Annotated in this window: 57 protein-coding genes, 1 tRNA gene and 3 pseudogenes; 39 read left to right on the plus strand and 22 right to left on the minus strand. The window is 61.1% G+C overall.

What is annotated here, in order from left to right:
- Positions 1–121: 121 nt before the first annotated feature.
- The 8 genes from B4I46_RS20920 to B4I46_RS20955 all read right to left on the minus strand — a co-directional run bounded on the left by B4I46_RS20920 (position 122) and on the right by B4I46_RS20955 (position 5,925).
- Entirely contained in the window at positions 122–1,090 is a 969-nt protein-coding gene (locus B4I46_RS20920) for a glutathione S-transferase family protein (protein ID WP_286901667.1), read from the minus strand.
- Between the two features lie 108 nt (positions 1,091–1,198).
- A complete protein-coding gene (locus B4I46_RS20925; RefSeq protein WP_286901669.1) occupies positions 1,199–2,194 on the minus strand; it encodes a glycosyl transferase family protein in 996 nt (331 codons plus the stop codon).
- Positions 2,191–2,526 carry a TusE/DsrC/DsvC family sulfur relay protein gene (locus B4I46_RS20930; RefSeq protein ID WP_043860841.1) on the minus strand — a complete coding sequence of 112 codons (336 nt, stop codon included), beginning with the start codon at positions 2,524–2,526 and terminating at the stop codon, positions 2,191–2,193. The genes B4I46_RS20925 and B4I46_RS20930 overlap by 4 nt, the downstream gene beginning before the upstream one ends.
- Entirely contained in the window at positions 2,523–2,819 is a 297-nt protein-coding gene (gene tusB / locus B4I46_RS20935; RefSeq protein ID WP_043860840.1) for a sulfurtransferase complex subunit TusB, read from the minus strand. The genes B4I46_RS20930 and tusB overlap by 4 nt, the downstream gene beginning before the upstream one ends.
- Positions 2,819–3,178: a sulfurtransferase complex subunit TusC gene (gene tusC, locus B4I46_RS20940; RefSeq protein ID WP_043860839.1), complete on the minus strand. Its 360-nt coding sequence runs from the start codon at positions 3,176–3,178 to the stop codon at positions 2,819–2,821. The genes tusB and tusC overlap by 1 nt, the downstream gene beginning before the upstream one ends.
- Before the next feature lies 1 nt (position 3,179).
- Complete coding sequence (tusD, locus tag B4I46_RS20945) at positions 3,180–3,572, minus strand: sulfurtransferase complex subunit TusD (protein WP_043860838.1); 393 nt, start codon at positions 3,570–3,572, stop codon at positions 3,180–3,182.
- 93 nt (positions 3,573–3,665) lie between these two features.
- Positions 3,666–5,036, minus strand: coding sequence for a nucleobase:cation symporter-2 family protein (locus B4I46_RS20950; RefSeq protein WP_043860837.1), 1,371 nt, complete (start codon positions 5,034–5,036; stop codon positions 3,666–3,668).
- Positions 5,037–5,253: 217 nt separating this feature from the next.
- The gene (locus tag B4I46_RS20955) at positions 5,254–5,925 is read right to left on the minus strand and encodes a Bax inhibitor-1/YccA family protein (RefSeq protein WP_043860836.1); all 672 of its coding nucleotides are present in this window, start codon (positions 5,923–5,925) and stop codon (positions 5,254–5,256) included.
- A gap of 121 nt (positions 5,926–6,046) precedes the next feature.
- Between B4I46_RS20955 and B4I46_RS20960 the strand changes: the two genes are divergently transcribed.
- Positions 6,047–6,134 (plus strand) — tRNA-Ser (locus B4I46_RS20960).
- Between the two features lie 111 nt (positions 6,135–6,245).
- Here the strand turns inward: B4I46_RS20960 and B4I46_RS20965 are convergent.
- The 5 genes and pseudogenes from B4I46_RS20965 to B4I46_RS20985 form a co-directional block, all read right to left on the minus strand.
- The gene (locus tag B4I46_RS20965; RefSeq protein ID WP_286901673.1) at positions 6,246–7,307 is read right to left on the minus strand and encodes a tyrosine-type recombinase/integrase; all 1,062 of its coding nucleotides are present in this window, start codon (positions 7,305–7,307) and stop codon (positions 6,246–6,248) included.
- 1 nt (position 7,308) lies between these two features.
- Complete coding sequence (locus B4I46_RS20970; protein ID WP_081315162.1) at positions 7,309–7,551, minus strand: DUF4224 domain-containing protein; 243 nt, start codon at positions 7,549–7,551, stop codon at positions 7,309–7,311.
- Between the two features lie 79 nt (positions 7,552–7,630).
- A complete protein-coding gene (locus tag B4I46_RS20975; protein ID WP_229589442.1) occupies positions 7,631–8,116 on the minus strand; it encodes a class I SAM-dependent methyltransferase in 486 nt (161 codons plus the stop codon).
- Between the two features lie 43 nt (positions 8,117–8,159).
- The gene (locus B4I46_RS20980) at positions 8,160–8,546 is read right to left on the minus strand and encodes a phage protein NinX family protein (protein ID WP_286901675.1); all 387 of its coding nucleotides are present in this window, start codon (positions 8,544–8,546) and stop codon (positions 8,160–8,162) included.
- Positions 8,543–8,869: pseudogene (locus B4I46_RS20985) on the minus strand (hypothetical protein). Before B4I46_RS20985 ends, B4I46_RS20980 begins: the two are co-directional and overlap by 4 nt.
- Before the next feature lie 183 nt (positions 8,870–9,052).
- Between B4I46_RS20985 and B4I46_RS20990 the strand changes: the two are divergent.
- The gene (locus B4I46_RS20990; protein ID WP_286901678.1) at positions 9,053–9,349 is read left to right on the plus strand and encodes a hypothetical protein; all 297 of its coding nucleotides are present in this window, start codon (positions 9,053–9,055) and stop codon (positions 9,347–9,349) included.
- A 3-nt stretch (positions 9,350–9,352) separates the two neighbouring features.
- Here B4I46_RS20990 and B4I46_RS20995 read toward each other — a convergent pair whose 3' ends face one another.
- Both B4I46_RS20995 and B4I46_RS21000 read right to left on the minus strand, forming a co-directional pair.
- Positions 9,353–9,646: a hypothetical protein gene (locus B4I46_RS20995; RefSeq protein ID WP_286901679.1), complete on the minus strand. Its 294-nt coding sequence runs from the start codon at positions 9,644–9,646 to the stop codon at positions 9,353–9,355.
- A 103-nt stretch (positions 9,647–9,749) separates the two neighbouring features.
- Positions 9,750–10,382, minus strand: a complete 633-nt coding sequence (locus B4I46_RS21000; RefSeq protein ID WP_286901680.1) for a hypothetical protein — start codon at positions 10,380–10,382, stop codon at positions 9,750–9,752.
- A 131-nt stretch (positions 10,383–10,513) separates the two neighbouring features.
- Between B4I46_RS21000 and B4I46_RS21005 the strand changes: the two genes are divergently transcribed.
- Positions 10,514–11,698 (plus strand): HNH endonuclease, encoded by a 1,185-nt coding sequence (locus B4I46_RS21005; RefSeq protein WP_286901681.1) that lies wholly within the window; start codon positions 10,514–10,516, stop codon positions 11,696–11,698.
- 11 nt (positions 11,699–11,709) lie between these two features.
- On the opposite strand, the pseudogene B4I46_RS21010 reads toward B4I46_RS21005, so the two are convergent.
- Both B4I46_RS21010 and B4I46_RS21015 read right to left on the minus strand, forming a co-directional pair.
- Positions 11,710–11,992: pseudogene (locus B4I46_RS21010) on the minus strand (DNA cytosine methyltransferase); the annotation flags it as partial.
- A gap of 16 nt (positions 11,993–12,008) precedes the next feature.
- Positions 12,009–12,398: a hypothetical protein gene (locus B4I46_RS21015; RefSeq protein WP_286901683.1), complete on the minus strand. Its 390-nt coding sequence runs from the start codon at positions 12,396–12,398 to the stop codon at positions 12,009–12,011.
- A 98-nt stretch (positions 12,399–12,496) separates the two neighbouring features.
- Between B4I46_RS21015 and B4I46_RS21020 the strand changes: the two genes are divergently transcribed.
- Entirely contained in the window at positions 12,497–12,997 is a 501-nt protein-coding gene (locus B4I46_RS21020; protein WP_286901686.1) for a hypothetical protein, read from the plus strand.
- A 128-nt stretch (positions 12,998–13,125) separates the two neighbouring features.
- Here B4I46_RS21020 and yejK read toward each other — a convergent pair whose 3' ends face one another.
- Both yejK and B4I46_RS21030 read right to left on the minus strand, forming a co-directional pair.
- The gene (gene yejK, locus B4I46_RS21025; RefSeq protein WP_286901687.1) at positions 13,126–14,133 is read right to left on the minus strand and encodes a nucleoid-associated protein YejK; all 1,008 of its coding nucleotides are present in this window, start codon (positions 14,131–14,133) and stop codon (positions 13,126–13,128) included.
- Positions 14,134–14,190: 57 nt separating this feature from the next.
- Entirely contained in the window at positions 14,191–14,595 is a 405-nt protein-coding gene (locus tag B4I46_RS21030) for a hypothetical protein (RefSeq protein WP_286901688.1), read from the minus strand.
- A gap of 118 nt (positions 14,596–14,713) precedes the next feature.
- On the opposite strand from B4I46_RS21030, the gene B4I46_RS21035 reads away from it, so the two are divergent.
- The gene (locus B4I46_RS21035; protein WP_275731667.1) at positions 14,714–14,947 is read left to right on the plus strand and encodes a hypothetical protein; all 234 of its coding nucleotides are present in this window, start codon (positions 14,714–14,716) and stop codon (positions 14,945–14,947) included.
- A gap of 128 nt (positions 14,948–15,075) precedes the next feature.
- Positions 15,076–15,309, plus strand: coding sequence for a PLD nuclease N-terminal domain-containing protein (locus B4I46_RS21040; RefSeq protein ID WP_229589100.1), 234 nt, complete (start codon positions 15,076–15,078; stop codon positions 15,307–15,309).
- A gap of 6 nt (positions 15,310–15,315) precedes the next feature.
- Here the strand turns inward: B4I46_RS21040 and B4I46_RS21045 are convergent, their stop codons facing one another.
- Together B4I46_RS21045 and B4I46_RS21050 are read right to left on the minus strand one after the other, a co-directional pair.
- Positions 15,316–15,591 carry a hypothetical protein gene (locus tag B4I46_RS21045; protein ID WP_286901689.1) on the minus strand — a complete coding sequence of 92 codons (276 nt, stop codon included), beginning with the start codon at positions 15,589–15,591 and terminating at the stop codon, positions 15,316–15,318.
- A 162-nt stretch (positions 15,592–15,753) separates the two neighbouring features.
- Complete coding sequence (locus B4I46_RS21050; RefSeq protein WP_286901691.1) at positions 15,754–16,143, minus strand: response regulator transcription factor; 390 nt, start codon at positions 16,141–16,143, stop codon at positions 15,754–15,756.
- 251 nt (positions 16,144–16,394) lie between these two features.
- Between B4I46_RS21050 and B4I46_RS21055 the strand changes: the two genes are divergently transcribed.
- On the plus strand, positions 16,395–16,748 hold the full coding sequence (locus B4I46_RS21055; RefSeq protein ID WP_286901692.1) for a hypothetical protein: 354 nt from the start codon (positions 16,395–16,397) through the stop codon (positions 16,746–16,748).
- A 399-nt stretch (positions 16,749–17,147) separates the two neighbouring features.
- On the opposite strand, the gene B4I46_RS21060 is transcribed toward B4I46_RS21055, so the two are convergent.
- Positions 17,148–17,861, minus strand: a complete 714-nt coding sequence (locus B4I46_RS21060) for an XRE family transcriptional regulator (protein WP_286901693.1) — start codon at positions 17,859–17,861, stop codon at positions 17,148–17,150.
- Between the two features lie 106 nt (positions 17,862–17,967).
- Between B4I46_RS21060 and B4I46_RS21065 the strand changes: the two genes are divergently transcribed.
- From B4I46_RS21065 to B4I46_RS21220, 32 genes and pseudogenes are all read left to right on the plus strand, one after another.
- Positions 17,968–18,183, plus strand: a complete 216-nt coding sequence (locus tag B4I46_RS21065; RefSeq protein ID WP_286901695.1) for a transcriptional regulator — start codon at positions 17,968–17,970, stop codon at positions 18,181–18,183.
- A 256-nt stretch (positions 18,184–18,439) separates the two neighbouring features.
- Entirely contained in the window at positions 18,440–19,159 is a 720-nt protein-coding gene (locus B4I46_RS21070) for a helix-turn-helix domain-containing protein (protein ID WP_286901697.1), read from the plus strand.
- Positions 19,152–20,531, plus strand: coding sequence for a replicative DNA helicase (dnaB, locus tag B4I46_RS21075; protein WP_286901698.1), 1,380 nt, complete (start codon positions 19,152–19,154; stop codon positions 20,529–20,531). Before B4I46_RS21070 ends, dnaB begins: the two co-directional genes overlap by 8 nt.
- On the plus strand, positions 20,531–20,734 hold the full coding sequence (locus B4I46_RS21080; RefSeq protein WP_286901699.1) for a hypothetical protein: 204 nt from the start codon (positions 20,531–20,533) through the stop codon (positions 20,732–20,734). The genes dnaB and B4I46_RS21080 overlap by 1 nt, the downstream gene beginning before the upstream one ends.
- On the plus strand, positions 20,731–21,027 hold the full coding sequence (locus tag B4I46_RS21085; RefSeq protein ID WP_286901700.1) for a DUF1364 domain-containing protein: 297 nt from the start codon (positions 20,731–20,733) through the stop codon (positions 21,025–21,027). The genes B4I46_RS21080 and B4I46_RS21085 overlap by 4 nt, the downstream gene beginning before the upstream one ends.
- Complete coding sequence (locus B4I46_RS21090) at positions 21,024–22,313, plus strand: tyrosine-type recombinase/integrase (RefSeq protein ID WP_286901702.1); 1,290 nt, start codon at positions 21,024–21,026, stop codon at positions 22,311–22,313. Before B4I46_RS21085 ends, B4I46_RS21090 begins: the two co-directional genes overlap by 4 nt.
- On the plus strand, positions 22,310–22,630 hold the full coding sequence (locus B4I46_RS21095) for a hypothetical protein (protein ID WP_286901704.1): 321 nt from the start codon (positions 22,310–22,312) through the stop codon (positions 22,628–22,630). Before B4I46_RS21090 ends, B4I46_RS21095 begins: the two co-directional genes overlap by 4 nt.
- An 11-nt stretch (positions 22,631–22,641) precedes the next feature.
- On the plus strand, positions 22,642–23,031 hold the full coding sequence (locus B4I46_RS21100) for an antiterminator Q family protein (protein ID WP_286901706.1): 390 nt from the start codon (positions 22,642–22,644) through the stop codon (positions 23,029–23,031).
- 171 nt (positions 23,032–23,202) lie between these two features.
- Entirely contained in the window at positions 23,203–23,523 is a 321-nt protein-coding gene (locus B4I46_RS21105; protein WP_286901707.1) for a hypothetical protein, read from the plus strand.
- Positions 23,524–23,786: 263 nt separating this feature from the next.
- Complete coding sequence (locus tag B4I46_RS21110) at positions 23,787–24,110, plus strand: phage holin, lambda family (protein ID WP_286901708.1); 324 nt, start codon at positions 23,787–23,789, stop codon at positions 24,108–24,110.
- A gap of 3 nt (positions 24,111–24,113) precedes the next feature.
- On the plus strand, positions 24,114–24,359 hold the full coding sequence (locus B4I46_RS21115) for a hypothetical protein (RefSeq protein WP_286901711.1): 246 nt from the start codon (positions 24,114–24,116) through the stop codon (positions 24,357–24,359).
- 50 nt (positions 24,360–24,409) lie between these two features.
- The gene (locus tag B4I46_RS25495) at positions 24,410–24,775 is read left to right on the plus strand and encodes a hypothetical protein (protein ID WP_313717893.1); all 366 of its coding nucleotides are present in this window, start codon (positions 24,410–24,412) and stop codon (positions 24,773–24,775) included.
- Positions 24,775–25,116 carry an HNH endonuclease gene (locus B4I46_RS21125; RefSeq protein ID WP_286901713.1) on the plus strand — a complete coding sequence of 114 codons (342 nt, stop codon included), beginning with the start codon at positions 24,775–24,777 and terminating at the stop codon, positions 25,114–25,116. The genes B4I46_RS25495 and B4I46_RS21125 overlap by 1 nt, the downstream gene beginning before the upstream one ends.
- Before the next feature lie 128 nt (positions 25,117–25,244).
- Positions 25,245–25,727, plus strand: a complete 483-nt coding sequence (locus B4I46_RS21130) for a terminase small subunit (protein ID WP_286901715.1) — start codon at positions 25,245–25,247, stop codon at positions 25,725–25,727.
- A gap of 3 nt (positions 25,728–25,730) precedes the next feature.
- Positions 25,731–27,425, plus strand: coding sequence for a terminase large subunit (locus B4I46_RS21135; RefSeq protein WP_286901716.1), 1,695 nt, complete (start codon positions 25,731–25,733; stop codon positions 27,423–27,425).
- Positions 27,425–28,822 (plus strand): phage portal protein, encoded by a 1,398-nt coding sequence (locus B4I46_RS21140; protein ID WP_286901718.1) that lies wholly within the window; start codon positions 27,425–27,427, stop codon positions 28,820–28,822. The genes B4I46_RS21135 and B4I46_RS21140 overlap by 1 nt, the downstream gene beginning before the upstream one ends.
- 13 nt (positions 28,823–28,835) lie before the next feature.
- Positions 28,836–29,711, plus strand: coding sequence for a head maturation protease, ClpP-related (locus B4I46_RS21145; RefSeq protein ID WP_236176124.1), 876 nt, complete (start codon positions 28,836–28,838; stop codon positions 29,709–29,711).
- 14 nt (positions 29,712–29,725) lie between these two features.
- Entirely contained in the window at positions 29,726–30,940 is a 1,215-nt protein-coding gene (locus B4I46_RS21150; RefSeq protein ID WP_286901721.1) for a phage major capsid protein, read from the plus strand.
- A 43-nt stretch (positions 30,941–30,983) separates the two neighbouring features.
- A complete protein-coding gene (locus B4I46_RS21155; RefSeq protein WP_286901722.1) occupies positions 30,984–31,373 on the plus strand; it encodes a hypothetical protein in 390 nt (129 codons plus the stop codon).
- Between the two features lie 3 nt (positions 31,374–31,376).
- The gene (locus B4I46_RS21160; RefSeq protein WP_286901724.1) at positions 31,377–31,853 is read left to right on the plus strand and encodes a head-tail connector protein; all 477 of its coding nucleotides are present in this window, start codon (positions 31,377–31,379) and stop codon (positions 31,851–31,853) included.
- Positions 31,853–32,191 carry a phage head closure protein gene (locus tag B4I46_RS21165; protein WP_286901725.1) on the plus strand — a complete coding sequence of 113 codons (339 nt, stop codon included), beginning with the start codon at positions 31,853–31,855 and terminating at the stop codon, positions 32,189–32,191. Before B4I46_RS21160 ends, B4I46_RS21165 begins: the two co-directional genes overlap by 1 nt.
- Positions 32,184–32,669, plus strand: coding sequence for an HK97-gp10 family putative phage morphogenesis protein (locus B4I46_RS21170; RefSeq protein ID WP_286901726.1), 486 nt, complete (start codon positions 32,184–32,186; stop codon positions 32,667–32,669). Before B4I46_RS21165 ends, B4I46_RS21170 begins: the two co-directional genes overlap by 8 nt.
- On the plus strand, positions 32,669–33,037 hold the full coding sequence (locus B4I46_RS21175; protein WP_286901727.1) for a DUF3168 domain-containing protein: 369 nt from the start codon (positions 32,669–32,671) through the stop codon (positions 33,035–33,037). Before B4I46_RS21170 ends, B4I46_RS21175 begins: the two co-directional genes overlap by 1 nt.
- Positions 33,038–33,102: 65 nt before the next feature.
- Positions 33,103–33,441 (plus strand): annotated as a pseudogene (locus B4I46_RS25745) (phage tail tube protein); the annotation flags it as partial.
- A 123-nt stretch (positions 33,442–33,564) separates the two neighbouring features.
- Positions 33,565–33,831, plus strand: a complete 267-nt coding sequence (locus B4I46_RS25750) for a phage tail tube protein (RefSeq protein WP_276574060.1) — start codon at positions 33,565–33,567, stop codon at positions 33,829–33,831.
- Positions 33,828–34,175, plus strand: coding sequence for a phage tail assembly chaperone family protein, TAC (locus B4I46_RS21190; protein WP_286901728.1), 348 nt, complete (start codon positions 33,828–33,830; stop codon positions 34,173–34,175). The genes B4I46_RS25750 and B4I46_RS21190 overlap by 4 nt, the downstream gene beginning before the upstream one ends.
- A gap of 32 nt (positions 34,176–34,207) precedes the next feature.
- Positions 34,208–34,471, plus strand: coding sequence for a hypothetical protein (locus B4I46_RS21195; protein ID WP_286901729.1), 264 nt, complete (start codon positions 34,208–34,210; stop codon positions 34,469–34,471).
- 556 nt (positions 34,472–35,027) lie between these two features.
- Positions 35,028–38,087: a phage tail tape measure protein gene (locus B4I46_RS21200; protein WP_286901731.1), complete on the plus strand. Its 3,060-nt coding sequence runs from the start codon at positions 35,028–35,030 to the stop codon at positions 38,085–38,087.
- Between the two features lie 22 nt (positions 38,088–38,109).
- Positions 38,110–38,694 carry a hypothetical protein gene (locus B4I46_RS21205; RefSeq protein ID WP_104572170.1) on the plus strand — a complete coding sequence of 195 codons (585 nt, stop codon included), beginning with the start codon at positions 38,110–38,112 and terminating at the stop codon, positions 38,692–38,694.
- Positions 38,694–39,293: a hypothetical protein gene (locus B4I46_RS21210; protein WP_104572171.1), complete on the plus strand. Its 600-nt coding sequence runs from the start codon at positions 38,694–38,696 to the stop codon at positions 39,291–39,293. Before B4I46_RS21205 ends, B4I46_RS21210 begins: the two co-directional genes overlap by 1 nt.
- A gap of 3 nt (positions 39,294–39,296) precedes the next feature.
- Positions 39,297–39,695 carry a DUF6950 family protein gene (locus B4I46_RS21215; protein WP_286901732.1) on the plus strand — a complete coding sequence of 133 codons (399 nt, stop codon included), beginning with the start codon at positions 39,297–39,299 and terminating at the stop codon, positions 39,693–39,695.
- Positions 39,692–42,590: phage tail tip fiber protein (locus tag B4I46_RS21220; RefSeq protein ID WP_286901733.1), on the plus strand; the 2,899-nt coding region annotated here is incomplete at its 3' end. The genes B4I46_RS21215 and B4I46_RS21220, both read left to right, overlap by 4 nt.

Consider the following 42,590-nt stretch of genomic DNA (forward strand, 5'->3'; position numbering starts at 1 on the left):
AGCTGGCGTGGTTCGAAGGGGCTCAGTAACAACAGCTTCGCCAGCAAGGCTGGCTCCTGCAGGTTCACGCGACCCACTGCAGGGGCCAGCCTTGCTGGCGAAGGGGCCCTTCAACCCCTGCTCAAAAACTGGTCTTGTCCCAAATCCCCCGGCCCACCAGCCGCTCCCGATCATGTCGCGCCGCAAAGTCCTGCAATGGCCCCTTGGGCACGATCCCGTTCGGGTTGATGGTCTTGTGGCTCATGTAATAGTGATGCTGGATATGCTCCATGTTCACCGTCTCGGCCACCCCCGGCCACTGATACAGCTCCCTCAGCCAGTTCGACAGGTTCGGATAATCGGCGATGCGCCGCAGGTTGCACTTGAAGTGCCCGTGATACACCGCATCGAACCGAACCAGCGTGGTGAACAGCCGCCAGTCAGCTTCGGTCAGGTATTCGCCGGCCAGGTAGCGCTGGTCGTTCAGTAGCTTTTCCAGTGCATCCAGCTCGGCAAACAGCTCGTTGAACGCCTGCTCGTAGGCTTTTTGCGTAGTCGCAAAGCCTGCGCGGTACACGCCGTTGTTCACGGCAGGGTAGATCCGCTCGTTCAGTGCATCGATGCTCGCGCGCAGCGGCTCGGGGTAAAGGTCCAGGCGATTGCTGGTCAGCCCGTCGAAGGCGGTGTTGAAGATACGGATGATCTCTGCCGACTCGTTGTTGACGATGCGTTGTTCCTGCTTGTCCCACAGCACCGGCACCGTGACCCGGCCGGTGTAATGCGGGTCGTCGCGGGTGTAGCGCTGATGCAGGAATTCAAGCTGGTCGAGCTTGTCGCCCGTCGAACCCAGGGCTGTGTCGAAGGTCCAGCCGTTCTCGCCCATCAGCCAGCTGACCACCGACACGTCGATCAGCTTGTCCAGGCCCTTGAGCGTGCGAAAGATCAGCGTGCGGTGCGCCCAGGGGCAGGCCAGCGACACATACAGGTGATAGCGCCCGGCGTCGGCTGCGGGCAGCTGATTGCGCCGCTGCGCGTTCTCGCGCTGGAAGGTGCCGTCTTTGCCGCTTTCATACCACTGGTCATGCCAGCGGCCATCGATCAACAGGCCCATGGTGGTCTCCTTGGCGATTCGTTCAACTTGGAGCCCAGTGTACGGGTTCAAGTTCGAACCAATGGCGCAAAGCATCGGCCTGTTTGATCGAAAACCCCGATCAGTCGCCTAGCTCAGGCGTTGATCCCACCACTGCTGCCCCTGCGTGAAGGCGTCCTCTCGGGTTTGCCCCAAGCCGCGTAGCGCCAGCGCCATGCTCGATACAAGAGCCAGTTCACCGTAGCTGTTGCGGGCCTCGCCGCGCCATACCGCCAGCAGGTGCTGCAGGTCGAGGCTGGCCGGCTTCACATGGCGCTGGGCCGACAGCTGCGGCCATTCTTCATCCCAGTCTTGGCCATGGGCAGTGCCGTACAGGTGGCTGGTGGCATCCGGATTGATCTCGATCTCACCGCCGTCACCCTTGACCACAATCGCCGTATCGCCCAGCAGCCGACTGGCTTCGCGGTGTACGGCCTGGTAGCCGGGGTGGAAGATGCTCTGCAGGCCGCACCGCGCCCGCAGCGGGTTGAGCACCCGTGCCAGGGAGTGAATGGGCGAGCGCAGCCCCAGGGTGTTGCGCAGGTCGATCATGTGCTGCAGGCGCGGCGCCCAGTCCTGCAGGGGGATGAACGCGATGCAGTGCTCGTCCAGGGCACTGGCGACGCTGGCCCAGTCGCGGCACAGCGGGATCTGCACCTGTTCCAGCACCTGCTCGGTATACAGGCGCCCGGCGGTGTGAGCGCCGCCGCCGTGCAGCAGGATACGCACGCCGTTTTTCGCAAGGCACTTGGCCGCCAGCAGAAACCACGGAAGGTGGCGCTTCTTGCCCGCATAGCTCGGCCAGTCCAGGTCGACCGCGATGGGCGGTGCCTGTACACGCTGGCGCACGGCTTCGGTGAAGCCGGCCAGCTCCTCGGGGCTCTCCTCCTTGTGACGCAGCAGCATCAGGAAGGCGCCCAGCTGCGTCTGCTCGACCTTGCCGTCCAGCAGCATGCCCATGGCCTCGCGGGCTTCTTCCCGGGTCAGGCCGCGGGCGCCGCGTTTGCCTTTGCCCAAAATGCGCACGAACTGGGCGAAGGGGTGTTCGGCGGGCGTTTCGAGGGTGAGCGGGGTAGGGGCAGTCATATGCAGTTGGTCGGCTTTGGCAGGCCCGCGAGCTTCGCGGCAAGTTTGGCGGGGGTGCCGTTGAACAGGCGGTTCAGGTGCAGGCTGTTGCCTTTGTCCGGGCCCAGCTTCAAGGCGGTGTACTTGATCAGCGGGCGCGTGGCCGGCGACAGCTCGAACTCCTGGTAGAACTGGCGCAGCAGCTCCAGTACCTCCCAGTGTTCGGGAGTCAGTTCCAGGCCTTCGCGCTCGGCCAGGGCTTGTGCCACGGGCTTTGACCAGTCCTTCAGGTCGACCAGGAAGCCGTCCTTGTCCAGGGCGATGTCGCGGTTGTCGAGGCTCAGGGTGCTCATAGCCAGCTGTTGACCTTGTCGTGGTCCAGCGACAGCTGCACGAACGCCGGGTAGTCGATGGCCCGGGCCGCGTCGCTGGAGATGCCGCGGGCTTGCAGGTCTTCTTCCAGCGCAAACAGCCTTGCGCCCAGGTTGGCTTGTTGCAGCGCCTTCAGCGGCTCGCTGCCGGGCTGCAGCGCGTACACCGCGTCGCCGCACAGCAGCAGGCCGTCGTTGCTGCCCAGCAGGCGCAGACAACTGCTCAGGCGGTTATCGCCGAACGGCGAGTGGGAAATGACGTGCAGGGTGCTCATCAGAGGGTTACCACCTGGTCAAAACGGTCGATCAGGGCTGCCAGTGCAGCGTCGTCGAGTACCTCGACGTCCAGTGTCAGGTGTTCAGCGTCCAGGCCGCGCTCGAGCAGGCTGCGGGCGTCGGCGAACAGGGCCTCCACGCCGAACATCGGCAGCGCCTGGAGGTTGGCCGCCAGGTTCTTCTGTTGCAGCTGTGCCGGTTGCTGTGCAGGTGCCAGCTGAAACACGCCGTCATCCAGAAACAGCATGCCCAGCGGCAAGTCGAAGGCGCCGCCGGCCAGGGCGATATCCAGTGCCTCGCGGGCCGACGGGCCGGCCCAGGGGGCCTGGCGGCTGATAATCAGCAATGACTTGGCCATTTCAGTCGCCTCCAAAGCAGACCAGGCGGTCGGCGGTTTGTGCAGCTTCGTGCAACTGACCCAGGCCCGACAGCTCCCACGGCGCGGGCAGGTTCACCGCGGGGCGCTGATAACGCTGGGCTTCTTCGGCGTTCAACACGCCACGGCGCAGGGCGGCGGCGATGCACACCACTGCATCGAGCTGGTGCTCGGTGACGAAGGCACGCCATTGTGCCGGCACGTCCAGCTCATCCTGCGGCGCGACCACGTTGGCCGAGGCGCTGTGCACGCCATCCTGATAGAAAAACAGCCGTACGATCTCGTGCCCGCTGGCCAAGGCAGCCTGGGCGAACAGCAGTGCACGGCGCGAGGAGGGCGCATGGCCGGGGGAAAATACCGCGAGGGCGAACTTCATGGCAGGCTCTGTCAGCAAAACTGCGCCCATGATAAAGCAAAAAGCCCGCGCCTTGTGGGCGCGGGCCTGGTTGGGGCAGCTTGGCAAGCGGCCTCAGTTCTGAGCTTTGGACTCGGGCAGGAACCAGTTCAGCACCAGCGCACAGATGCCACCGGTTGCCACGCCAGACTCCAGCACATTGCGCAGTGCCGATGGCATGTGCGCCAGGAATTCCGGCACCTGCGCCACGCCCAGGCCCAGCGCCAGGGACACCGCGATGATCAGCAGGGCGCGACGGTCCAGGCTGATGCTGGCCAGAATATTGATACCCGAGGCCGCTACGGCACCGAACATCACCATCGCAGCGCCACCCAGCACTGGCTCCGGCACCGCCTGGATCACCCCGGCCACGCTTGGGAACAGCCCCAGTATCACCAGCATTGCGGCAATCCAGATACCGATATGGCGGCTGGCGATACCGGTCAGCTGGATCACGCCGTTGTTCTGCGCGAACACCGAGCTGGGGAAGGTGTTGAATACACCGGCCAGCAGCGAGTTGGCGCCGTTGACCAGCACGCCGCCCTTGATGCGTTGCATCCACAGCGGGCCTTCGACCGGCTGGCGCGACACCTTGCTGGTGGCGGTAACGTCGCCGATGGCTTCCAGCGAAGTCACCAGGTAGATCACCAGCATCGGAATGAACAGCGCCCAGGAGAAACTCAGGCCGAAGTGCAACGGCACCGGCACCTGGAACACGGCGGCTTCATGCATGCCGGTGAAGTCCAGGCGGCCCAGGTAGCCGGCCAGTGCGTAGCCGACGGCCAGCGCGATCACGATCGCGCAACTGCGCATCCACACCACCGGGATGCGGTTGAGTACCACGATGATGGCCAGCACCACGCCGGACAGCAGCAGGTTTTCGCCGTTGGCGAAGGTACCGTTGGCCATGGCGCCGAAACCGCCGCCCATGCTGATCAGGCCCACCTTGATCAGCGTGAGGCCGATCATCAGCACTACTATGCCGGTGACCAGGGGGGTGATCAGGCGTTTCACGAACGGCAGGATGCGCGAAATGCCCATCTCAACGAACGAGCCGGCAATCACCACACCAAAGATCGCCGCCATCACGCCTTCTACGGGCGTACCTTGCTTGACCATCAGCGCGCCGCCGGCGATCAGCGGGCCAACGAAGTTGAAGCTGGTGCCTTGCACGATCAACAGCCCGGCGCCGAAGGGCCCGAAGCGTCGGCATTGCACGAAGGTGGCGATCCCGGAGATCACCAGCGACATCGACACGATCAGGTTGGTATCGCGGGCCGATACGCCGAGTGCCTGGCAGATCAGCAGGCCGGGGGTAACGATAGGCACGATGATCGCCAGCAGGTGCTGCAGGGCAGCGAGCAGGGCGATCAGCGGCCGGGGCCGGTCTTCCAGGCCTAGAACCAGTTCATTGGCCTGTTCGGGCGCTTGTTCGAGTGAGCTCATGGGTGTTGCTGCCCCGGGCAGAAAAAAGGAGCGCATTCTACGGCGCGCGCGGGGATTGGGGTAGTCCAGTTTGCCAGCATTATCTGGCGCTACAGCCCGCGGGGCGTAGGGGTCGGCCTTGCCAGCGAACGAGCGCGAAGCCAGCGCCCCTCAAACGCCACCCACAAAAAAGCCCGCCGAAGCGGGCTTTTTCAACACTCAACCAACCAAGCTCGGATCAGTCGTCCCGACCCATCAGCCCGAACAGTTGCAGCAGGCTGACGAACAGGTTGTAGATCGATACATACAGGCTGATGGTCGCCATGATGTAGTTACGCTCACCACCGTGGATGATGGCGCTGGTCTGGAACAGGATGCACACCGACGAGAACAGCACGAAACCTGCGCTGATCGCCAGTTGCAGGCCGCTGATCTGGAAGAAGAAGCTTGCCAGCACAGCGCCCAGCAGCACGAAGAAGCCTGCGGTGATGAAGCCGCCCAGGAAGCTCATGTCCTTGCGGGTGATCAGCACGTAGGCCGACAGACCACCGAATACCAGTGCGGTCATGGCGAATGCCGAGCTGACCACTTCAGCGCCGCCGGCCATGCCCAGGTAACGGTTGAGGATAGGGCCGAGCAGGAAGCCCATGAAACCGGTCAGCGCGAAGGTGGACACCAGGCCCCATACCGAATCACGCAGCTTGTTGGTGAGGAAGAACAGGCCGTAGAAGCCGATCAGCACCACGAAAATGTTCGGGTAGCCGACGCGCATCTGTTGGGCCACATAGGCCATGACACCACTGAAAGCGAGGGTTATGGCCAGCAGGCCATAGGTGTTGCGCAGGACGCGGCTGACCTCTTGCTGTTCGACCTGCAGGCCGTGGTTGACGGCGTAATCCTGTTCGCGCATGGCGACACTCCTGTGGGTTTGAAACGTTCAGATGCAAAGATCATAACAGAGGCGCGCAGACCAGCCACCTAGAGAGTTTGACAGCTTGTTTCATTTCGGTATTATGGCGCCCGCAATACGAGGAAGCGTGGCCGAGTGGTTTAAGGCAACGGTCTTGAAAACCGTCGATGGGCAACTATCCTAGAGTTCGAATCTCTACGCTTCCGCCACATTCAAAGCCCTGATTAGTCAGGGCTTTTTGCGTTTTTGGGGCATAGTAAAACCACCCATGGGAGCACCCTCGGGAATGGTTTGTTTCGGAAGCGCTTCCGATACTTTCCTTATTTGGTCGGTTTCGCCAGCGCCCCGACGCGGCGATAAACCCGCTCGGTAATGTCGCCCTTGGTATGGCCCAGCAGCAGACTGGCGTGGTCGATATCGGTGATTTCGGAAGCCGCCTTCGGACGGATATCGCGGAACTGGAACTGCCCGATCCGGCCGGCCAGCACCTGGTCGCCGCCGGCGACTGCCTCCTTCACCGCTTCCTCTCTGGCGTCATCCCAACGATGACGGAGCATGGGCGCCGTCACCCGTTTGCCGTTGTCGGTTAGCAGCAGGTATGGCGACCCATGCGAAGCGTTGCGCTCCATAATCTTCCTGATTAGGGCGCCCAGGCTGCTCTCCACGCCATCGACCTCCAGCATGATCCGCAGCTTCTTTTGGGTCTTCTTCTGCTTCACGCCGAGCGTGTTGCCCTCGATGTCGTCCCGCCTCATCACCAGCACGTCCGCCGGACGCTGGCCCGTCAGATACGCCAAGTCCATGGCGTCCTTGAGTTCACTCACTGCTTTCGCATATACCGCGCTCCAGATTGCGTCATTGGCATAGAAGTCTCGCGGTAGCTCCTTGTTCTTGCGCACGCCCTGGCACGGGTTCTCGTTGGTGGTGAGGCCCCATTCCCGGGCGATGTTGAAGATGTGCGACAGGGTGGCGATCTCGCGGTTCGCTCTTACCGGCGCCGTCCTAGCATCGCGATACTTCGCCACATGAGCAGGCGTGATCCCGTCGATTGGCGCCTTTTCGAAGTAATTGCGCAGCTGGCGTATCTCGGCCAGGTTGTCTTTCTGGGTGCGCGCCGCCTTCTTCGGGATTATGTCGCGCTCGTACCGATCGAAGATCGCGCCCATGGTGACCAGGTCCTTCGGTTTTTCTTTCGCCTCCAGTTCAGCCCACTTCAGCCGGGCAATGCTCAAGTCGGTGCCCAGCGGTATTTCCTTCCCATCCTTATCGCGGTAGTAGTAGCTGATCCAAGCCTTTCCCGGGTTCTTCTTGCTCTTGCTGGTGCGCTTGCGCCGGTAAACACCCGGCGGCAAGTCCCTGTTCTCGGTGCTCCTAGGGCGCATTTCACCTCACCTTTGAAATGTCTGGTGTCCATGCGGGGGTAGCGGGTGGAGGCGGCGCAATCGGCACCACTTCAAGCGTCACACCCAGCTTCATGCGGACGTAGTGGCGACCAACCAGCGGTCTGCCGCTTCGGGTTTCAACAAACACCCAGCCTCGCTCTTCGAGCCAGCGGCGCTGATAGCCCCTGGCTTTGTAGCCGGTCAGTTCGGCCAGCTCTTCATCCGAAAGAATTTCGGTTTCCATGGGTAGGCTCCAAGCCGCAGATTGGCGGCAATAGCTCTCCATGCCCGCGCATGTCGGCGGGCTTGAGTTGTAGGGGGGGTTAGGCTGAAGCGGGGCGCTTCATGAAGGTGATCCAGTGCGTCTTTTCGCGCTTGCCGGACTTGTGGCCAAACAGGGGCTTTTCATCGGTGAGGGCCAACAGTTCGCTGACCAGCACCTGGGTTTCGTTCCACTTGAAGATCAGGATTCCTTCAGGTTCCAGTACCCTGAAACACTCGGCGAACCCCTGCCGGATGTCTTCGCGCCAGTCGCTGGTGAGCAGACCGTACTTGGCGCGCATCCAACTGTCGACACCGGCGCGGGTGAGGTGCGGCGGATCGAACACCACCAGACGGAAGGCCGAATCCTCGAAGGGCAACTGCCGGAAGTCCATCAGCACATCCGGCTCAACCTTGAGCACCCGGCCGTCGCAGAGCAGGTGCTCCTCGTCGCGGATGTCGCCGAACAAAGCGCGCTGGTCTTGCTTGTCGAACCACATCATGCGGCTGGCGCTGCACGGATCGAGTACTTTGGCTGCGGCGCTCATCGCGGCCCCCTGTAGATCAGGTAGGCCATATAGGCGAGGGCGATCATGGCATCAGCTCCTTCGGCACCTGGACTGTCCAGCCGGTGATTTTGGTTATGACGGCTCTGCAGATGGCGACGAGTGGAGTCGGGCCCATCAGCCAGTCGGTGGGCTCATTCGGCCGGCTGGGGTAGGCCGTCCAGCCACCCCGCACTGGGCCATCGCCGATCTGATGCTTTGTCTTCAGCGGCCCTCCAAGCACCCAGTTCTCTTGCGGGTTGTACCGCTCGCAGCGTTCGGTTGCTTCGCCGCGGTACTGGACGAACACCCTGGCCGGCGCGCCGTAGTGCGGCTTGGCCACATGCACATCCAGCCCCTCGGCCTTGGCGACCGCCCAGGCCAGTTGCTCGCCCACCAGGTCGGCCGTCTTCAGTTCGATCAGGTCGGTCATGGCGTCACCACTCTACGACCCCACCAGCACACCGGACCGTCGTCGGTGTCGTGGATTGCCAGGCAGAACCAGCCATCACCATCGGGCCGGTAGGGTTCCCAGTAGCTGCAGTCCGGGTCGTGGCTTTCGAAGCACCTGTCAGCTATAGCCTCGTCGGCGTATTCCAGGCTGACCTTGCCGACCTCCAGGCCCTGCTCAGCAATCCAGGCCTTTCACTTGTCGCCATCACCCTCGTCGAAGTCGGGTAGGTCCGGGTGCTGGAACATTCCGTATTCGTCGCGCACGACCGGCGCCGGCTGAATCAGTTTGATTTCTTCAGGCATGACTCTCTCCTGCCGCAGTCCGCAGCAAATGATTGAAGTTGTACGTTTATTTATAGGTGTACAGGTGATGTAGAAGTTACTTAGCCGGTCGTCTGAAATACAAAAAAGAGCTCCCTAACAGGCTGGCCAGACTCACCATTTTGAATACGATCAAGTGCTAACAACCGGAAAAAGGAGTCCGAAATGAGACATCGTGGGGAGTGTTACTGGGCGTGGGCGGATCCTCGATTGCACACCAGAACTCACGACGAAATGCTCGACGACGGTACAACCATCGACGTTCAAGTGAGGCTGTCGAGGACGGGCGCCACACAAATGTTTATAGGTGTGTATGCGGCATGTGGTGTGGCTATTCTCGAAGAGGCTTACGATTCACGCCCGCAAGAATCAATGACACGCGCCTTGGCATGGGGCGTAGGTAGAGCTCGCTGCATTGCAGTCGAGCCGGAACCAGCTCGTGCAGTTGCTAAGCAGGCCTAAATCTCAAGGGATGCGAACCCACCAACTCTGGGCGTAAGCAACGCCTTCGATGATCTCGATTCCTGTAAACGTCGCGCCCAGAGTGGACATACCAGTCATGACTGCTTCATACAAGGGTGGCAAATCAGGCTCGCCCGGGTGAACTCTGAGGATCGACGCCGAGTTTGAAGCCCGACCCAGCGGCGCGAACTCATCCAGGCGTAAATGCACGTCACCGCGGATCGGGTTGAATGCGCGGATCTCCTTCTGGCTACGCGGCACGCCGCGCACGCGCATTGGAACGATGAGGAAGTGCATAGAGAGTACTGTTCAAATAAACAGTATTTTGTTCCCGCATTGCTCGCCCGTCGATGGCGCTTCGTCGGGTGGAGTACAAATGTTCTCCTGCCGGAGTTTTTCGCTACAGGATGGGGTTCGGCTGGAACGCGAGACCCTTTACGGCCTCGCTGTAAATGAACTTGATCTGCTCCCACGGGATCGTGTGACGTTGCGCGTATTCACCTTCGCCATCGCATATTTCGCATCCTTCTGCTGGCTCCTCCAGGTCAATGCATTCCGGGCATTCGCGAGTGACCTTCAGCTTGAACTCACCGAGCAGCAGGGCTTTGGCGCCGTTCTCGGCCGTGAGCCGCCTGGGCATGAGGCAGTAACCGTCTGGGATAGCTGCCACCGGCTCGCCCTGGTGCTGGGCGTGGCCGTAAACGGCAGTCAGCTCAATGCCTTCAGCGCGCAGGTCGTATGCTCGATCTGGATCGCGGGTGAACTCTTGACCGCCATCGTAGACCCAGCCCAAGGGCTGGGCAGCTGTCAGAAGATCGGACAGGCTGATGTCTGGTGCCTTGCACTGGGCGGCATCTATCGCAGCCATTGCCAGGTCGCGATCACGCATACCGGGGACGACCTTCAGCAGGGTGATGCAGGCAGTGGCAGCCTCAACCTGCTGCTCGGTCCAGATACTGCGCTCAACCAGCATGTAGCCTTCGGGCACGCTGACCATCTGTTCGGTGTTGCTGGATCGGTTTTCTGTGGGCATGGGGATACCTCGAGCCATGTCGCGGCTGTGGTTGGAGAGGTGGGTCTGCAGGAATGGAAGGATTGCTGCCATTGCGTGATGGCAATATGATTTCTGCTTTTTGCGCTCAGAGGTGAACGGTGAGTAAGTACATGCCCCTGGCCGATTTTCTTCGGTCCCAGACTGTCAACTCGATTGTGCTGACCTTTGCGCAAATTGATGAGCTAGTGGGCGGGCTGCCACCGGTCGCGAGAAATCACAACGCTTGGTGGGCAAATTCAAGGACCGATGACTCACACACCTGGGCGCATCTTTGGATCGAAGCTGGTTGGGAGCGTAAGTCCCTTGACCTAAGTGCAGAGGTTGTAGTTTTCGAGCGGCATTCACGCAAGCAAGAAAGTTCGCGCTTCTGGTGGGTCAATCATAAACAGACTTACCAAGCCGAACTTGAAGGGGGTTACATCTGGTCACCCACAAAAAATAAAAATGGCGCTCGAAACCAGACATACATCAACCTGACGCTGGTTAGAGGCGGTGACGTTGTTATCTCCTACGCTGGAGGGCGGATTCGGGCTATCGGCGTTGCGACCTCTGTTTATACCGAACAGGCGAAGCCAGAAGCTTTTGGTCAAGCCGGTCAGAATTGGTCGGATACGGGGTGGTTAGTTCCTATCGAGTGGACCGAGTTGGACAAGGCTGTTCTGCCTAAAGATCACATCACTGCTATTACAAGCCTCTTACCTGCGAAAAACTCCCCTTTACAAGCTAATGGCAACGGCAACCAGGGATGTTACCTCGCTAGTATCTCGCCCGAACTTGGCTCCTTCGTTCTCCGCCTATCCGATAGTGTTGGGAGTGCCATTATCGAGCAGGTTCATGAGTTAGAAGACCAGATGAGGGCGGACGAAGCCGAAAGAGAAATCCAGCTCAATCAGGAGCTGGCCACTACTGAGCGCGAGCAACTGGTCCGTTCGCGTGTCGGCCAGGGAGCATTCCGCCTTCAAGTACTGGAGCGTGAGAAGTCGTGCCGACTGACTGGGGTTGCCGATAAGCGCTTCCTGATCGCTAGCCACATCAAGCCGTGGAAGGATTGCTCGAACATTGAGCGTTTGGACGGTAACAATGGACTCATGCTGGCGCCACATGTGGATAAGCTATTTGACCGAGGCTGGATAACGTTCTTGGATGATGGCGAATTGCTAGTTGCCGATGCTGCGAAGGAGGTTGTGTCAGCATGGGGATTGGCGTCTGGCATGAATGTCGGGGCCTTCACGGTTGAGCAGCGAGGCTACTTGAGCCACCACCGGTCTGAGGTATATAAGGGCAAGCAGCAGTGAGACACACAGCCGTTGTCGCGATGCGTCGTGCTCCGGGCCTCGCGACTTCCTACCGCGGGCCTTGGCGTGGCCCTGGCAGCATGGCGAGGCCAATAGGATGTCGTGCGCCGACACTTGCTCCCACCGGGCCTGGTGCAGGTCCTGACAGACGTGCTGCGTTTCTGGCTGGTTGGCGCTGTGCCATTCAACGGCCACCGGCCAGTGGTTCGCCGCCCAGAGAACCTGGACGCCTGCGGCGCGCGCGCCGGTGCTCCATCCGCCGAGGCCGGCGAACAGGTCGATTGCTGTGGTCATGGGGTTTGGTCCTGAGTTAAGCGGCGCTGGAGGTTGCGTGGTGGTATTCCATCCAACCGATTCTCGGCAGCTTCGTCTTGGGGTTAATCACCGGCTTGCCCTTGGCGTCGGTGAGTTCGCATTTGGCCCTGATGCGCAGATCGCGGCACTGGCCTGACTTCCTGGCCAACTCAATGAACTGCTGGGCGTACTGCGGCGCATCGAACAGATGGCTCAGCTGCTTCACCTTCTCGCTGGCCATGATCGCTGCGGCGCGCTGCTCCACGGCCTCATTCCACTCAGCAAGGGTAAGCTGCAGGGGGGGGGGGGCGCCGGCTTTCCCGCTTGGCCTGGTCGTCTTGGTGATCTTCCTGGCCTCGGCCAGCGCTACGTCGGCGGTCATGCCGAAGACTGCGAATGTGCTCATGGTGTTCTCCAGGCAGCCACCAGCCTCGCCGGGGTGGCGTGATTCGTTGAAGTGGGGTATTGCTGTAGGGGAGTGTGTAGATTGACTAAGGACTTTTAATGCTCACAACTATGCTGACCCTAATCGCTGCGGTAGTAGCGGCATACACGGCTGTGCTCAAATCGAAGCACGAGAAGCTATGGCTAGAACGGTACGAAAAGACCGGAGCAGCTCTATTACGAGCCAATACCATCGTAAGGTTTCTTCAGAGTGAGGTTACCGGCGAGTACGAAGTTCATGGCCTTACATCGCATGAGAAGTCGGCGCTTAATAATGGCTGGCCAACTGCCCGATATGAACTCGAACGAGACATGGTTTTGCTCCAACTTCTGTTTGGCAAAGATGACCTGGTGAAAATCGAAACTGCCTGGTACGAGCTCCAGGAACAACTCTTCTATTTGATCGAAGACTCCATGCCGCATGATCGCCCGGAATATATTAAAAAGGCACTTCCTAAGGCTGAGGCGGTGGAGGCAGAACTGGTTGATTTGGGGCGTAAGAAGTGTGTTGACCCGTTCTACACAGGATGGATAGATACTATTAAGCGACGCACAATTTAGATCGACCTGCGCTTCATTTGATCCACCAGCTGAGATGGCACGTTCTTGATGGTCGTAGGGGGCGCCGCACTTACTGGGTCGGCTCAATCGTTGAATAGGGGAAGGCGCTGGCGGGCAGCGCCGAAGGGTCAGGCCGCGCGGCGCTTCAGTTGATCAGTAAGCTGCGTTGGCAGGTTGCGGATAGTCAGGCTGCCGTCGTCTTGGTCGAACTCAATCTTGGAGCCGAGCAGGTGCGACTCGAAGCTGATCGACAAACCCTCGGCTCGGCCGGTGTAGCGCCTGAACTGGTTCAGTGTGCGCTTGTCCGCAGCGAAGCTTTCCGTCAGGCCGTAGTCGCCGGCTTTGATGAACTCGGCGAAGGTAGTCGGCTGATCTTCGTCGAGCACCTCGGATAGCTCAGTCAGGCTGATCGGCTCGCCGGTCTTGGTTTGAGCTGTCACGTAGGTGACCAGCTCGTGGCTCTTCTCCCGAGCGGTGTCGGCCGGCAGATCCTCGCGCTCGACGTAGTCGCTGAACGCCTTGAGCAGGGTGCGCGTTTCGCCTGGGCTGTCGACACCCTCCTGACAGCCAATGAAGTCTTGGAAATACGCGGTCGATTTGCGGCCTCCCTTGGGCTTGATGAAAGAAATGTACTGCCTTGACACCGGGTTGTTCTTCCACTCGCTCAGGTTGATGCGGGCGGCGAGATGCAGGGTGCGAGAGTCGAGCTGGCGCGAGGTGGCAACAGTAAGGTCTTGAGCAACGGCAACCGTCTCAACCTGCTGCAGGATGGCGACCGTCAGGTAGTCCGTCATGCCCTGCTGATACAGCGCGAACAGCACGTGACCGCCGACGCTCAGGTTCGACTCTTCCATCAGCTTGACCAGGTGCTCGGTCGCGGTGCATGTGAAGTCCATGAAACCCAGCTCACCTTCGATGAACTTGCTCAGCCAGCCGCTGAGCGGGTATGCGCCCGACTGCGCATGAAAGAGGCCCCAGGCCTTTCCCGTCTTGGCGTTGTAGGTGTCGTTCACGTCAGCCAGCAGGTTCTCGATGGCCTGCGTGTCCGGCAGGCTCTGGCGGGCCAGGTGCAGTACAGCAGGGCTGCCGTCGGGCTTCTTGTCGATCTGGTGGATCACAGCGTGGCGAATAGGCATAGGGTTTCTCCGGGGCAGGCGCCGCCCTCCATGGCTGGATGCGGTCGTGTGGTTGGTTCAGTTCAGTATGTCGAGTTGCACTTCGCGGCATTGTTGCTCGCCGTGCGGGAGGGTCTTTGGCGCTTCGATTTCGTCGCCAGGGTTTCGCCTGAGCTCTGCCCGAGTGGCCGCAGCGAACCGTCGCGCTAGTTTTGGTGACACCTTGAAAGCTGGCGCGTCAGGTCGTTTCAAGCGCCGCGTCTGTTCTGGGCGGTCAGCAGCAATGAACGACCGGTGCAGGTCCTGCAGCAGCTCTTGCAACTGGGTGTAGCCGTGAGCTTTCATCGCCTTGGCCAGTTCTGCCCGCGTCCCGGCAGCCGACTCCACCGGCAGGATCTCGATGCCCAGGCGCTCGGCCTCGGCCTTCTTCCTGTCGCGGTAATCCGCCGAGTGCTTCGCTGCCCCCGTCTTCTTCTCGGCCATCTTCAATTCCTTCTGCTGGGTCTCATGTAGTTAGCGCATGAGACATTTGTGCAAGTTGAAACCTAATTTGAAGCAGACTAAATTTAGAGTTCCATCAACTTTTCGGAGACTCAGGAGCATGCCAACTGATCGCGAGCTGCAGCTCGAACAGGCGCTTATAGCAGTGATCGCATCATCAGAATTACTTGGCTGTAACATTGATTTTCTGTGCAATCGCGCCATTGGCGGCATTATTGGCGGTGTTGAGTTCGCCAATATTCCTGAAGCGCACGTTCAGAGTGTTATCGACGAAATTGAAAGGGCGAAAGCTGCTTCGAAACGCAGTATTGACGCAGCCATTCAACAGGGCTGAAAACTATGCGGCGCCGCTTGGGGAGCCAGGTGGCGTCGAGGCCCTCTTCAGACCAGCCCATCGAAATATTGAACCCACCTGCTGACCCGCTCGCCTAACCCTGTATCAACCCACAGGGAGCAGCAGTCATGTCCAACCTCGCCATCTATTTCTGGATCGCCGTTGCGGTGATCGTCATCCTTGTCGACCTATGGGCCATCGTCAGTGTGTTTCGCAGTGACAAAACTGATGGCGTTAAGGTCATGTGGTTTCTCGGCATCGTGATCTTCCCGGTTGTGGGATTGATCATCTGGGCGCTGTTTGGGCCAAGGGGAATCAAGCCAGGGACCGGACCAACTTCGCCAGAGCACAGCAAAGGGTGACAGTAGTCACGTTGCCGGCCTGCCCACCAACTTACGGTCGGCGGCAGCTTCCAGCGCCTGGGCGGTGTTGACCGCGACCTTGTAGTTGAAGCAAAACACCCGGGTCTTGCCCGTGGCGCGCTCGATGATGTGGTAGGCCTTGCCCTTGGCGACGACCTGGTACCGCACAGACTGGGCCGGCGCGGTCAGGCCGAGGATGACGTGCAGGTTTGCCGGCGGCAGGGTGGTTCGTGCACGCATCGCGGCCAGGCCGTCGACGCGCTGCTGCATGGTTGGGTGCATGGGGATCTCCAAGGGACGGGCAAGAAAAAGCCCGGCGTACCGGGCTGGCTCAGTAAGTACCACCTCACGTGAGCTACCGAGGCCGCATGTGGCGGTCCGGCAAGGGCTGGCGGTTACATGGCGGCATCCTCCGTTGTCCGCCACTGGGAAGGCAGTGGCCACCTATGAGTGCAGCTCGTAGGCCTCGGCGCGGCGCAGCACGCGAACCTGGGCAATGCGTCGTTCAGGGGCTCGGCGGTCGCGCCGCACCGGGTCGCCGCCACCTGCAGCAAGTGAGTGCATGGCGATCAGCGCGACAAGCACAAAGCACATCGGGCTGATGATCTGGCGTTTCATGGCCTCGGCGACCATCGCGGCGCGGCGCTGTACGCCAAGCTTGAACATCGCCGCCGACAGCCGCTTCGCGACCGTGCCCGGTGCAATGTCGATTGAGCGGGCGATCTCTTTCGCGGTCATACCCTGGGCAACAGCGAGCAAGCACTGAAGCTCGCGCGGGGCCAGGCCGCGCCCGAGGTGACCTTTCCACTGGCCGCTGACGATTGTGGATTCCATGATTTGCCTCGGTGGGTGGCTGCATTGGTCGTAACGCTCGCCGCCGCAAAACTCCCGGACCAGGGGAGGGCGAGCGTCACGACCAATGCAGCCTGGTGCTGGGGAGTACCAGGCGATTGGGCAGTTTGCGTCAGGCTGACGTGGCGCTGGTTGTTTGGTGGCTTGCAGCCACCTCACCACTGCCCAGGTGACGGGCTTTGCGCTAGGCTGAGCGCTCTCACACAACACAGCCAGCAAAGGAGGGCGCAACCTTGGCAGTTTCGGTGGTTGCAAAATTCATCGCAGATGAATGGTTTAAGATCATGGCGATTCTTTGTTTTGTGGTTCTCGTCGTCTCAATGACCGTCGATCTCAAGGTCGACAACGCTGTCGTGGGGCTCTTTTCACTCTCCGGCTTACTTTGGGGTATCGGTGAGATGGCTTGTCGGCCATTTGTTTCGGGCATTGCTCCGCACCCCTATCAGCTCGGCTCGGTGATCATCAGTGGTCGACCACGTCGAATGAACAAGACAGGGTTCGTCTTGTTTCTGATTTCGCTACTTGTAGCGATTCTCGGTTGCCTAAAGGCTTACCCGCTCGTGGTTTCGATCATTGCCGATATCTAAGCCTTGACTTCCCGTCTGGCCCTGTCGTCAAGGCCAGCCAGTGAAATCTGCCGCGACCCGCTGCTGGCGTCGGTCTTTGGCAATCTTCGAATTGTTGTCTCCGACCGCGACCCTGGTCCGCCGGATAACTGTTCTTGGCGCTTTACGCTGCACGCCCGGGTCAGTTGCCAACCCTCTGAACCGTTCAGGCCGGTTCATCGCTGCCTTCAATCTGGCCGGTGGTGATCCGGCGTTGAGGCAAATCTACAACCAAAAGTTACAGTTCGCAAGCTTTTTGGTTGTAGATTTATGCGTGACTGGCCTTGCTTAAGGGATTGTTTCGGTTGTAAGTGGGTTTGGATTGCAAAAAAAATCCCGCTAAAGAGCGGGATTCTCAATGCCTCACGGGGGCGGGGCGGATTACCGGGTGTACATGGCCCACCAGAAAACGTGCCCGATGATGAGCAGTTGCCCGTCGTGTATTTGCTCGAACGTATAGTCCTCGTCAGGGTGATCGTCGCGATTAAAACTGCGCAACCGGATTCCCGTGGGGAGACGATAGAGCTGCTTTACGCGAAGCTGGCCGCCATGGTTCACGGCATATAGATCCCCATCAACTACGTCACCTAGGGTATTTTTCCCAAGGTCAACGCCGACCGTGGCGCCATCCCGCAGGACAGGCGTCATGCTGTTGCCGCGAACCGTAAGGCATCTCGCCTTGTCGAACTGAACGCGATTATCCCGAAGCTTTCTCTTAGGGAAGCGCAATGATTCTGTGGTGTCTTCTTGGACCGCAAACCTGCCAGTGCCAGCTGCAAGTTCGACCTCGCGAAGAAAAGGGACTGCCAGCTCATCATCACCGATAGGGGTGGTTTCATCCCACGCATCGATGTCGCTGAGGGCTGATGATGCCGAATGGCTCACTGGCGAGTCCCCATCACCCTGAACCAGGTAGCTGACCGACGTCCCCAGAATGCTGGCTATGTCGGCGAGCTTCGCATTTCTCGGGGTCGACTTGCCTGACTCCCATTTCTGGACGGCCTGAGCACTTAGGCCAAGTCTGCGCCCTAGCTCGGACTGGTTCAGTCCGACCTCTTCACGTTTCTGCGCGATGCGCTCACCAATACTTTTCATGTGTCAATCATACAAACATTGGTTGTAGGTGTAATTGCGAATATTGGTTGTAGTTATGCACGGCGCTGGGTTAACCTTTGGTTGTAATTGTAACTTTGAGGTGTGTATGGAGCTGACTGCAATTCAAAAGGCGGCTAAGGCTGCTGGAGGACAGTCCGCTCTCGCTCGGTCGCTCAAGGTTACGCCCCAGGCAGTGCAGAAGATGTGCGCTACCGGGCGCGTGCCTGCCGAGAGAGTGCTGGACATTGAAAGACTCACAGGGATCGGTCGATCTGAGCTGCGGCCGGACCTTTACCCGAGAAGCACAGATGAGGCCGCGTGAGCCAGTAGCAGTCACGGTGCATGGATTGATTATCCGCTCGCCAGTGCACCACTAGTAGCGGCCAGTAATAGCTGTTGATTCATCCAGTGCACAAATCGCAGACGAAAAAAAACCGCCTGGCAGGGCGGCTTCTTCAATACACAACGAGGTCGATTATGCACCCGGCTATCGATGCAAGCAATACCAGCCCTATCTCGTCAGGTTTCAGCTTCTCCGCGAACCTGTCACGTCAGGTCGAGTCACCGAGGGTTGCAGCGTGAGCACCATAGTAATGAGTCAGTGCTGGCCCCTGCAAGGCATGAGCCCTGCACAGAAGGCGGTGCTGATCTCGCTCGCCGACAATGCGAACGACGAGGGCGTTTGCTGGCCGTCAGTTGCCCGTATCGCCGAGCGCACCTGCTTGTCCGAGCGCGCCGTGCGCAACGCATTGCGCTGGCTGGAGCAGGTTGAGGTACTGGCAGCGCATCAGCGCACAGGGCGTTCCACCTGGTACACGGTGAGCCCATACAACTACAACCCCGGCATTTCCTGCCCCCCTGCACCAGATGCCCCCCCACCCCGGCAGGAGGTGCCCCCCACCCCGGCACCAGATGCCGGCCCCCCCGGCATTTCCTGCCCCCAGAACCGTAATAGAACCGTAAGGGAACCGTCAGGATCTTCCGCGAGCACTCCGGGCGACTCGAAACAGAGCCTGGTCTATCAGATCGTCGACCTGTTCAACGAGCTGCTGCCAGAGCTGCCGCGCGTCGTGCTGGTCAACAAGGACCGCAAGTCGAAGGTGCAGGCACGGTTGGCCGAGAGCCCTGTTCACCAGGACCTGGATTTCTGGCGTGACTTCTTCGGCATGGTCCAGGCCAGTGACTGGCTGATGGGGCGAGTAGGGGGGCGGGACAACAAGCCATTCCGGTGCAACTTCGACTGGCTCATTGCGCCGACCAACTTCGTGAAAGTCGTGGAAGGAAATTACAATGCGTGACCTGCACAGCGTCGAGGCCGAGCACGGCCTGCTGGGCGCGATGATGATTCGCCCCGAACTGATCGACACCCTGAGCGATGACCTAACTCCTGAGTCGTTCTACTTCGCCGAGAACGCCGATGTGTTTCGCGCGATCATGGCAACGCGATCTGCTGGCAAGGCGGTGGACTTCCTGACGGTGGCCGACCAGATGGGCAACTGGTCCTGCGAGGGTACCGCCCTGGGTTACTGCGCGGAGATCGTCAACAACACTCCGAGTGCTGCTAACGCCAAGACCTATGCGGGAATCGTGCGAGAGCGAGCCATCGAGCGCGCCCTGTATGACCTTGGCGGGCAGGCCATGGAGATCGCTCAGGATACTGGCGACGTGCAGGCGAAGATCGCAGCTATCCAGGCCGCAGCCATGGCGATCGATAGCAGTGCCGGTGACGACGATATCGTCAAGGCTGGCGATGTCATGGCCGACCAGGTCGAGGTGTGGCAAGAGCGGCACGACCGCCTCGCTCGCGGCGAGACGCTAATTGGCATCTCCACAGGCCTGAAAGACCTAGACGACAAGTTGGGTGGCCTGCAGCCGGATAATTTGTACATTGTCGCCGGCCGTCCCGCGATGGGTAAAACCACTTTGGCCATGGGCTTCATTGCCGAAGCCGCTATCCGCCAGAAGAAATCGTCCTTGGTCATCAGCCTGGAAATGAACAAGGGCCAGCTGATTGATCGGCTGACCGCATCAGAGGGACGAATTCCGCTCTCTCTGATCAAGAACGGAGCCGCTTGCCAGAGCCACGGCACAGAGCTCTCGGTGGCGGCCACGGCGATTCACGCTGCGCCGCTGTACATCGCTGATCGGGCCGGTACCAGCATCGGGCGCATCCGGGCCCTGGCCCGACGCCACAAGCTGCGTTACGGCCTCGATCTGTTGATGATCGACTACCTGCAGCTCACTGAAGGCGAGGGCGGCAACCGCACCGAGGAAGTCAGCAGCATCAGCCGTGGCTGCAAGCTGCTGGCCAAGGAGTTAGGTATTCCGGTCGTGCTGCTCAGTCAGCTCTCGCGCAAGTGCGAGGAGCGCCCGAACAAGCGGCCGATCCCTTCTGACCTGCGCGAATCGGGCGCAATCGAGCAGGACGCCGACGTGATCCTCTTCGTGTACCGCGACGAGGTCTACAACGAAAACACGGAATCCAAAGGGATCGCCGAAATCATCATCGGCAAGGGGCGAGACGTGGAGACCGGCACGGTTCGAACCGCCTTCCTCGGGCAGTACAACCGGTTCGAAAACCTGGCCGCCGGATGGGTGCCCGAACCTAAGGCCCAGCCTGAAAAAGTTACCAGCCTGGCCAGCCGCTATGCCAACAAGGATCGCTTCTGATGGCCGTTCCAATGCTGGCCGCGCCTGACCTCGCAGAGTACCGCTGGGCGCTCTATGCCTGCGGGCATCTGCTCGACCTCACCGCCGAACCTCACCCGCCCGTGGCTCTCTACCGCGACGAGCAGTCGGCGAGGCTGCACGGCCTTCGCATGTGGCCCAGCACTTTCACTGTCATCGACCTGCACGGGGACGAACACCCATGAGGCAATCCAAGTTGACCAAAGCCGCCCGCGGCCGGGAGTGCCAGGTGCGAATCCCGGGCATCTGCAACGGCAACCCAGAAACCACCGTTCTCGCCCATTACCGACTGGCCGGAACCTGCGGTGTCGGCAAAAAGCCGCACGACATGCAAGGCGCCTGGTGCTGCAGCGCTTGCCATGACGCCTGTGATGGCCGCAGCCGTGCAGTAAGCCGCGAACTTGCACGCCAGTACCATGCCGAGGGCGTGATGCGCACTCAGGCCGCACTGCTCAATGAAGGAGTTCTCATCGCATGACCAATACTGCCGCCGTAAAGATCAGCGATGCAGAGATCCGCCGACAGGCCGCCGGCCAAGTGCGTGACCTGCGGGCCCTGGGCAACCACGGCCTGTACTTCCGGTTTCACCGTTCGCGCGAGCGGGGGTCCTGGTATCTGATCCACAAGGGTAAGTGGAACCTGATCGGCTCATACCCAGAGCTGAGCGCAGCCAAGGTTGCAGCAGCCTTGCCGGATATCCGCTTGCGCTTGGAGGCTGGAGAAGGCTCCAGCCTGTCGAGCTGGCTACTGACCGGCGAGCTGCTGGCGTGGTTCGCTGAGCGCATGTCCCGCGACCGTAACCTGTCGGCCAAGCGCAAGAGCACGGCGGCGTCAGCGATCAAGCAGCACCTGGTCCCACGGCTCGGCGAGATCCCGCTGGCCCAGATCGACAAGGCGCTGCTGGACCGCGAGCTGATGTGGCCGATGCAAGAGACGCTGTCTATCGACTACGTGCGACTGGTGTTTCAGCTTCTGGCCCTGTCATTCCGCCAGGCCTTCAAGCTCGGGCTCATCAGCTCGAACCCGATGGCCAGCATTCGCTTTGGTGACTTCTCCAAAGCCAAGGTCACGGTCAAGCCGTCACGGCTGCGTGGCGTGCACCTCGAAGACCTGATGGCTCGCATGAAGAGCACCCTGGCGAACCGCCCGCAGCATGGGGTGCTGGCCCTGATGATGCTGTGTCACGGCACCCGACTGGGCGAAACCCGCCTGGCTCGATGGAGCCACATCAGCCTGGCGGAGCGGGAGTGGTTCATTCCGGCTGAGCACACCAAAACTAGCGTGCAGCACCGCCTGCCACTGACCGACCAGGTGCGCTTCCTGCTGATGGCCTACCGCGAGATCCAGCGCAACGGGGGCTATGACGGCGAGTTCGTGTTTCCGGGGCGCCAGGGCAAGCCGATGAGCGAGGCCAAGGCATCGGCCGTGTTCACCGTCATGGGGCAGGGTGAGTGGACCAGCCACGACCTGCGCAAGCTGGCCCGTACCGGCTGGGCTGACCTGGGTGTCGACCACCTGGTGGGTGAGCTGCTGATCAACCATGCCATGGGCCACAACGTGAAGGTGTACATCCAGTCCGACGTCATGGCCCGCAAGCGCGAGGCGTTGGAGAGGTGGCACGCACACCTTGATCTGAAGGGTTTCGAGTCGGTTCACGGCTTGACCGGTGATAGATCAATGGATTCATGGATTCTCTCGCGGGCCGCAGAACGTGCGGGTTTCGACGGACTTCCGGTATCCACCATAAGCGAGGATTCAAAGTGACAAGGAAGAGCCATGGCCCTGCCTTCAAGAAGGCTGCGATCGAGTTGGCTCAGTGCCCTTTGTGCCGTGGGAGATCGGTCACTCAGGGTGTGTTTCACGAACTGCCATGCAGCCACTGTCATGCCTCGGGCTTTGTGGCGGCTGCAACCGGCGAGGCCCTGGCCCTGGATGAACTGGTGACCCAGCTCGGCATGAGGCTGCAGGCAGCAACACGCCAGATCGAACAGTTGAGGAACCCTCGGGCCAGCGGGCCGGAGGCGACATACCAGGGAAGCAACCGGCGCGGCGCCGGCGGCACCAACTACACCGGGGATTGAGGGGGAAGGACATGAAAAAGCGAACCTATGTAGACAAGGCCCTTGGTGACACTGCCTACATGCTCGAACAATGGGGCTGGTGGCGCATGGACGGCATGGGCGTGCCTCAGTACGTGTGCCCGCTGTATGCGCTTATGAAGGAGCACGCTCCAGCGGAAGGGGGGCTTAAGCAATACGTGATCACGGACGATCTAGCTCTTGCGGTGGATGGCGCCGTAGCCAGACTAAACAAACGAAACCTGCAAATGGGTGGCTTCGTCTGGCTGTACTTCGGTGCTAAGTGGCCGGCCCTGCGGATCGCCCGCGAGCACAAGATGAGCGAAGCCAAGGCCCGCGAACTGATCAACACAGGCGTGGCTTGGATCGATTGCGCGCTGGAGCAATTGCGAGAGGCTGCATAAAAAGCTTTCCGCGCGGATAAACACCTGTTTTCATAGCAGCGTGTCCAGCTTGCAAGCAACGCGACACAGACAAACCCCGGCCTATAAATCGGGGTTTTGTTTGTGTGCAGCCTCCGTTAGAGTTGAGTGTCATGGCGCATCGCCGTAATGCATTTTTCGATGGAGCTGATGATGCACAGAAACAAGGGTTTGGTAGTTCGATTGCTCTCGTACATTCAGGATAGGGATCTGGATGGCTACGGTCTTTACCGGGCGGAGCTAAAGGAATGCCTAGAGAGCGATACCAACGCGAAGCTGGGTGATGTGCCCTCGGCCTTGAATGCCTTGGACTACCATCTTTACCTGGCAGAGACAGCAGGATTTGTGGTTCGCACACCTTCTGAAGAAGAAGGGGATAAGGCGGGCGACAACTTTGAGATAACGTGGGCAGGACATGAATATCTTGCTGCTGAGGCCCAGTCGAAGTATCTCGACCTTACTGGTTTTAATTGAATTCAATTTCAGACTAAACCCACTCATCGTTAGGGGCTTTTCCATTTCTGCAGATGACACGCCCAGCCAGCTGGGCTAAGTCAGTAGTGGCATCGATCAAAGCCGTGCGCTCCCTGATCGGTTACGCGATGAGAGGCTGGGGTGCGTGACCCAGCGATCCAGCCCATCAAGCCGGGCAAGCACCGGCCCTCTGCACCTATTCCAAGGCTCGCCATATCGGCGGGCCTTTTTCGTTTCCAACTCCCCGAAAGGGAGGAACCCGGATGCCCCATATGCCCGAGAAAGACCCTGGCCTTTGGGCCGCCGTGATTGCCTGGGTGATCGCCCACCAGCCACAGCTTTACGCTGCTGGGTTGTCTGTCGGTATTGCCGCCCTGCGCGTTGTGTACGGCGGCGGCACACGACGCCAGGTGATCTTGGAGGGCGCCTTGTGCGGCCTCATCACCCTGGCACTGGTGCCGTTGCTCGAATGGATGGGCCTGCCTCAGGGCATGGCCACCTTCGCTGGCGGCGCTGTTGGCTTCATGGGTGTGGAGAAGCTGCGCGGCTACTCCGATGTGTTCATGTCTCGCAAAGCCCAGGGGTAGAGCATGAAGTTGATCCTGAAGAGACTGATCCCCGGCATCGAGGTAACCAGCCTCGACAGCGAGTGCCGCCACTACGTGCCCGGCCGCCGTGATCACCAGTCCCCGTTTGCGCTGCATACAGAGGATGGCGCCGTGCTGCCGAGCCAACTGAGCACCACCTTGCACAGCGAACCAGGCCAGCCTGTACGCCTGACAGTCGTGTTCACGGTTGACGGGAACAACCTGGCTGTCGAAGGCGATGGCCTGTAGCGGATGCGCCGCCCGGCGCGAACGAATCAACAAATGGACAAAGATGGCATATGAACGAGCAAGAAGCCTTTTCGCACCAAATCGAGAGTCTGAGCCCGAAGAAGGGCGACCTGCTGGTGATCAGCGTGCCGTTTCCTCTGGAGGCGGAAGTACGCGAGAAGCTGGCAGGGGTCCTGAAGGGCACGACCGATCGCCTGGACTGTGAACTGCTTGTACTTGAGGCGGGTATCACCGCTCAACTGCAGCCTGGCGTGAGCGACTTGCTGGCCGAGCAGAAGAAACAGACCGCGCTGCTCGAGCAGATCGCCAGCCAGGACCTGGCGCTAATCGAAGCGCTGGCCGATGACCAGGCGGCAGACGCTGACGCGACTCCGAGGGCCTACCTGAGCGGCGCGCCCATTTACGGTGGCCGGTGATGGCCAAGCTTCCCACCCTGCAATCCAGGCTGAGGCCTGTAGAAGGGCGCAAACTCTCGACCACCAACACATCGGAGCGCCGGATGACCGGCAGCAGGCTTCAGGCTCGTCGCTTGCGGTTGTGGACGGAATCGCCGATGTGCGTTGAATGCGGCCGAGTTGTTGCCTATCCGAATGGCTTCGAGCTCGACCACCGCGTGCCGCTACATCAAGGCGGTGCCGACACCGACGAGAATTGCCAGATCCTTTGCTGTGGACCTGGTGGCTGCCACCTGAAGAAGACGGCGACCGATAGTGTCGAGCTGGGCGTGCACCGATCTGATTCGAAAACGGGGGGCTGACGTGCTTCATCGGGGCGGTGACGTGCTGCAAAGGGGGAGGGGTGGGGTCAGACCTCACACCTTTCCGTTTCGGAAACCTCCCCCTCTCCCATTCGCAGTTTTTTTCTCCTTTCACGGAAAAGTTAACCATGGCTTTAACCGACAAGAAGCGACGGTTTGCTGACGCTTTGCTGTCGGGAGCGTCAAATCGAGACGCGGCCATTGCCGCTGGATACTCCGAGAAAACCGCGTCGCAAGCGGGCTCCAAGCTCGCGAAGGACCAGGATGTCATCGCTGCAATTGGTCGGCATTTGCGCGAACGGCAGGCAGCAGCCACTGAAGTTAAACCAGATCGAAAAGTTAAAGGCCCCACGCCAGAGGATGGCGCTGTCGGGGAGCTTGACCTGGGCGATTTCGACGACCCGATGGACTTTTTGAAGGCGGTCATGAATGAGCAGGCTGCCGAGCCCAAGTTGCGCGTCGATGCCGCCAAGGCACTGCTGCCCTACAAGCACGGCAAGGTCGCCGACCAGGGCAAGAAGGAACAGAAGGCCGCAGCGGCCGATCAGGTCAGCAAGGGGCGTTTCGGCTCACGTCCGCCACCGACACTGGTGGTCAACAACAAGGGGTGACGCATGGAGTGGACGACCGCCTGTCCAGACTGGGAGGCTCGGATCGTTGCCGGCCAATCGCTGATTCCTTTCAAGCCGCTGTTTCCCGATGAGGCCGAGGCCGCGCTTGAGGTGTTCAAGGCGCTGAAGGTCGTCGACCTGCCAGGCCAGCCGACTTTCGGCCAGTGCTGTGATGAATGGGTGTTCGACTTCGTCGCCGCCATCTTCGGGGCATACGATGCCGAGCACGGTAAGCAGCTGATTCGGGAGTTCTTCCTGCTGATCAGCAAGAAGAACACGAAATCGACGATCGCTGCCGGCATCATGCTGACGGCGCTGATCTTGAACTGGCGGCACGACGAGGAGCTGCTGATCATCGCGCCGACGATTGAGGTTGCAGCTAACAGCTACAAGCCGGCCGCCGGTATGGTGCGGGCCGATCCCGAGCTTAGCGAGCTGCTCCACGTCCAGGACCATATTCGCACCATCACCCATCGGGTGAACAACGCGGCGCTGAAAGTGGTGGCGGCCGACACCGACACGGTCTCGGGCAAGAAGTCCGGCAAGATCCTGATCGATGAGGTTTGGGTGTTCGGCAAGCGCGCGAACGCAGACGCCATGCTGATGGAGGCAACCGGTGGCCAGATTTCCCGAGACGAAGGGTTCGTTATCCTGCTGTCAACGCAGAGCGATGAGCCGCCGGCAGGCGTCTTCGAGGAGAAGCTGAGCTACTACCGAGATGTTCGCGACGGCGTGGTCAATGACCGCAAGTCGCTGGGTGTCCTGTACGAGTTCCCCGAGGCCATGGTCAAAAGCAAGGCCTACCTCAAGCCGGATAACTTCTACGTTACCAACCCCAACATGGGCCGCTCGGTCAGCAGGGAGTGGCTGGAAGACGAACTGGCGAAGAACCTGCGCAAGGATGAGGGGGGTCAGCGGAAGTTCCTGGCCAAGCACCTGAATGTCCAGATCGGCATGAACCTGCGAGCGAATCGCTGGGCCGGCGCCGACCATTGGGAAGGGCGGGGCGATAAAAGCCTGACGCTCGATGAGTTGCTGCTTCGAAGTGAAGTGGTAGTGGCTGGAATCGACGGCGGTGGACTGGACGACCTTCTGGGTCTGAGCCTGATCGGTCGCGAGCGCGGTAGCCGTCGATGGCTGCACTGGGCTCATGCCTGGGCACACAAGATCGCGCTGGAGCGTCGCAAGGACATCGTCAGCGTCTTGCAGGATTTTGCGGCAGACGGTGACCTGACCATCGTCGATCTGCCCGGCGACGATGTGCGGGACGTCGCCGACATCATCTGCCAAGTACGAGATGCCGGCCTGCTGCCTGAAAAGCAGGCCATCGGCGTCGATGCCGCAGGCATCGGCGACATCATTGACGAGCTCACCACCGAGGAGCGCGGGATCACTATGGAGAGAATCGCTTCAGTGTCTCAAGGCTGGCGCTTGAATGGTGCGATCAAGACCACAGAGCGCAAGGTGGCCGGCGGTGAGTTCATTCACGGAGGCTCCCGGCTGATGGCCTGGTGCGTGGGCAACGCCAAGACCGTGCAGGTCGGCAACGCAATCGCGATCAACAAGCAGATCAGCGGCACCGCCAAAATCGACCCGCTGATGGCGACCTTCGATGCGGCAACGCTGATGGCGCTGAACCCGGAAGGCTCTGGTGATCTCCAGGGCTTCTTTGATAACCCGATCATGGTAGGAATCTGATGGCCGACAAGAAACCGGGCCGGGTGAAGGCTGCGCTGCAAAACTGGCTCGGGGTACCCATCAGCTTGAAGGACGGCGCATTTTGGCAGGAGTGGTTCGGCAGCTCCGCTTCTGGAAAGCACGTTTCGGTCGACAAGGCCATGCAGCTGTCCACAGTGTGGGCGTGTGTGAGGCTGCTGTCCGAATCCGTCTCAACGCTTCCGCTCAAGCTGTACCGGCGCCTCCCTGATGGATCTCGGGAGGTCGCCAAAGATCATCCATTGTTCCGTGTGCTGTGCCGCATTCCGAACGCCGAGATGACCCCGCAGCGCTTCATGCTGCTGGTCGTGGCGAGTATTTGCCTTCGAGGTAATGCCTTCATCGAGAAGAAGATGATCGGCAGCAGGATCATCGCCCTGGTGCCTCTCCTTCCCCAGTGCATGAGGGTGAAGCGGCAGGACAACGGGCGCCTGAGGTACACGTACAACGAGAATGGCGTGGAACGCGACATTCCCGAGAAGAGCCTGATGCACATCCGCGGCTTTGGCCTAGACGGGGTGTGCGGGATGCTTCCGGTCACAACCGGGCGGGAGATCTTCGGCTCGGCGATGGCGATAGAGGAGGCTGCGGCGAAGGTGTTCGCGCAGGGGATGCAGGCCTCGGGCATCCTAAGCAGCGATGCCAAGATCACGCCGCAACAGCGCGAGCAGCTACGGGCCAGCATGCAAGCGTTCATGGGATCGAAGAACGCCGGCAAGATCATGGTGGCGGAGGCGGGCTTCAAGTACCAGGGCATCACGATGAACCCTGAGGCTGCACAGATGCTGGAATCCAGGTCCTTCGGGATCGAGGAAATGTGCCGTTGGTTCCGCGTGCCGCCGTTCATGGTCGGGCACATGGACAAGCAGTCCAGTTGGGCTGCCTCAGTTGAAGCGCAGAACCTTCACTTCCTTACAAACAGCCTGCGGCCATTGCTGGTAAACATCGAGCAGGAGATCACTCGCTGCCTGATCGGCGAGGCCGATGCCGACGACTACTACGCCGAGTTCGCGGTTGAGGGCTTGCTGCGTGCAGACAACTCGGGCCGCGCAGCCTGGTACAACACGGCCCTGCAAAATGGCTGGATGTCTCGCAACGAGGTGCGGCGGCTGGAGAATTATCCGCCGATCCCGGGCGGCGACACCTACACAGTCCAGTCCGCACTTGTGCCATTGGAGGAGCTCGGCAAGCCGGCAGCAGGCGTATCGCCGGCGGCCTCAGCATTCATGCTTCGGCTGGTCTCGGCGCGCAACAACGACGACCGAGAGGCCATCAACAAGGCTGTCGAGCTGGCATCTCAGGCTCTGGAAGCTGGAAACCCAGACGGACCCATGATGGCCCACGCGCTGATATCGATGCCGCTGCTCAAAGCGGCCTGACCTGGAGTAACCCATGACCCTCAAGACACTACCGGCAGCGCCGGCGGTGCGGCCGCACGCGCGCGTCGAATCCGATCTACTGCCCAAGGCCATGGAGCGCTGGAATCCAGCGATTAAGGCGGCAGCCGGTGACGACTCCACCACTATCACAATGTACGACCCAATCGGTATGGACTGGTGGACGGGTGAGGGCGTCACAGCCAAGCGCGTCAGTGCCGCACTTCGCAGCATCGGCGACAAAGACATCACCGTGAAGATCAACAGCCCAGGCGGCGATGTTTTCGAAGGCCTGGCGATCTACAACCTGCTGCGCGAACACAAGGGCAAGGTGACCGTTCAGGTGCTTGGCCTCGCTGCCTCTGCTGCTTCGTTCATTGCTATGGCCGGCGATGAAATCCAGATCGCCCGAGCCGGTTTCATGATGATCCACAACGCTTGGACCATCGCCGCTGGCGACCGAAACGACTTCACCGAAGTCGCCGACTTCCTCGACCAGATCGACGGAACCCTGGCCGATATCTACTCGGTCAGGACCGGGGATGAGGTCGCCGCGATGCGCGCCCTCATGGATGTCGAGACCTGGATGGGCGGCAGTGCGGCAGTCGAGGCCGGCTTCGCTGACGGCTTGCTCCCATCGGATGCGGCCCAGGAAGACCCGCAAGCCATCGCGCCCCAGCAGGTCGCGGCGCGACGCCTGGATACGATCCTGGCCAAACAGGGCATGCCTCGCTCAGAGCGTCGCTCCCTGATTCAAGAACTCAAGGGGGGTACGCCTAGCGCTGCCCCCTCCGGTACGCGCAGCGCTGCCGAAAACCAGGCCGACTTGGCCAACCACTTTGCCGATCTACAGGCCGCCATGTCGCGGTTCTCGGCAGCAGCCCTCAAGTAACCGGAGAAGATCCCATGGCAGATAATACCGCCGACCTGTTGAAGCAGGTCTCCAACGAGCTCAAGCAGGCTACCAGCGATTTCAGCAAGCAGGCCGAGAACGCGCTGGCCGAGGCCAAGAAGGCCGGAAGCTTGTCCGAAGAAACCAAGAATGCCGTCGACGAACTGGCGACCAAGTTCAACAGCCTGACCGAGGCCGAGAAGCAGCTGAAAGCCCAGCTGGGCGAGCTCGAGCAGGAGTTCGCGCGCCGGCCTTCGGCTGGCACTCCGCAAGCCCAGGACAGCCTCGGCGGCGTTGTGATCAAGAGCGAAGCGCTCAAGCAGTTCGCGGCCAGCATCGAGGGCGGTAAGCGCGTCAACATTCCGGTCAGCGCCGCCCTCCTTTCCACCGATATCCCGGCCGGCATCGTCGAGCCCCAGCGCCTGCCCGGCATCGACACCGCGCCGAAGCAACGTCTGTTCATCCGCGACCTGATCGCCCCGGGCCGAACCACCGCCCCGGCGATCTTCTGGGTGCAGCAGACCGGCTTCACCAACGCCGCCAAGGTCGTGGCCGAGGGTACCGCCAAGCCGTACTCGAGCATCGAATTCGCGTCGAAGCTCACCGCGGTGTCGACCATCGCCCACATGTTCAAGGCCTCCAAGCAGATCCTGGACGACTTCGCCCAGCTGGGTTCGACCATCGATGTTGAAATGCGCTACGGCCTCAAGTACGTGGAGGAACAGGAGATCCTGTTCGGTGACGGCACTGGCGTGCACCTGCACGGTATCGTCCCTCAGGCCTCGAAGTACGTCCCGGCATTCGAGGTAGAGAAACGGTCGGGTATCGATGATCTCCGTCTGGCGATGTTGCAAGCCCAACTGGCGCGTTTGCCGGCCTCTGGCCATGTCCTGCATTTCATGGACTGGGCAAAGATCGAGCTGACCAAGGACTCCCTGGGCCGCTACATCCTCGCCAACCCGTTGGGCCTGGCTGGTCCAGTGCTGTGGGGGCTGCCTGTCGTGGCCACCGAGGTCGCTGCCTTCCTGGGCAAGTTCCTGACCGGCGCATTCCAGACCGGCGCTCAGCTCTTCGACCGTGAAGATGCCAACGTGGTCATCTCGACCGAGAACGCCGACGACTTCGAGAAGAACCTCATCTCGATCCGCTGTGAAGAGCGTGCAGCCCTGGCGGTAAAACGTCCGGAAGCATTCATCTTCGGTGAGTTCGCCGACCCGGTCACCCCGTAACCCTGAGTGAGGGCCGCCCGAGCGGCGGCCCCTGGAGGCATTCATGAAACTGAAAACCCTGAAACCTCTGTATCTTGGCGGCCAAACGCTGGTGGAAGGCACGCCCTTTGAGACCATCGAGCAGCACGGGCGCCAGTTGATCCAGAAGGGCTATGCCGAACTGGACGACTCGGAACGCGAGGTGGTGGTGACCATCTCGCAGGAAGATGCAGTTGGCGCGGGCGTGCTGACTTCCACCAGCCTGAGCGTTCTGACCCAGCCGCTTGCCGCGTCTGGTGCAGTCGGTCCTCTCGTCCTCAAGCAGGAAGGACATGGCAAGTGGATCATCGTCGGCGAAGACGATAAGCAGGTCGGCGATTTCTTGGGCAACAAGGCTGACGCCCAGAAGGAACTGGATCGCCTGGCTGCCGAGGCCAAACCGGCGCAGGAGTAAAACATGTCTGTTATTCCAATCGACCTGGCCATGCACCACCTGCTGGCCGAGCCGGAAGACCAGGCGCTGGTGCAGGCCTATCTTGATGCGGCGGAGGAGGCGGCGATGCAGTTTCTGAATCGCCGCTTCTACCTGGACCAGGTGGCGCTCGACGCGGCCAAAGCAGCATTGCCGGCACACATGCAGGCAGCGCGCGAGGCCAACACTGAGGGGGTCGCTGCAGCCGAGGCCGAGCAGGACCACGTCGCCCGTTGTCGTCTGCTCGAGTACGCCCGCAAAGCGCTGGCTGACGCCTACGACCAGGCCGACGCCATCGCCTACGGCATGGTGATCAACGCCGCCATCCAGTCTGCTTGCCTGCTGAAGCTCGGTCACCTGTTCGCCAACCGCGAGGAGGTGGTCACCGGCACTATTGCAACCGAGCTGCCGCTGGCGTCCCAGCACCTGCTGATGCCTTACCGTATCCGGATGGGTGTGTAATGCGCGCCGGCCGGTTGCGGCACCGCATCGATATCCAGGAGCTGGTGCCGGTACGCAAGCCCAACGGTGAGTTCGGCGAGCCTGACTGGGTGACGCGCTGGCGCAGATGCCCAGCGAGCGTAGAGGATCTGTCCGCACGGGATTTCATTGCCGCCAAGGCCGGCCAGGCAGAGGCAACCAGCCGGATGGTCATTCGGTACCGGCCTGGCGTACTGCCGACCATGCGCATCATTTACCGCGACGAGATCTACAGCATCGTCGGGCCGCCACTTGCCGACCCTGACTCTGGGCTGGACTACCTGACCATTCTGACCTCGAAGGGGGTGAAGGATGGCTGACACAGTCGAATTCAGCCTGATCGGGCTGGATAGCCTGCTGGGCAAGCTGGAGGCCGTCAACTACGACGTGAAGCGCAAGGGCGGTAGGGCGGCGCTGCGCAAGGCTGCCCAGGTCATCATGGCCAAGGCCAAGGAAGGCGCGGAGCGGATCGACGACAAGGAAACTGGCCGGGCAATCTCGGACAACATCGCGCTGCGCTGGAATGGCCGCTTGTTCCGATCTACCGGCGACCTCGGCTTTCGCATCGGCGTGCTGCACGGCGCCGTGCTAAAGAGCGGCGGCGACCTGAGCCAGAATGCACCGACGCCGCACTGGCGTCTGCTGGAGTTCGGTACCGAGAACATGGCGGCAGTGCCGTTCATGCGCCCGGCGCTGGCCGACAGTATCAGCGAGGCGACCAACACTTTCATCACTGAATACGAGAAGTCCGTTGATCGTGCGATCAGGCGGGCACTCAGGAATGGGGTATCTGCCTGATGCGTGCACCGATCTTCGATCTCTGCTCTGCAGACGCGGCTGTCAGCGCGCTGCTGGGCGCCGGCCTGGACACTCGGCTTTACTCGTTTGGCGAGGCGCCCGAGGGGGTCGCCAAGCCCTACGCGGTCTGGCAGGTGGTCACTGGCTCGCCAGAGAACTACTTGGTCGGTCGCCCAGACGTTGACGGCCTCACCCTGCAAGTCGACGTGTACGCGAAAACAGGGGATGTCGCCCGCCAGGTGCGTGATGCGATCCGCGACGCCATCGAGCTCCACGCCTATATCACCCGGTGGGGCGCCGAGTCGCGCGACCCTACGACCGAGAGCTGTCGGGCAGGCTTTGATGCTGCCTGGATTCTCAAGCGCTGACCTGCACCCGTAAAACCCCGCCCGCCTTGTGCGGGCTTTTTTATGCCCGACATTTGGAGAACGACATGTCGATCCTCACGCAAGGAACCCAGATCTACGCCCTGGTGCCGCCGGTGTCCGGTACCGGGCCCCGCACCGTCATGGAGGTGGAGTGCGCCACCAGCTTCGAACCCGGCGGCGCGCCGGCGGAGCAGATCGAGGACACCTGCCTGGTGGCCAAGGAGCGCAGTTACAAGAAAGGCCTGCGCACCCCTGGCCAGGCCTCGTTGGGCCTGAACGCCGACCCGAACAACCCGAGCCACATCCGCCTGCACCAGATGTCCGAAGCCGATGGCGACACCACGGTGCACTGGGCCGTGGGCTGGGCGGACGGCACTGCAGCCCCAACCGCCGTTTCGGCCGGCAGCCTGGCGGTGATCGCTGTGACCAATGCCGGCAGCGGCTACACCAGCGCGCCGACCGTCAGTATCAGCGGTGGTGGTGGTACCGGTGCGACGGCAACAGCCGTAGTTGATGATGGTGAGGTGGTGAGCATCAACATCACCAACCCAGGCAGCGGTTACACCAGTGCGCCGAACATCACCTTCGCAGGCGGCACTGGGACCGGGGCAGCTGCAGCAGCAGAGATCAGCGAGGAATCTGACTTCGTTCTGCCGCCGTCGCGCACCTGGTTCACCTTCTCCGGCTACGTTGCCGACTTCCCGTTCAACTTCGCGCTGAACGCCGTGGTGGCGTCCACCGTCGCGATCCAGCGTTCGGGCGGCTCCGCCTGGATTCGTAAGGTGACCGCATGACCGAGCTGAGCATTGCAAACCTGAAGAAGGCCAAGGCCTTCACGGCCCGCCCGGTGGCCAAGGAGATCGAGTGGGCCGGCAGCAGGTTCACTTGCTACGTGCGCCCGCTGTCCTACCAGACGGCCGTGGGCGACATTGCCGCGCACCGCGGCGCCGACCCACTGGCCTGCCGCATCGCTTCCAGCATCTGCGATGCCGAGGGCAAGCCGGTGCTCACCGTGAACGACATCACCGGCGAGGCCGATCCGGAGAAGGGGGCTCTCGATCCCGATCTGACCAACCTGCTGCTGATCGCCATTGGTGAAGTGCAGAACGGCGCCGCCCCGGGAAAGAAGAAGCGCTAGAGCCGATCGACGAACTATGGTGCGAGCTGGTGATGAATGGGATAGGCGGCCGCACCATTGCCGAGGCGCAGGAGAACATGACCTATCCCGAGTTCCTGGTCTGGGTGAGGTTCCGCCAGAAGCGCGGGTCGCTCCACCCTGGCATGCGCCTCGAGGCCACGCTGGCCCAGTTCCAGGCGATGTACTTCAACGCCAAGACCGGCAAGGACGCCCCTCGGCTGTATGCCCAGGACTTTGCTCCGCACATGGACCCAAGGGTCGAGACGCTGGAGGAGGCGATGGACAACTGGGTCTGATTTGGGGCCTGTGTAGAGTAGTGGTAGATTCGCACGTTTCTCTGGGAGAGAGAGCGATGTCGACATTGAAGTGCAGGAAGTGCTCAGCGGTCTACCCATCATCCGACAAGGCCTGCCCGAGCTGTATGTGCCCCGCAAGAGATCTCCGCCCCATCCTGCTATCCGGCCTTCTGGTCGCAGTTGTTTTCATCTTCGGGTACTGGATTTTTGGGGGGCGCGAGGAAAAGCCAGGCACCGCGATGGTGAGCGATTCCGCTGTGATATCTAGGGCTTTCTCTGCGGTCAGGGCAAGCCTAAAAGATCCTAGCAGTGCTGACTTTGGATTGACCAAAAGATACTCAGTTGCGGAAGGGAAGAACGTCGCTTGCGGCACAGTGAACGCAAAAAACTCGTTTGGTGGATACGCCGGAGCTAAGCGGTTTGTTTACACGCACGAGTCCGCCTCACTGGTTTTTGATGACGGGTCACCTGATTTTTCCGGTCTGTGGACCTCGCTATGTAGATAGCACCAAACAACAAACCCGCCTCGGCGGGTTTTTTATTGCCTGGAGAAAACATGGCAGGATCACTGGGTACCCTCACTCTCGATCTGATTGCGCGAATCGGTGGGTTCACTGGCCCTGTCGATCAAGCGGCAAGAGCGGCGAAAAGATCCTCGAAGGAAATGGCGGACGCGGCCAATCAGGCAAAGTTCGCCTGGAGCGCGCTGGGCGAGGTTGCGGCGGGTGTCGTAGCAGGCCTGTCAGTAGCGAGCATCTTCGGGCGCTTTGTCTCGGAAACGAGGAACGCCGAGCGTGAGCAAGCGCAGCTCAGTGCTGTCCTTCGGTCGACTGGTGAGTCAGCGGGATTCAACCGAGATCAGCTCAATGGAATGGCTGCCGCTATGGAGCGGGCGACCACATTTTCTGGCGGCGACATCAACCAGGCCCAAACTGCCCTGCTGGCCTTCACTGGCGTGGTAGAAAACCAGTTCAATCGGGCCTTGCAGTCTGCGGCCGATATGGCAGCCAGAACCGGAGTGACGGTCACGTCTGCTGCCGAAACTATCGGCAGGGCGCTGGATGTTCCATCCAAAGGCCTCACTGCACTTAGCAAGCAGGGCTTCCGCTTCACCGACGAGCAGAAAAAGATGGCTCTGGCGATGGAGTCGACCGGGAATGTGGCCGGTGCTCAGGGGATCATCCTGGATGCTCTCGAGGAGTCCTACTCGGGGGCAGCCGCCGCTGCAAGAGATACGTTTGGCGGCGCGCTTGACGCGCTGCAGAATACAATCTCAGGACTTTTGACAGGTGAAGGAAGTCTTGGCGGAGCGAAGGATGCGGTTAACGCGCTCAATGATGCCCTCTCTTCGCCGGCAGCGAAGACCGCAATTGAAGTCACAGCGAAGGCGGCGGTGGTTCTGGCGGGAGTGCTGACGGTCCGTCTTGCGGCAGCGGCAGCAAGTACGGCGGTTTCTTTTCTCGCGGCGCAGGTGGAGGCTGCACGATACCAGGCAACCCTGGCGAGAATGGCCGGCGTGTCCACGGTGGCTGCAGCAGGAATCACTGCGGTTGGCGTTGCGGCCAGGGCGGCTTCGGCCGCAATGGCACTTCTCGGCGGGCCTGCGGGCATCATCATCGCCGCAGGCGCTGCGCTCACTTACTTCGCAACAAAAACGGACGATGCTCGGCAATCCCTCATTGACGTCGGTAAACCTCTTGATGAACTCGCCGAGAAGTTCAGGGCGCTTGGTCGTGACCAAAAGGCTGCGCAGCTCGCCGAGTACACAGCAGATTTCGAGCAGGCAACCAAAGACCAGGCGGATGCATACAGCACGCTGATGAAGCGGGTTAACCGTGACCTCGGCAGCTCTCTGTTTCCGCGCATCAGGCAGGAGTTCGATGAGGCGTATGCCGCTGGGCAGCCGCTTTCGCTTGTAATCGATGACCTGTCTCGCCGCTTCCGGCTGAAGCCCGAAGCTCTGCAGGCTTGGGTTGCGCAGTCGGGCGCTGTGGCGGATGCGGGTGAGAAGGCATCGTATGCGGCCACCCTGGTAAAGCGGCTCACCGATGAGTTCAATGCCAATAGCGCGGCAGCAGCAACCAACGCAAGCACCGTGCCTGAGCGGTCTACGGTCTACACCGAGATGGCCAAGAAGATCGAAGAGCAGATCTTACTGGCTGGCAAGCGGACGGAGGCCGACAAACTCGAAGCTCGCGTCAAGGCTGGTCTGGTCGAGGGTCTGAAGGCAGGCGAGGGTGACCTTCTGGTGGCTGGTCAGCGGCGCGCCGATGCCGCAATCAAAGCCGCAGCAGCGACCCAGAAGGCCGAGGAGGATGCAAAGTCCAAATCCAAGGCCGCTGCCGACGCCCTGAAGAAGCGCGGCATCGATGCCGAGGAGGGCTACCGCCGGCAGATCGCTCTGATCGACGAGACCACCGGCAAGCAGGGCAAGGCTACCGAGGTGGCCAAGCTCGCGTTCGAGCTGGAGACCGGCAAGCTGAAGGGTGTCAGCGTCGAGCGCAAGAGGGTGCTGCAGGACCTGGCCGCCGAGCTCGATGCCAAGGTCAAGCTGCAGAAGCAGAACCAGGAAGACCTCAAGCTCGCGACCTACGCGGCGAACCTGAAGGACAGCAACACCATCGTGCGCCAGGGCTTCGAGCTTGAGATCGCCGGCGCTGGGCAGGGGGAGAAATTCCGTTCCCGCCTGCGCGAGAACCTGGCCATCGAGCAGGACTTCGCGAAGCAGCGCAGCGAGCTGTACAAGCAGTTCAAGGAGGCCGACCTGCTCGGCGATCCAGATGCCAAGTCTCGCTACGACAAGGAGACAGCGCTGCTCGAGGAGGCACTGACCGAGCGCCTGGCCATCCAACTGGACTACTACAGCCAGCTCGACGCTGCCGAATCCAACTGGGCGGATGGCGCGCGCGCGGCCTGGCAGGACTATTCGGACAATGCCAAGGACATGTCGTCGCAGATGTACAGCGTCACCAGCAATGCCCTGGGCAGCCTGGAAGACGAACTGGTCAACTTCGTGAAGACCGGCAAGTTCAACTTCAGCGCCTTTGCCGAGGGCATCGCGAACGACCTGCTGCACATGCTGGTGAAGATCGGCCTGCAGATGGCGGTCAACGCCGCGATCGGCGACACGGCCGCCGCTTCCTCGGCTGCGGTGGCAGCTGTCACCGGCACGTCGATGGCCGCGGCCTACGCGCCGGCGGCGGCCATGGCCTCGCTGGCATCGTTCGGCGCGAACGCCGCACCTGCATCTGCAGCACTCACCAGCACCACCGCGCTGGCCAGCAGCCTGTCGCTGGTGGGTATGGCGCACGACGGCATCGACAGTATTCCGCGAGAAGGCACCTGGCTGTTGCAGAAGGGCGAGCGAGTCACCACGGCCGGCACCAGCGCCAAGCTGGACCGAACCCTGAGCGACATTCAGGCCAACGGCGGCCAGGGCCAGTGGAGCGCCATGCCGCCGATCCAGCAGCACATATCAGTTCAGGGGTCTGCTGATGAGGCCACGCTTGCCCGGATTCAGGAGGCGGCCAAGCAGGGAGCCCAGGCCGGGTACCAGATGGTCCTGAAGGACTTCCGCAGCAACGGACCGGCGCGGCAGCAACTGCGCAAAGGCTGATCGACCACCAGGAGAAAAGTACATGGCAATCGCATGGCCGGATGGCCTGTGCCCGAATGAAATGACGTGGGGGGTCGTCTACAACAACCGTGCATTCACGTCGTCGCTCTCCAACGCTCAGCAGATCGTTGGATACCCGGGGGCCTACTGGCAGTGCCAGTTGACGTTCTCGGCGCTCTCCCGCGATGAGGAGCGCCTTCTGACGGCCTTTATCGGGCGACTGCAAGGCATGTTCGGCACCTTCAACCTCCCGGCGTTCACCCGTACCCGCACCGACTTCATCGGCACGCCGGTCGTCGTCACCGCCACCGCCCAGGCCTCCTTCATGCGCCTGGGCGGCGTCACGGCGAACAAGCAGGTGTTCTCCATGGGTGACTACATCACGATCGCCGGCGAGATGTTCGAGGTCATCGATGACGCTGTTTCTGGCGCCAATGGCCAGGTACTGGTGAACCTCAACAAGCGGATTCGCAAGACGATCGCGGCCGGCGCCGCGGTTGAATACCGGGCACCCTACGCCGAGATGCGCAGGACCTCCGATACCCACGCACTGAGCGTGCGGCCCCTAGTGGCCAACGGCACGCTCGATTTTCGGGAGGCTTTCTGATGGCAGGGGCATTCCCTTTCAGCCAGCGGGTGGTGGACATCATCGCCCAAGGCAACTTCATGGCGGTGTATGCCTGCCAGCTGGATTTCCCTGACGGCATGGTCTTCGCCCACACCGGTACCGGTGACTTGGTGCTCGACGGCATCACCTACCAGGGCGTCGGCTCGTTTGGCGAAGTCGGCGAGGCGCAGGAGAGCAGCAGCTCGGGTTCGCCGATGAGCGTCGACCTCACCCTCAACGGCCTGGACACCACGATCATCACGGAGACCAGCCTGAAAGGCTGCCGTGGGCGCAATGCCAAGCTCATGTTCGTCGTGATCGACCAGGCCGGTGGGTATGCAGCCGACATTCTCTTCAGCGGCCGGATGGATGCCGCACAGTTCTCATACGCAGGGAACGGCAGTGACGGCAACGCAATCAAGGTGCCGATCATCGACCGGATGGCTGAGTGGAGCCGCACCGGCACCGAGCGCTGGACCGACGAAAACCACCGGGCCCGGTACCAGGACGACCGCTTCTTCTTCGCCGTCGCGCAGATGGCGGACTGGCCAATCTACTGGGGCGCCAAGAAGGACGCACCCTCATTCAAGTACGAGTAGCCCATGCGCAATCGAGACTGGACAACACAACTTGCCAACACCATCAAGGCCGCCTCCGAGCGGCCTTTTTCATGGGGCGAATTTGACTGCTGCCTGTTTGCTGCCGACTGCGCGATTGCTGTTTGCGGGGTCGACCCGGCCGCCCAGTACCGCGGCAGATACCGCACCGAGACCGGCGCCAAGCGTTTGCTCAAGAAGCTGCACGGCTCGCTCGACGCTGCCTGGGATGCGTGCTTTCAGCGCATCGATCCCGCGTTCATCCAGCGCGGTGATGTGGCGATGTACGACGGCGAGAACGGCCGGGGCGTGGCTGTGTTTTGGGCGGGCGAGTTCTGGTCGGTGGCCGAGGATGGGGTGGGGCGCATTGCTTGCGACCCCCTTGCTGTCTGGAGGGTTGAATGAGCAAGGCAGTCAAGAAAGTCGCCCTCGTCGCGGCCGGTGCCGCGCTGGGCTTCGTTACCGGCGGCATTGGCTTTGCGCTGATCGGCGGCGCGGTGGGTCTGTTTGTTGGCTCTCAGCAGGGCGCTGCACTTAAGGCGGGCGGCACGAGCAGTGAGCCGTCCGCACAGACCGTTCGTTCGTCCAAGGCGCCCGCACGGTTCATTCTGGGCCGGGTCAGCACTGGTGGTGTGCTGGTATGGGCTCAGGAGCAGGCGGGAAGTCAGAGCAGCGGCGAATGGATTCACCTCGTCTACGTGTTGAGCGAAGGCGCCATTGATGCGCTGGAGGCTGTCTACTTGGGCGAGGAGGATATCTCCACCTACGGCGCGAACGCCTCTTACGAGCTGATAGTCAATCCGACCCAGGTCAATGCCTTTCTCAAGGATAACTGCCCGGACTGGAGAGACTCGCAGATCGGCCGAGGCCTGTCCTTTGTCCGCGTATCGCTGAAGCACGATCCCGAAAAATTCCCGTCCGGCATTCCTGATGCGCGCTTTGTCGTACGCGGGCGGAACGACCTGTACGACCCGCGCACCGGCATTGCGCGATACAGCGACAACACTGCGCTGCACCTGCTCTGGTACCTGCGTGAGCGCTGCAAGGTGCCGGATGACGAGATCATCTTCGAGACCTTCGCCAGCGCTGCAAACGTCTGCGACGAAGCGGTGGTCAACGCTGATGGCAGGCTGGGCACCCGCTACCGCACAGGCTGCGTGATCGGCGCGGACGAGCAGCGTACCCAGGTGATCCAGAAGCTGGAGGAGTCGTGTGCCGGCCAGCTGATCCGTGTGGGCGGCAAGTGGATGCTGCAGGCCGGGGCCTACTACGGCCCTGCAGACTTCGAGATTACCGAGGACATGGTCATCGGCACGGTCTCGGGTTCGACCGAGGTGACCAATGACGCTGCAATCAACATCGTCACGGGCACCTTCATCGATCCTTCGCAAGCTTGGGCCGAGACGGACTTCCCGGAGGTGCGTGTACAGCAGTGGGTGGTTGAGGATGGCGGAGAGGCGCCCGAATCGATCTCGCTGGGCTATGTGAGTGATGCCTACCAGGCCCAGCGCCTGGCGAACATCAAGCTTCGGCGCGCCCGCGCCGGCGGATCACTGCAGCTCCCGATGAACTTCGCCGGCTATAACTGCCGGCCTGGACGGGTGGTTAGGGTGAACCTGCCTTCGCTGAACATCGTCGGCGAGTTCATCGTGACCGACTGGAACATGGCGCCGGACGATGGCTGCAATGTCACTGTCTCGCAGTATGAACCGGCGATTTTTGATGATGCCGTGGGCAAGCCCTACGATCCGATCGGCTTCATCAATCTGCCAACCGGGGGGCTTGGTTCACCTACCGGACTGGCCTGGAGCACCCACGAAACCGCCGAAGTCTCACAGGGCGTGCTGAGCTGGCTGCCACCGTTTGGCATCGTCAATGGCTATGCCGTGACTGTCCGGCAGGGCGCTCGCGCCGTACAGGCGCACCAGGTGCCGGCGCCGGCGACCCAGCTGGCACTGGCCGGCCTACCGTCGGGCAGCTACACGATGAGTGTTGCCGCCCTGGGGCCGCTGACGCGCTCGGGTGAGGCCAGCATTACGGTCAACATCAACGGCCCGGCTGTGCCCGAGGCGTGCGCGGTTCAGGCGACGATCGACACGATCACGCTGTTCCCGAGCAACGTACAGCACGGTCTGAACGGTGGAGCCTACGAGTACTTCTTCAGCATGGACCCGCTGGCGACCGCTGAGCAGGCTGCGTACCTGGGGCAGGGGTTCAGCATGACCCACACGGCACTTGCTTTCTCAACCAACTACTTCTATTTCATCCGCGCTCGAAACGCGTATGGAGTGAGCGGGTTCCTCAAGGTCATCGCCTCAACCTCGACCGACGTAACCACCATGCTGCAGGCTCTTACCGGCAAGGTCGGCGAGAGCCAGCTAGGCCAAGAAGTCGTCGACAAGATCGACGGCCTGCAGGACCAGATCGATGCGCTTGACGGACTCAAGGTCTACGACAAGGATACGGCCTACGAGGAAGGTCAGATGGTCGTGGTCGACGGCCGGATTTACCAAGCGGTGCATGATGTGCCAGCCGACCCTAGCGGCGCCAATGCACCACCCAACGTTGCGTTCTGGCTTGACGTGGGGCAGTCGATCGAGACGGCCAATGGCCTGGCCCAGCAAGTCACCGCCAACACGACGAAGATCACTGAGGTCGACGGAAAGACCACGGCGACAGCCGAGAGCCTGCAGGCTCTGCGCGCGTCGGCTCGCGACGACGATGCCGAAGGCGATCTGGCCGGCGCACTGCACCAGTGGGACGCGACAGCAGCTTTCGGAGTTGAGGTGCGAGCAAGCGCGTCTCGCGACGAAGCGATCGTGCGCAAAACCGAAACGCTTGAGGCAACTCTGGCCGATACGGCGACGGCTGTGCAGACAGTCGCCCAGGCGCAGGTCGACGCAGATGGCAGGGCGTCGACGACGTGGGCAGTGAAGATGCAGCTCAACTCGCAAGGAAAGTATGTCGTCGCCGGGATCGGGCTTGGCATCGAGAACGGACCAGCTGGACTGCAAAGCCAGTTCATCGTCAATGCCGACAGGTTCGCGGTCGTGAACGACATCAATGGGGCGCCCGTGTCTTTCTTCGCAATCCAGGATGGACAGACGTTTATTGAAGCTGCGTTTATCCAGGATGGAACCATCACGAACGCGAAGATCGGCAGCTACATCGCTTCGACGAACTACGTGCCAGGCCAGCAGGGCTGGCGGCTCAACAAGGACGGAACTTTCGAAATCAACGGCACTGTAGCTGGCCAGGGCAGAACGATGATTACACATCGCTCGTACCGGGTATGGGATG

It is taken from the genome of Pseudomonas sp. UBA7500 (assembly GCF_002478435.1).
Taxonomy (GTDB): domain Bacteria; phylum Pseudomonadota; class Gammaproteobacteria; order Pseudomonadales; family Pseudomonadaceae; genus Aquipseudomonas; species Aquipseudomonas palmensis.

What these genes read in the sequence shown, in the direction of transcription:
- B4I46_RS20920 (WP_286901667.1), bottom strand. Translation starts at nt 1,090, where the DNA reads ATGGGCCTGTTGATCGATGGCCGCTGGCATGACCAGTGGTATGAAAGC.
- B4I46_RS20925 (WP_286901669.1), bottom strand. Translation starts at nt 2,194, where the DNA reads ATGACTGCCCCTACCCCGCTCACCCTCGAAACGCCCGCCGAACACCCC.
- B4I46_RS20930 (WP_043860841.1), bottom strand. Translation starts at nt 2,526, where the DNA reads ATGAGCACCCTGAGCCTCGACAACCGCGACATCGCCCTGGACAAGGAC.
- tusB (WP_043860840.1), bottom strand. Translation starts at nt 2,819, where the DNA reads ATGAGCACCCTGCACGTCATTTCCCACTCGCCGTTCGGCGATAACCGC.
- tusC (WP_043860839.1), bottom strand. Translation starts at nt 3,178, where the DNA reads ATGGCCAAGTCATTGCTGATTATCAGCCGCCAGGCCCCCTGGGCCGGC.
- tusD (WP_043860838.1), bottom strand. Translation starts at nt 3,572, where the DNA reads ATGAAGTTCGCCCTCGCGGTATTTTCCCCCGGCCATGCGCCCTCCTCG.
- B4I46_RS20950 (WP_043860837.1), bottom strand. Translation starts at nt 5,036, where the DNA reads ATGAGCTCACTCGAACAAGCGCCCGAACAGGCCAATGAACTGGTTCTA.
- B4I46_RS20955 (WP_043860836.1), bottom strand. Translation starts at nt 5,925, where the DNA reads ATGCGCGAACAGGATTACGCCGTCAACCACGGCCTGCAGGTCGAACAG.
- B4I46_RS20965 (WP_286901673.1), bottom strand. Translation starts at nt 7,307, where the DNA reads ATGCGCCCTAGGAGCACCGAGAACAGGGACTTGCCGCCGGGTGTTTAC.
- B4I46_RS20970 (WP_081315162.1), bottom strand. Translation starts at nt 7,551, where the DNA reads ATGGAAACCGAAATTCTTTCGGATGAAGAGCTGGCCGAACTGACCGGC.
- B4I46_RS20975 (WP_229589442.1), bottom strand. Translation starts at nt 8,116, where the DNA reads ATGAGCGCCGCAGCCAAAGTACTCGATCCGTGCAGCGCCAGCCGCATG.
- B4I46_RS20980 (WP_286901675.1), bottom strand. Translation starts at nt 8,546, where the DNA reads ATGACCGACCTGATCGAACTGAAGACGGCCGACCTGGTGGGCGAGCAA.
- B4I46_RS20990 (WP_286901678.1), top strand. Translation starts at nt 9,053, where the DNA reads ATGAGACATCGTGGGGAGTGTTACTGGGCGTGGGCGGATCCTCGATTG.
- B4I46_RS20995 (WP_286901679.1), bottom strand. Translation starts at nt 9,646, where the DNA reads ATGCACTTCCTCATCGTTCCAATGCGCGTGCGCGGCGTGCCGCGTAGC.
- B4I46_RS21000 (WP_286901680.1), bottom strand. Translation starts at nt 10,382, where the DNA reads ATGCCCACAGAAAACCGATCCAGCAACACCGAACAGATGGTCAGCGTG.
- B4I46_RS21005 (WP_286901681.1), top strand. Translation starts at nt 10,514, where the DNA reads ATGCCCCTGGCCGATTTTCTTCGGTCCCAGACTGTCAACTCGATTGTG.
- B4I46_RS21015 (WP_286901683.1), bottom strand. Translation starts at nt 12,398, where the DNA reads ATGAGCACATTCGCAGTCTTCGGCATGACCGCCGACGTAGCGCTGGCC.
- B4I46_RS21020 (WP_286901686.1), top strand. Translation starts at nt 12,497, where the DNA reads ATGCTCACAACTATGCTGACCCTAATCGCTGCGGTAGTAGCGGCATAC.
- yejK (WP_286901687.1), bottom strand. Translation starts at nt 14,133, where the DNA reads ATGCCTATTCGCCACGCTGTGATCCACCAGATCGACAAGAAGCCCGAC.
- B4I46_RS21030 (WP_286901688.1), bottom strand. Translation starts at nt 14,595, where the DNA reads ATGGCCGAGAAGAAGACGGGGGCAGCGAAGCACTCGGCGGATTACCGC.
- B4I46_RS21035 (WP_275731667.1), top strand. Translation starts at nt 14,714, where the DNA reads ATGCCAACTGATCGCGAGCTGCAGCTCGAACAGGCGCTTATAGCAGTG.
- B4I46_RS21040 (WP_229589100.1), top strand. Translation starts at nt 15,076, where the DNA reads ATGTCCAACCTCGCCATCTATTTCTGGATCGCCGTTGCGGTGATCGTC.
- B4I46_RS21045 (WP_286901689.1), bottom strand. Translation starts at nt 15,591, where the DNA reads ATGCACCCAACCATGCAGCAGCGCGTCGACGGCCTGGCCGCGATGCGT.
- B4I46_RS21050 (WP_286901691.1), bottom strand. Translation starts at nt 16,143, where the DNA reads ATGGAATCCACAATCGTCAGCGGCCAGTGGAAAGGTCACCTCGGGCGC.
- B4I46_RS21060 (WP_286901693.1), bottom strand. Translation starts at nt 17,861, where the DNA reads ATGAAAAGTATTGGTGAGCGCATCGCGCAGAAACGTGAAGAGGTCGGA.
- B4I46_RS21065 (WP_286901695.1), top strand. Translation starts at nt 17,968, where the DNA reads ATGGAGCTGACTGCAATTCAAAAGGCGGCTAAGGCTGCTGGAGGACAG.
- dnaB (WP_286901698.1), top strand. Translation starts at nt 19,152, where the DNA reads ATGCGTGACCTGCACAGCGTCGAGGCCGAGCACGGCCTGCTGGGCGCG.
- B4I46_RS21080 (WP_286901699.1), top strand. Translation starts at nt 20,531, where the DNA reads ATGGCCGTTCCAATGCTGGCCGCGCCTGACCTCGCAGAGTACCGCTGG.
- B4I46_RS21085 (WP_286901700.1), top strand. Translation starts at nt 20,731, where the DNA reads ATGAGGCAATCCAAGTTGACCAAAGCCGCCCGCGGCCGGGAGTGCCAG.
- B4I46_RS21090 (WP_286901702.1), top strand. Translation starts at nt 21,024, where the DNA reads ATGACCAATACTGCCGCCGTAAAGATCAGCGATGCAGAGATCCGCCGA.
- B4I46_RS21100 (WP_286901706.1), top strand. Translation starts at nt 22,642, where the DNA reads ATGAAAAAGCGAACCTATGTAGACAAGGCCCTTGGTGACACTGCCTAC.
- B4I46_RS21105 (WP_286901707.1), top strand. Translation starts at nt 23,203, where the DNA reads ATGCACAGAAACAAGGGTTTGGTAGTTCGATTGCTCTCGTACATTCAG.
- B4I46_RS21110 (WP_286901708.1), top strand. Translation starts at nt 23,787, where the DNA reads ATGCCCCATATGCCCGAGAAAGACCCTGGCCTTTGGGCCGCCGTGATT.
- B4I46_RS21115 (WP_286901711.1), top strand. Translation starts at nt 24,114, where the DNA reads ATGAAGTTGATCCTGAAGAGACTGATCCCCGGCATCGAGGTAACCAGC.
- B4I46_RS25495 (WP_313717893.1), top strand. Translation starts at nt 24,410, where the DNA reads ATGAACGAGCAAGAAGCCTTTTCGCACCAAATCGAGAGTCTGAGCCCG.
- B4I46_RS21125 (WP_286901713.1), top strand. Translation starts at nt 24,775, where the DNA reads ATGGCCAAGCTTCCCACCCTGCAATCCAGGCTGAGGCCTGTAGAAGGG.
- B4I46_RS21130 (WP_286901715.1), top strand. Translation starts at nt 25,245, where the DNA reads ATGGCTTTAACCGACAAGAAGCGACGGTTTGCTGACGCTTTGCTGTCG.
- B4I46_RS21135 (WP_286901716.1), top strand. Translation starts at nt 25,731, where the DNA reads ATGGAGTGGACGACCGCCTGTCCAGACTGGGAGGCTCGGATCGTTGCC.
- B4I46_RS21140 (WP_286901718.1), top strand. Translation starts at nt 27,425, where the DNA reads ATGGCCGACAAGAAACCGGGCCGGGTGAAGGCTGCGCTGCAAAACTGG.
- B4I46_RS21145 (WP_236176124.1), top strand. Translation starts at nt 28,836, where the DNA reads ATGACCCTCAAGACACTACCGGCAGCGCCGGCGGTGCGGCCGCACGCG.
- B4I46_RS21150 (WP_286901721.1), top strand. Translation starts at nt 29,726, where the DNA reads ATGGCAGATAATACCGCCGACCTGTTGAAGCAGGTCTCCAACGAGCTC.
- B4I46_RS21155 (WP_286901722.1), top strand. Translation starts at nt 30,984, where the DNA reads ATGAAACTGAAAACCCTGAAACCTCTGTATCTTGGCGGCCAAACGCTG.
- B4I46_RS21160 (WP_286901724.1), top strand. Translation starts at nt 31,377, where the DNA reads ATGTCTGTTATTCCAATCGACCTGGCCATGCACCACCTGCTGGCCGAG.
- B4I46_RS21165 (WP_286901725.1), top strand. Translation starts at nt 31,853, where the DNA reads ATGCGCGCCGGCCGGTTGCGGCACCGCATCGATATCCAGGAGCTGGTG.
- B4I46_RS21170 (WP_286901726.1), top strand. Translation starts at nt 32,184, where the DNA reads ATGGCTGACACAGTCGAATTCAGCCTGATCGGGCTGGATAGCCTGCTG.
- B4I46_RS21175 (WP_286901727.1), top strand. Translation starts at nt 32,669, where the DNA reads ATGCGTGCACCGATCTTCGATCTCTGCTCTGCAGACGCGGCTGTCAGC.
- B4I46_RS21190 (WP_286901728.1), top strand. Translation starts at nt 33,828, where the DNA reads ATGACCGAGCTGAGCATTGCAAACCTGAAGAAGGCCAAGGCCTTCACG.
- B4I46_RS21195 (WP_286901729.1), top strand. Translation starts at nt 34,208, where the DNA reads ATGAATGGGATAGGCGGCCGCACCATTGCCGAGGCGCAGGAGAACATG.
- B4I46_RS21200 (WP_286901731.1), top strand. Translation starts at nt 35,028, where the DNA reads ATGGCAGGATCACTGGGTACCCTCACTCTCGATCTGATTGCGCGAATC.
- B4I46_RS21205 (WP_104572170.1), top strand. Translation starts at nt 38,110, where the DNA reads ATGGCAATCGCATGGCCGGATGGCCTGTGCCCGAATGAAATGACGTGG.
- B4I46_RS21210 (WP_104572171.1), top strand. Translation starts at nt 38,694, where the DNA reads ATGGCAGGGGCATTCCCTTTCAGCCAGCGGGTGGTGGACATCATCGCC.
- B4I46_RS21215 (WP_286901732.1), top strand. Translation starts at nt 39,297, where the DNA reads ATGCGCAATCGAGACTGGACAACACAACTTGCCAACACCATCAAGGCC.